Below are 57,671 nucleotides of genomic sequence, written 5' to 3' on the forward strand. Positions count from 1 at the left end.
GGCTCAGCCCCAGATCGAAGCTGGCATGGAACAAACTCTTGTTGCGCTGGTTGGCCCATTCGCCGAGCTTCTGCAGCGTCGCCGGGCCGATCTCGCGCTTGGGGGTATTGACGATGCGCAGGAAGGCGCTGTCGTCGTCCGGGTTGGTCAGCACGCGCAGGTAGGCCAGCAGATCCTTGATCTCGGGGCGAGAGAAGAACGACGTGCCGCCGGAAATCTTGTACGGAATGCGGTTCTGCATCAGCATCTTTTCAAACACCCGCGACTGGTGGTTGCCACGGTAGAGAATCGCATAGTCGCCGTAGTTGGTCTTTTTCACGAAGTGGTGGGCGATCAGTTCCCCCACCACGCGTTCGGCTTCGTGATCCTCGTTGTTGGCGGTCACCACCTTCAGCTCTTCGCCATACCCCAGCTCGGAAAACAGCCTTTTTTCAAACACGTGCGGGTTATTGGCGATCAGGATATTGGCCGCCTTCAAAATGCGCTCGCTGGAACGGTAGTTTTGCTCCAGCTTGATCACCTGCAGCGCCGGGAAATCTTCCTTCAGCAGCACCAGATTCTGCGGCCGCGCGCCGCGCCAGGAGTAAATCGACTGGTCGTCGTCGCCCACCACGGTAAAGCGCGCGCGATGGCCCACCAACAACTTCACCAGCTCGTATTGGCTGGTGTTGGTATCCTGATACTCATCCACCAGCAGATAGCGGATGCGCTGCTGCCAGCGTTCACGCACCTCTTCGTTGCGTTGCAGCAGCAGCGTCGGCAACAGGATCAAATCGTCGAAGTCCAGTACGTTGCACGCCCGCATATGGGCGTGGTAAAGACCGTAGCAATGGGCGAACAGCTTGTCGCGCTCCGAGCGCGCCAACTCTGCCGCCCGCTGGGGATCGATCAGGTCGTTTTTCCAGTTGGAGATGGTCGAAATCAGCTGCGCCACCAGCGTCTTATCGCTTTCCAACCACTTTTCGGTCAGCTCTTTCAGCAATGCCAGCTGATCCTGGTCGTCGAACAGCGAGAAGTTGGACTTCATGCCCAGCGCCACATATTCCCGCTTGATGATTTCCAGCCCCAGAGTGTGGAAGGTGGAAATCATCAGCCCGCGCGCCTCTTTGCGTCCCAGGGTTTGCGACACGCGCTCTTTCATCTCGCGCGCGGCTTTGTTGGTAAAAGTCACGGCGGCGATGTGCCGCGCCTGATAGCCGCAGTGGTGGATCAGGTGGGCTATCTTGTTGGTGATAACGCGCGTCTTGCCGGAACCGGCACCGGCCAACACCAGGCAGGGCCCGGTAACGAATTCGACGGCTTGTTGTTGGCTGGGGTTTAATCGCATGGCGCTGACTTGCTCGACTGTAAAACGTGGAAGGGAATTGTAGCAGAAAGCGCCGATGAGATTTAGCGGGTATAATCAGCGCAATTTTCGCATCGACAAAGGCAATACCATGGCAAAAACGGCGTGCGCCCTGCACATTCTGGTAGACAATGAAAAGCTGGCCAACGAGCTGCTGGCCAAGCTTAAGCGCGGCGTCAGCTTCGACACGCTGGCGCGCAAATACTCGAGCTGCCCGTCAAAACGCAACGGCGGCTCGCTGGGCGAATTCAACAAAGGCGCAATGGTGCCTGCGTTCGATAAAGCGGTGTTCAGCATCCCGCTGCTCAAACCTTACGGCCCGGTCAAAACCCAGTTCGGTTACCATATCATCAAGGTGCTGTACCGCAACTGAGGGGGCCTGAGCCCCCTGCCACGAATTACTGCGCGCCAGCGGCGTCCGTCGCCGGCGAAGCGACTGCGGTGTCCGCCGGTTTGGCTTCTTCCGTCACCACCGCCGGCGGCGGCATCATGATGCCGTTATAGGTATCCTGCAGCTGCTTCATGCTCATTTCCGGCTCGCCCTTCGGCTGCATCAGCACCAGCGTCGCGTCCTGAGACAACTGCAGCTTCAGCGCCTGATTCAGCGTCTCCAGCGTCAGGCTGGACAGGAACTCCTGGCGCAACTTCTGGTACAGCTCCGGCGCGATATCCACCACCCCGCTCTGCTGCGACCGCAGACGCTGGCTCATCAGCACGTCGGTGTCGGTACGGGCGTAGGTCGCGAACAGCTTGCTCAGCTGATCGTTTTTCTGCGCCAGCAGCGCATCGAATTCCTCTTTCGACAGGCCGTTGTCACGCACGTTGGCCAGTTCGCGGGCAATGAAGCCCAGGCTGCCGTTCAGATTGTTGTTCGGCGTATCCAGGTGGATGGCGCACTGCCCGCGCTGGTACTGCACGCGGCAGTCAAAGCCCAAATGCAGGTTTTTCTGGTCGCTTTTTTCCAGCGTCTGCTGGAGGTGCCAGAACAACGCCTCGCGGGCGAGATCGCCACGCCAGTAGCGCAGCAGGCTTTGCGAATCGCGAATCGGATGCCACGGCGAATCCCACATGATCGACAGCGTATCCTGCTTCACCTGCTCGCTGATCAGGCTCACCGGCTGCTGCGGCAGCGGCGTCAGGGTCGGCATCGGAGCCGGGGTTTCACGTTTGCCCTGCAGCGGCGAGAAAGCCTTGTTGATCTGCTCGCCCAGGCTGCGGCTGTCAACCTTGCCGACCACGAACAGCGTCATGGCGTCCGGTGTGTACCACTGCTGATAGAATTTCTTCAACTGCTCAAGGTTGACAGGCCGTTTCGCCGGCTGCGCCGGATCGTGCGCCAGCAGCGTCGAGCCTTTCAGGCGGTAACGCCACCAGGCGTCTTTGGTATTGGGTGGGAAAGTGCCGACCGGATTGATGCTGGAATTCATCACCGCGTGCACCGTGTGCTCGTCGATCGCCAGTTTGCCGGTCGTGTCCGCCAGCCAGGCCAGCGCTTCTTTCAGCAGATCGGGCCGGTTGTTCGGCAAGCTGAGGTTATACATGGTGAAATCGTACGAGATGATAGCCGGCGGCAGCGGCCGCTCGTTATCTACGCTCTGCTGCCACAGCGCCCGCAGCTGCGGCGCCGTGAAGCTTTCGCTGCGCGTCAACGCCAGCCGCGGCAGCAGGTGGGCAAAGCCGGTCTGCTGCGAAGACTCCACCAAAGAGCCGGTATTGACGATCAGCCGCAGTTCCACGCGGTCGCTCGGCCGCTGCGGCGTATCGAGAATCTGCCATGAAAACCCGTTGGCCAGCGCCCCCTGCTGCCAGGCAGGATCGGGTTGTAGTGCTTCAGCCTGCACGCTGCCACTGGCTGCCGCCAGTAGCAGCCCACCAACTATAAGATGAATTCTGGTGCCCTGCATGTGAACCCCTACTTAATGACTATCCAATTTCTTATGCAAATGCGTGTATTCCATTCAATGGAATCATAAAAATACGCCCTGAGTTTCACGGTGGGGCGGAAAGCAGAAAGTGTACCATCGTGTTAGACCGCGCGCCTTTGCGGATGTCACTCATTAGAGTGAAAAATAATAGATTGCGGGGTTTTTAATGCAAAAAATCGTTACGAGGCAGGGGAAGAAGCTCACCGGCCGCGGATGCGGCCGGTGATTTACCGCCGAAATCAGGCGGAAGGCAGCGTTTTGTCCGCGCCGGTGTTTTTGTTGTTCAGGGTGTCTTTCAGCTGCTTCTCATCCAGCTGATTACACCATTTGGCCACGACCACGGTCGCCACGCCATTGCCCACCAGGTTGGTCAGCGCGCGGGCTTCCGACATAAAGCGGTCGATGCCGAGGATCAGCGCCAGGCCGGCCAGCGGCAGGTGGCCTACGGCGGAGATGGTGGCGGCCAACACGATAAAGCCGCTGCCGGTCACGCCCGCCGCCCCTTTGGAGGAGAGCAGCAACACCACCAGCAGGGTAATCTGATGCATGATATCCATGTGGGTGTTGGTCGCCTGCGCGATAAACACCGCGGCCATGGTCAGATAGATAGAGGTGCCGTCCAGGTTGAAGGAGTATCCGGTCGGGATCACCAGACCCACCACCGATTTCTTGCAGCCCAACTTCTCCATTTTATCCAGCATGCGCGGCAGCGCGGATTCAGACGACGATGTCCCCAGCACGATCAGCAGCTCTTCTTTGATGTAGTTGACGAATTTGAAGATGCTGAAACCGTTGGCGCGGGCGATGCTGCCCAACACCACCACCACGAACAGAATGCAGGTGATATAGAAACACACGATCAGCTGGCCGAGTTGCACCAGCGTGCCGACGCCGTATTTACCGATGGTAAACGCCATGGCGCCGAAGGCCCCCAGCGGCGCCAGGCGCATGATCATGTTGATGATGCCGAAAATCACCCGCGAGAAGCTGTCGATCACGTTGTAGATCAGCTGCCCTTTGTCGCCCAGACGATGCAGGGCGAAGCCGAACAGCACCGCGAACAGCAGCACCTGAAGAATGTTGCCGCTGGCGAACGCGCCGATCACGCTGCCGGGGATGATGTCCAGCAGGAACGGAATGATACCCTGCTGCTGCGCCTGCTCGGCGTAGATCGCCACCGCTTTGGCGTCCAGCGTACCGGGATCGACGTTCATGCCGGCGCCCGGTTGCACCAGGTTGACGATCACCAGGCCGATAATCAGCGCGAGGGTGCTGACGATTTCAAAATACAGCAGCGCGATGGCGCCGGTGCGCCCCACCGCCTTCATGCTTTCCATGCCGGCGATGCCGGTCACCACGGTGCAGAAAATCACCGGGGCGATAATCATCTTGATCAGTTTGACGAAGCCATCGCCCAAGGGTTTCATCTGGGCGCCGAGGTCAGGGTAGAAGTGGCCAAGCAGGATACCCAGCGTGATCGCCGTCAGCACCTGAAAATAGAGGCTCTTAAAAATTGTTGTTTTCATATGAACATCCTATGGGGGGAAGACACGCACCAGGCGGCAGTCTAAAAATCCAGCCTGTTCATTGCTTGCGCGGAAAATAACACCCACTTAACAACATGGAAATAATTTGTTGCACCCACCCCTCAGGGTTGATGTGAATTTAAGAGCTGAAACGCGTCAGTCCGGGTGCAAAGCTGAAAATTGCGTAAGCCTTTGTTTGCACTAACGCAAAAGAGGTATGATTGGAATAGCGATTTTCGGACGGGGAAAAGTACCGGAAAGGTAACGCGGCGCTCACGGCGCCGCGCGGCAAAACTCGGTTTCGAACGCTTCACGCGGCAGCGGCCGAGCGAACAGGAACCCTTGCCCACTGCGAATGCCATGCTTCAGCAGCCAGTCGCGCTGCTCGGCGTTTTCCACGCCTTCGGCCATCACCGGCAACGCCAGCACTTCAGAGATTGAACTGACGATGCGCACCATCGCATCGTCGGCCGGCAGCCCCTGAATGAAACTGCGGTCGATTTTAATCAAATCGATCGGCAGGGATTTCAATCGGTTCAGGTACTCCAGGCTGGAGTAGCCCATGCCGAAGTCGTCCAGCGCGATCGACAACCCCAGATCGTGCAGCTCGCGCAGCAGCGCCAGCGCGCGGTCGAGATCGTCGATGCGTACCGTCTCGGTGATCTCCAGCAGCAGCTTGCGCGGATCGATTCGATACTGCGCCAGCAGATTTTTCAGATGCGGAACAAACGCCTCGTCCTGCATCTGAATGCCGGAAACGTTGACCGCCAGCGGCAGCGCAATGCCGCGCTGCTGCCAGTCCGCCAGGATACGGCAGGACTCTTCCAGCACCCAGTTGCCGAGCGGCACAATCACGCCCAGCTCTTCCGCGAGCGGAATGACGTCGGCCGGCAGGGTATAGCTGCCGTCGTACTGCTGCCAGCGCAGCAACGCTTCTGCGCCAATCACCTCGTTGGACTGCATGTCGATCTGTGGCTGCAGGAACAGCGTGAAATGCCGCTGCTCAATGCCGTGCAGGATCTCGCTCTCCTGCGTCAATCGCTTCTGCGTGCGCTCCGTCAGGCTGGGTTCGAAGAACAGGATCTGATTTTTCCCTTCGCGATGCGCGGACATCATCGCCGAGGTGGCGCTGCGCAGCAGCTGTTCCGCGCTCTCCCCCTGATTGAGGTAGTGGGCGATGCCGATGCTGGCGTTGGGCCGCAGCGCCAGGCCTTCCAGCGTCAACGGCGCGTTGATCTCCGCCATGATGCGTCGCGCCAGCTGCATGGCGTGGAACGGCCGCTCGATGCCCTTGGCCAGGATGGCGAATTCGGTATTGCTCAGCTGTGCCAGCACGCCGTTTTCGTCGATGCAGCCGCGCAGCTTCTTCGCCAGCGCCAACAGCAATGCCTCGCGCATCGCCGGGCTCATCACGCCCGACGCTTCATGCAGCGTCTCGATGCCGATCACCAGCAGGTTAAAACGCTCGGGGCGCAGGCTGGAGGCGATATGCTGTTCCAGCAACGCGTTCAGCAAGGCCGGGTTCGGCAGTTCGGTCACCGGGTGGCGGGTGCTCAGGCGGCTCATGTCGGCATGCGCCTTGGCCAGCGTCTGTTGATTGCGGTTGTAGTTGCGCACCAGCAGGCCGAGCTCGTCGTCCTGGTGCAGCGCCGGCAGCATCAGCTGGTGATAAGGCGCTTCGTCCTGCGAGATGTTTTCCAGCTCTTTGGCCATCGCGCGCAGCGGATGCACCATCAGCCGGTTCATGCACCAGGTGATGGACACCGACAGGATCAGCGCCAGCAGCAGGTAGGTCGACAGCATGGTCGACAATATGCTGAGGATAAACTGATACATGCGGAACGAATCGGCCTGCAGCACCAGGTAGGCCAGCGGCTGCTGGTTGGCCGGCACCCGTTCCAGCGAATAGAGCGGCACGGATATTTGGATAGGCAGCTCAAACAGCCGGGCGATCAGCGTCGGCACCGGCCGCTCTGGCGGGAAATTGGCGTGCAGCGCCTGAAACTCGTTCGGCAAGACGATATCCGCCCGGCTGAGAATGCCGACCGGCAACAGCGTGTTCAGCACCTTTTTGGCTTCCGGCACGTCCATGCGCAGCACCGCTTCCGCCAGCGGCTGGCGTACGGAGTGAGCGATATTCTCCAGTTGCTGGGCGTAGTCATCCCTGCGCTGCTGCACAAAATGGAACAACTGAATCACGATAAAGATACAGATCGTGACCAGCGCCACGCCGGACACTGTCGCCATCTGCTTAATCGTTAACGAACGCCTGACCCGCAAACCTGCTCTCCGTAAAATCGGGCTGAAACAAAAAGGGGGCTGACTCTCACCCGCCCCCTCGAACCGGGCTGAGTATACTCGATCATCGGCTGTTTTTATCTGGCTATGCCGCAGGCATAACCAAGAAAATCGCGGGTTTCAGTCTTTTCCTAGAGCGAACAAACACGACCCGGACACAGGGTAACAAAACTCCCCGGTGTCCGACACTCCGAATCTCTCTCCTCCCGGTTACTTGAAGTCGGCATAAGGCGTCAGCGGCTGCGGCGGCAAATCGAGGTCCCCCTGCCAGCCGGCCAGGGAATAACGCAGATAAATCAACGCGTGGCTCGGCGTATAGTTCTTCGCCTGCTGAATATCGATGCCCGCGCCGAGCGTCCAGTGCGAACTGAGACGGCGTTCGACGATCGCCCGCAGGGTATAACCGACGCCGCTCGAGGCGCTGCCGTCCTCGACGGCGAACTTATCGGGCAGTGAATCCGGGATCAGGCCTTGCAGCGGATAACGGCGCTGGCTGTCGGTTTTCGAATGCGACAGCGAAACCGAACCGCCCAGCTCCCACGACCAGTTCTCGGTGCGCTGACGATAGTTGACCGGCAGCGACAGCGACAGATATTGCTGCGGGCTGTAATAGCCGCCCTGTCCCAGCGAATAGCCGCTCAAGTCTTTCTGGTAGTGCCACAGCATGGTATTGAGCCCAACGCTCAGGCGGCGATTGTCTTCGTTGATCACCTTGTAGTAATAGCCGGCCATCAACCGCTGCCGCTGGTTGTCCGCCACGTTCTTGCCGGTGATCTGGTGCGCGCTGAGATCGGCCCACACGCCGTTCGCCTCGCCGCGATCGTAGCTGGCGCTCAGGCTGACGCCGGTGGCGCGCACGCCGCCCCAGGTAGTGCCGGTATTCGGATCCTTGGCGCCGCCAAACGCCAGCAGCGAGCTGGAGATCGGCCGCCGCGAGGCCGCCAGCGTCCAGCCGATGTGGTTCCAGTCGCCGCTGTAGGCCAGGCCGCCGCTCCAGTCGACCACCTCGAAGCCCATCGGCGTCGTGCCGATATCGGCGGCCCAGCGATCGTTTTTCCAACCGGCCGCCACGCTGGTGCCGGTGGTTTTCTGGTGTTCATCGCCGCGGCACCCTTGCGTGTTGCAGGTGCCGAAGGTTTCGTAGTACTTGCCGCTGCCGTCGGTCGAGAAGCGGCCGGCATCCAGCTGCACGGTGTCGGTACGCAAAAAGGCGCGCCCGTCATACAGCGGCATGTCCACCTGCAGCATGGTGTCGTGCGCGTTGAAGTCGGAAATGCCGCCGGTGCCGCTCGAGCGCCAGTAATCGTGATCGAGCGTGACGTTCACGTCTTGCTGTCGATACAGATCCGCGGCGTCGGAGCGGATGCCGCGTTTCAGCCAGTCGTCGCTCGGATTATTGCGCGTCAAATAGGTGTAGCCGTCATTATCCTGCGGCAGCGTCGGCGTGATGCCGCCGGCCACCATCGCCTGGCGGTAATCCTGCTGCGCCCGCTCAGGCTGTTGCTGAGCCCGTTCCAGCCGGGCGGCGTCACGATAAACAAGCGCCTTGGTCTGCCCGGCGGGCTCCGAAGCCGCCGCCGTTTTCAGCCGGCTGAAGAGCGCGTCGGCCTGCTGCGGATCGCCGACCGCGCCCCAGGCGTTGGCGACCCGCCGTTGGCTGTTGAGCGAAGCGTCTTGCGGCTGCGGTTCGGTTTTCAGCCGCTGACGCGCCGCGTCCAGATCCCCCTGCGCCACATAGGCTTCGATCTCGCCCAGCTGCGCATCCGGGTTGTTCGGTTCACGCCGTTTCACCCGCTGATAGTCGTCCAGCGCCGCCGCATACTCCCCGCGCGCCAGCGCCCAGTCGGCGAGCAGCAAATCGATGCGCGTGTCCGCCGGCTGCCGGCGCAGATAGGCTTCCGCCGCCGGTTCGTCACCGGCCGCCCGCAGCCCTTCGGCATGTGCGATCGTCGCCTGCATTTTCAGCCGCTGCGCCAGTTCGCGCATATTGTCGTTCCACTGCGCCGCCGGCAGCGTATTGAGCTGCGCCAGCGCCTGACGGTCGCGATCGCTGCCGGAAAGATAGAGCGCATAGGCGTAGGTCAGCTGCGGATTGGCGTGCTGGCGCTGCGCCAGCTGCCGGAATAAGGCGTCCGCCTGTTGCGGCTGCCCGGCCTGACGCAGCGCCTGGGCATAGCGATAGGTCAGCCAGACATCGTCGGGCGCCATCGGCTGGGCGCGCCGATAGATTTCCGCCGCCTGCTGCCACTGTTGCTGCTGCGCCAGCGTCTCCGCCTGCTGTTTCAGCCTGTCGAGCCGCAGCCCATCGAGAGTGCTGCGCAGCTTGGCCTGCTGGCTGCGCGGCAGGCCGTCAAGGTAGGCCAGCGCTTTTTCCGGCGACTGGCGCTGATAGATATTCACCAGGCCGCGCAGCGCGCTGCCGTTGCCGGGATCGCGCCGCAGCGCCTGCTGATAAAACCCTTCCGCCGCGGCGTCATCCTTGCTCGCCACCGCCACATCGCCCAGGCCGATAAACGCGTCGCCGTTGCTGTCGTCGAGCTGGCGCGCCTGCTGATATTTCTGCCGTGCCAGCGCGAGATTGCCGGCCTTGAGCGCTTTGTCGCCCTCGTCGATCGCCAGCCAGTAGCCGGTGCTCTTGATCAGGCTCTGCCATTTGCCGCTGCCGTAGCCATTCTTGTCGGCCGCCAGCGCCTGGCGAAACAGCTTCAGCGCCTGCGGGCGGTCACCGGCGCGTGAATAGGCCTGGCCGAGCGCCCCCAGCACCTCGGCGTCGTTCGGTGTCGCCGCCAACGCCTTTTGCAACTCAGGAATGGCCGCCCGGCTGCCGCCTTTATCCACCTGCGCCAGGCCGCGCACCCGCGCCTGATAAGCCGGATCGGCCAGCAGCTTCTGCTGTCTGGCCAGCTCTTCACGGGCGCTGGTCGCCTGATCGCCGGTGTCGAACACGCCGAGGAAACGGTTGAGCGCCGCTACGCTCTGCGCGCTGACCGGCATCGCTTTGACCTTGTCCAGCCACAGATCGGCGGCATCGCCGCGCCCGGCCGGATCGGCGGCGATCTTCTGCAGCAGTTCATAGGCCTGCGCGTCCTGGTTCTGGCTGAACAGCATGCGCGCCAGCGACATGCGCAGCGCCGCGTTGCCGGAATATTGCTGATCCAGCGCCTGCAGCTGCTTTAACGCCTTCGCCTCCTGCCCCGGCAAACGCGCCACCAGCCGCCAGTATTCCACCGCCAGATCGAGCGTCGGCGGCTCGCCGTGGAACAGCGCATCGTACTGCGCCTTGGCCTCCGGCAACCGGCCGGCGGTCGCCATCAGGCGCGCCTGCTGCAGCTTTTGCCGGGTTTCCGGCTGGGTCAGCAGCATGTTCATTTGCGCCTGGCGATAAGCGCTGGACTGCGGCGCGAGCGTTTTCAGCTTGTCCAACTGCTGCTGCGCCAGCGCCATGTTGCCCTGCCGCAGCGCCAAACGCATGCGCGCGGCGATCACGTCCGGATTGTTCGGATCCATCAGTTCGAGCCGGTACAGCGATTGGCGCACCAGATCGTCCTTGTTGCCGGCCTCGCCAATGCGCACCTGCTCCAGCAGCCACTGCTCCGGCGCCACGGCCTCCGCAGCGCGCGCCTGCGGCAGCATCGCCAGGCTCAGCGGAATCAAATTCAGCCAGTTTATTTTGAAGTTGTGCATTGGCCGTCCCACGAGGGTTGCAATTCACCCTGACGATTAAAGCGATAACGTTGTTGATCCCACCCCTGGCCGAACAGGGTCAGCGAGGCGCTGAAATAGGCGTCGTCACCCGGCGGGTGTTCGCCGATCCGTTGCCGCTGGGCCGCCAGCGCGTCGGTCTGCGCCGCCAACATCGGCAACATCGCGGCGGAAAAGCCGACCGGGCCGTCGCCGGTGGTTTTGCCGCTGGCGGTATCGGTTTTCTCCGGCGGCACGCCCTGGCTGGCGGTGAGCTGCGCCATCGGCTGGAAGCGTTTGAGCAGCGCCGCCTTGTGTTCATCGTCGTCCGCCAGCATGCCGGCCCACAGATAGACCCGAATGGCGTCATAGCTGCCGACGTTCGGCTTGACGGTGTCCGGCTGCCAGCCGGCGCCGACCCGCCATACCACCCAGTCCGGCGAGAAGCCGTGCGGCGCGGTCTCCAACCACAGCCGCTGATTGATCTCGCGCATCGCGCGCCACGGGCCGTTCAGCGCCGCAAAACGCGTCAACAGCTGCGGCGGCAGGTAGCTGGGGTTCAGCCGCCAGCGATCTTCCGCCACGAACCCGACTTTGCCCGGCAGCAGCATCAGCCCCAGGCCGGGGATGTCGGCCACTTCCTCGCGGCCGATGCGCTGCAACAGCAGCGTCCCCAGGGTTTGATAACGCCGGCTTTTCCACAGGCGGCCGGCTTCGAGCAGGTTATAAGCGATCCACAGATCGGCGTCCGACGCCGAGTTGGCGTCCAGCACCTTCCACTGCTTGTCGTCGCCCTCGCCCCACAGCCAGGCGGGTAAACGGGCGCTGAGATCGCCCGCCGCCAGGTTGTTCTCCGTCCAGGTCAACAGCTGGTCGAAGGTCGGCCGGTCATTGGCCACCAGGGCGAAGAACAGGCCGTAACTCTGCCCCTCCGACGTGGTGATTTTGTTCGGGCTGCTCGGATCGATCACCCGCCCCTGCGGGCTGATGTAGAACTGCTTGTACTGTTGCCAGCCCGGCCATTCGCAGGCCGCCGCCGCGCTGAAAGCGCACAGCAGCAGCATGCCGAGCGACAGGCGTTGCAGCATCGCGTTCACCGCCGTCAATCCCGATCTTCAGGCGCCAGACGCCGCCGGCTGAAGGCCTTCAGGCCGCGCCACAGCATCAACCCCAGGATCACTACCAGCACCACCGCGAGCACCGCCAGCAGAACCGGATGGGTGGAGAGGGCATACCAAAGCCGCTCCCACCAAGGCAGGTGACCGACATAGTAAACATCGCCGACGCGCAGGCTGTTGACCCCCGATTCGCGGATCACCGCCACCGAGCCGAACACTGCGGCGCGCTTGCCGCTGTCCAGCAGGGCATTGTTCAGCAGCTCATAGCCGCGCGGGCTGTCCGCCAACAGCGCCACGATGCTGCGCTGGTCGTTGAACGGCGACTGCACGCCAATGATCGCCGACATCGCCCCCTCGGAACTGACGGTGGTCTTGCTGTCCGGCTTGGCGTCCTCCGCCAGCACTTCCGAGCTGGGCAGCGGCGGTTGGCGCGTCGGCTGTTTCACCCAGCTTTGGGTCGCGTCCACCAGCAGACTGATTTTCTTGTCGTCGCGCAGCGCCTGCGGAATGGTGCCGACCATCAGGATGTCGTCGTCACGATCCTTGGCCTGCGACCAGTCGTCGCTCAGCGTGAAGGCCAGCGCCGGGTAGCCGGTTTGCGCGCCGATCACGCCGAGCGCGTTCAGCAGCGCGCTGACCTGCGCCGGCTGCGGTTTCTGGTTCACCAACACCAGCGTTTGTGACAGATCCGCCAGGCGGCTGAACGGGAAGCCGGCGTTGGCGAAGGCGCGCAGGTCCGGCATCGCCATAAAGTGGCGGTAGCCGGAGAAATCGATGGTGGACGCGCCGTCGATCACAGCGTGGTTTGGCGTGAAGGAGTAGGTTTCGCAGCGCCCTTCCGCGCCGCTGGCCAGCAGCGTGGTGTAGTCAAAGTCAAAGCGCAGCTGGTTGGTGGCCCCGAGCCGCAGCGCCGGAATGCTGACGTTCTTGTCGGAGTCGAGCAGCCCCTGCGTCAACGGCAGGCGCAGCAACTGCGCCCCCTGTTCGTGTTCCGGCACCAGCGAGTAGGCCTGCACGAACTGGTTGTTCAGGCTGACGCTCAGCCGCGAACCGTCCTGAATGCGCGGCGCGGTATAACGGTACTTGAGGTGCATGTCGATGCCGGTGCTGCGGATCAGGAACAGATCCGGCGGCAGGTTCATGGTCAGCGAAATCGGGCCGGGCTCGATGCCGCTGGTTTGCAGCTGTTCGGCGTATTGCTGCAGTTCGGCGAAGGTCATCGGCCGATCGGTGCGCACCCAGTTCGGCGCGTCGTAAGGCTGACGCGGCGCCAGCTGTTCCACCTTGTCCACCGTCACGTTCTGGCCGCGGAACAGAATGTCGCCCTGCGCAATGCCTTTCACCGCGGTGATCAAATCGTTGTCGTCACGCCCCTGAATCAGCAGCAGTTTGACGTAGGGATTATCGGGGTGGCTGATCATCTCCACCGTCGGGCCGTTGACCGCCGGGTAATCGCGCAGGAAATCCGGGCGCTGCTTATTGGTGGCGAACACCACCGCGTGCTGCGTCGGCAGCGCGTTATACAGCGTCGGGAAGGATTGCCCGCGCCACTGCGCCTTGCTGCCGAACCACGAGGCCAGAATGCCCGCCGCGCGCTGCTGGGCCAGATCCGGCTGGCCGGCGAACACCATCGGCAGCGTCAGCGGCCGATTATCGCGGCTGTCGAAGAACGGCTCAGGGAAGTGCGACAGCTCGTTTTTCACCGGCAGCGTCTGGAAGCGCAGCTTCAGCGCGCTGGATTTGCTGACGTCGAGCCACAGCGAGGTGCTGGCCGGGTTTTCGCAGATGTTCTGATAATGGCCGACGAACACCAGCCGGACGCGGTTAAAATCGGTGATATAGCGCGGATCGATCGCCATCTGGATGCGATTGGGCTTGCCCAACTGCTCCTTGGCGATCGTGGTCACGCCCATCAGCTCGTCGTTGAGGTAGACCTTGACGTGCGACTCGACCGGGATCAGCGCCGGCGACGGCGTAAATTCCAGGTCGAGCATCGCCTGCGAGACGACCTCATCGCTGCGCACGCCGAATTCGATCTGCCCGTCCGGCCGGGTGCCGCGTAGAACAAAGGTGCCCGGCGGCGGCGCTATCTGCGCGAACGGCAGCGACACGTCGCGCACCGGCGCATTCGGATCCTGCGGCGCGGTCGCCGTATCGGCCGCCGCGGCGATCGGCGGTTGAGCCGCCACGGTCGGCGCGGTGGCGGTTTCGGCCTGCGACAGGGTGCTGATGCCTAAGGCCAGAGCAGTTAACCAGGTTATTTTTCTCGTCATCGTATCATCATCAATGTTGGAGCCTGTTCACCGGGCGAGTGAGCGGGCGGTTGAACTCGCAGCTAACCCACGGTTTCTTGTTGACCCAAGGTCGGATCCCTGCCGACGCCGCGCGGAATAAACGACACTACCCAGGCGGTCAGCGACGTGACCCCGACCAGCAGACCGCGCACCAGCGGCGGCGCGTAGTCCGCCATGCGCACATAGCCACGGAAGCCCAGCGCCAGCACGTCGCGCAGGCTTTCGATCGGCCGGTCTTCAGGGAACCCGTCCTGCCACAGCGCCCAGGTATCGGCGCGGGCGAAGGTGCACTGAATAAAATCGATGTGTTCGCGGGTGGAAAGACTGACCAGACGCACCCCCACCTTGTTGCCGAAGGCGCGCGTCACCACGCAGGGGAAGCTGTACTCCTGCTGGCCGCGTTTGAGCAGCAGCGAGGCCTTGTCGCCCTCTTTCAACGTGTCCGCCACGCGCATCTCGATGCCCACGCCGCCATCGGAGTAATCGCGCAGCGTGCAGGGGTAGAGGTGGCCGTCGGCACGCGCGATCGCCGCCGGCATGGCGATCTCCACGCGGTGCGCCTGACGCACCTGTTTGGCCTCCACCGCCACCGCCACCGCGCCGCCGAGAATGGTCATGTTGTACAGCACCCACACCAGGCTGATGATCACCGTCATCACCTCGTCCGTCGGGCCATAGGCCAGCCGCCAGGCGCCGAACGCCAGCCCGGCGAGGTTAAGAACCACCAGGAACATGTAAGGCCGGGTGATCACCCAGTCGACGTGCTCCTCCTCCACCAGCCCACCCTTGGCGGTCACGTTGAATTTGCCCTTGTGCGGATTGAACAGCGCCACCGTCGTCGGCCGCGCGATATACCAGGCCAACACCGTTTCATAGATTTCGCTCCAGAACGAATGGCGGTATTTCCCCTGGATGCGCGAGTTGGTCAGGCTGGCGTGGATCATGTGCGGCAGCACGTAAAGCGCGATCGCCAGCGCCGGCGCAAAGATGATGTAGGCATGCAACAGCAAAAACGCCAGCGGCGCGGTGAGGAAGATCAGCCGCGGGATGCCCGACAGGAAGTGCAGCATGGCGTTGGCGTAGCACAGGCGCTGCGCCAGTTTCAGCCCCTTGCCCAGCAACGGGTTGTCGAGCCGGAAGATCTGCACCATGCCGCGCGCCCAGCGAATGCGCTGGCCGATGTGCGCCGACAGGCTTTCGGTCGCCAGCCCGGCGGCCTGCGGAATGCGGATATAGGCCGAGGTATGCCCGCGCCGATGCAAACGCAGCGAGGTATGGGCGTCTTCGGTGACGGTTTCCACCGCGATGCCGCCGATTTCGTCCAGCGCGCTGCGGCGCAGGATGGCGCAAGAGCCGCAGAAGAAGGTGGCGTCCCACATGTCGTTGCCGTCCTGCACCAGCCCGTAGAACAAAGTGCCCTCGTTGGGCGTCTGACGGAAGCGGCCAAGGTTGCGCTCGAAGGGATCCGGCGAGAAGAAGTGGTGCGGGGTCTGCAGCATCGCCAGCTTTTTGTCTTTGAAGAACCACCCCATGGTCAGCTGCAGGAAGGAGCGCGTCGGGACATGGTCGCAGTCGAAAATCGCCACGAACTCGCCGGTGGCCTGCTTCAGCGCGTTGTTGATGTTGCCGGCCTTGGCGTGTTCGTGAGTCGGCCTGGCGATGTACTTCACTCCCACCTCGGCGGCGAACGCCCGGAACTCGGGGCGATTGCCGTCATCAAGGATATAGATGTTCACTTTCTCTTTCGGCCAGTCGATGCCCAGCGCCGCATAGATGGTGGGCTTCACCACCCCGAGGTCTTCGTTGTAGGTCGGCACCATCAGATCGATGGTCGGCCAGGTGGCGCTGTCTTCGGGCAACGGCACCGGCTGGCGGTTAAGCGGCCAGATAGTCTGGAAATAGCCCAGCACCAACACCACCCAGGCGTAGGTTTCCGCCACCAGCAACAGCAGGCCGCATACCAGGCTGAGCGGATCGTCCCAGTTCAGCGTGGCGGTATAGCGCCACCACAGGTAACGGCAGGAGACGGTCAACGACAGCACGATCAGCATCAACGCAGGCAAGCGCCCCGGCACCCGGCGCACCACCATCGCGATCCCCCACAGCAGCAGAACGAACACGAACTGCGCCGACAGATCGAACGGTTGCGAGATGCACAGCATGGCGAGGATCGCCGCCAGCACGCCGACCAGAATGAGCAGCGCGCGCCGCAATCCGCGGTTCATGCGGCCGAGTCGCTCTACCGAGCGCTGTTCCACGCCGGCGTTTTTCAGCCGCTGCGGCAAGCCCTGCAGCCAGTCGGCATAGCGCTGCTGCAGCCGCCGCCAACCGGCGAAATAATCGCGCTGCACCGGCGCGCGGCCGCTGCGGAACAGCAGCAGCCACGCCCCCTGCAGCAAATAGCGCAGCGCATCCGCCGGGCGAGGGCGTTCGGCGGACAGATGCGGGAACCAGTAAGCGCGGCCGGCGCGCACGCGCCGCCAGGCCGGTGACTCCAAACGCAGCAGCATCCACCCCAGCGCCACCAACAGCGTAGTGAAAAAGGCGGTCAGCGCCGACGCCCCGCTGCGGCGATAGGCGCGGTAGCGCGCCTGCACCGCCTGGCGCACCGGCGGCACCAGCAGCAGGCTCAGCACCCGACTCATGGCGCAACGCCCGGTTTAAGATTGATCAGACACCAGTTGGCCAGCGTCAGCACTTCATCCGCCGCCAGGCTCTCGGGGCGGTACTCGCCCAACGGCTGCTTGACCGCCATCGCTTCCGCCAACGCTTCATCGCGATGGATCACCACCGGCAGCAGGCCGCCCAGGGTTTGCAGCCACAGCTGATGCAGATCCTGCTGCAGCTGGCTGGCGGAGGAGTAGTGATTGACCAGGAAACGACAATCGTTCGGCAGCGTCTGCTGATGGAGCCGAACCTGACAGTTGGCGTCGGGATTCAACAGCACGAACACGCTGTCGGCAAGCTGCAGCGCCTGTTGCGCCAGCGCGCCGTCCCCGACCGGAACATCCAGCAGGATCCAGCGCTGCGGCTCGCCGGCGATCAGTTGGCGCACATTGTCGCGCCAGCGCTCGGGCCGCTGCTGACATTGACGTTGCACTTCCAGCCGTTCCGCCGCATTCAGGCGGCCAAACGGTAAAAAGTCGAGGTTTTCGCAATAGCGCAGCGCGCCTTCCCGCCAGCCGCCGCCGTCCTGTTCTGCGCGGGCCCAGCCGCGCGTCAGCTCGAACGGCGTGTTGAAATGCAGACGCAGCAGATTATCCGGCGTGAAATCGATCGCCAGCACCGATTCGCCCAACTGCTGCAACGCCCAAGCGAGCGCCGCCGTGACCGACGTCGTCCCCATTCCACCCCGCAACCCTTGCAGCGCGATCACCGGCATAGATCAGTGGCTCCCCGTGGTCTGCGCCAATTCGGCCAGCAGCGGCCAACGCGTCATCATTTGCGTTAACCGCTCCTGCCGTGAAATATCGACATAGCTTAATTTCGGCAATGAAAAAGCCTGGCTGAGCGCCTGCAGGTCATCCTGGCTCTCCTCCGGCGCCGCTGCACGAAAATGGCTGGGTGCGTTATTCATTCTTCCGCCTTGGCGAAAATAGGCTATGTTAATTAACTATAGCAACGATACAAAAAGAGACAGGCAATAAGATGATTCTCAACAAATATTATTGAAGAGCATCGGAGATTTGTTATTGCCAGCGTAAAAATGGCTATCTTTAAATATAAACGCCTTTAGTCGGCTTTCAACGAAAGTAGAACACATCCTATGGCGCACTCTTTTTCTCTAGGCATTCGGCAGATTTGGGAAGAGCTGTCGGTGATGCAGGCCCCCGGGCTTTATTGGATCAATATCGACAGGCAAAGCGACGCCGCGCTGTTGTGTCGCCAGGCCATCGCCGCCCAGCCGGCCACCCGCAAGCTCGCCCTGATCTGCAGCGGAGACAAACCCGATCGCCTATTGGCCGAGCTGGCTGCGCCCGCATTGCAGAAGCTGCCGCTGTATCAACTACCGGAGAAAAAAGCCGCGCTGGCGCAGTTGAGCGACGATTTGATGCGCGCCCTGCGGCCGCAAAACCGCTTACTGATCCTGCTGGCCCATGCCAGCCTGTGGCAAACCTTCACCACCGAAGAGCTGCGCGAGTGGACGCGCGCGCTCGCCGCCTGGCTGCGGCGTCAGGAATGCACGTTGCTGATCCTCAGCCACGGCGGCGGTATCAATAAGCTCAAGGGCCAGCTCAGCGCGCAGCACCGCATTCTGAACGGCCTGTCCAGCCTGCAATGGCAGCAGGACAGCGCGCAATACCTGGTGAACTGGTGGAGCACCGAGAACGGCATCAACGCCAATCAGCTGCTGACGCTGTACGCCGCGGAGGGCGGCTGGCAGGGCGAGGATGAAAATAGCCAACCCTCCCCCACCGCCTTGCGCAGCGACGAAGGCCTGTATCTGGCCGAACGCAGCATTCTGGAAGGCGCGCCGCCGCTGTCCGCCAACTGGCAACTGCTGGAGAGCAACGACGAGCTGGCGCAGCACGGCATGCTGAGACTCTCGGCGACCTTGATTTTCGCCCTGTACCAAAGCGACCAAATCGATCACCTGGCGCACCAGATCCACACCCTGCGCCGCAGCCGCGGCAACGGGATGAAAATCGCGGTGCGCGAAATGAGCGCCAGCCTGCGTTACAGCGACGAACGGCTGCTGCTGGCCTGCGGCGCCAACCTGATCGTGCCGCACGTCGCGCCGCTGTCGCGTTTTCTGACCATGCTTGAAGGCATCCAGGGGCAGCGTTTCTCACGTCACGTGCCCGCCGACATCGATGCACTGCTGGCCGGGCTGCGTCCGCTGCAGCTGAAAGGCTACATGCGGCCGGAACCGTTTAGCCAGGCGGTGCTTTCGCTGATGGCCAACACCTTGCTGCCCGAGGACGGCAAAGGCGTGATGGTGGCGTTGCGCCCGGCCACCGGCCTGCGCGCCGAACAGGCGATGACCCTGTGCCACCTGCGGCGTTTCGGCGACGTGATGACCGTGGTGCAGGGGCGCCTGGTGCTGTTCCTCTCCACCTGCCGCATCAACGATCTGAACACCGCGCTGAAGTTCATCTTCCGCCTGCCGGTGGATGAAGCCTTCAGCAACCGGGTGGTGTGGCACCAGGATGTCGATATCATTTCGGAAATCAAACGCATGGCTCAGGGGCGCTGGCAGCTTACCGCCACCGGCGCCGCGGGCGTCGCGCCGCCGCCCCCCGTGGTGACGGCCGCAGAGCCCGCAGAACGCCGCCAGCCGATCGCTTTCACGCTGCCGCTTGGCCCGCAGGAGGAAAAGCATGCTGAACCTTAACGACATCCTGCAACTGATCTTGCTGTGCGCGCTGGTCTTCATTCCGCTGGGCTACGCCTTTCACCGGCGTTTTCCGCATTTGCGTCAATACTGGCAAAACCTGTTGTTATCGCCGCGCTATTTGAAATCCGCCGGTTTATGGGTGCGCACAGGCTCATCCTCCCAGATTAAACGTCATAAGAAGCAGCCATGAATCCAAACTCAAATACGCAATCCGATAACGCTCTGTGGCGCTACTGGCGCGGGCTGGGTGGCTGGAACCTCTACTTTCTGGCGAAATTCGCCCTGCTGTGGTTCGGCTACCTGAATTTCCACGCGCTGCCGAACCTGGTGTTCATGGCCTATCTGCTGATGCCGATCCCCTCGCCGCGGCTGCACCGCTGGCGCCATTACCTCGCCATCCCGATCGGCATCGCGTTGTTCTACCACGATACCTGGCTGCCGGGCATCAACAGCATTCTCAGCCAGGGCTCTCAGCTGGCCGGCTTCAGCGCCCAGTACCTGCTGGAGCTGGTCAGCCGCTTTATCAACTGGCAGATGGTCGGCGCCGCCTTCGTGTTGCTTATCGCTTACCTGTTCGTCGCCCAGTGGGTGCGCGTTACGGTGTTCACCGTGGCCGCGCTGGTGTGGCTCAATATCGTCAACATCGCCGGGCCGGCGGTCTCACTGCTGCCCGCCAGTTCCACGGCTGCCGCCGGCGGCGCCGGCACGCCGGCCACGGCCGCGCCGACGGCAGGAGATAATGCGCCGGCAGACAGCCTGCCGCCGACCAGCGCCAACCTGACGGCCTATCTGAACCAGTTCTACGAGCGGGAAAAAGGCCGCGCCACCGCGTTCCCGGCCACTTTGCCCGCCGACGCCCAACCGTTCGATCTGTTGGTGATCAACATCTGCTCGCTGGCCTGGGCCGATATGGAGGCGGTCAACCTGCAGAATCATCCGCTGTGGTCGAAGATGGATATCATGTTCGACAGCTTCAACTCGGCCACCGCCTACAGCGGCCCGGCGGCCATACGGTTGCTGCGCGCCAGCTGCGGCCAGCTTTCGCATCACGATCTGTACCAGCCGGTGAACCAGCAGTGTTACCTGTTCGACAACCTGGCGAAGCTCGGCTTCAAGGAACAGCTGATGCTCGATCACTCCGGGGTGTTCGGCAACTTCCTGAAAGAGCTGCGTGAACAGGGGGATATGCAGGCGCCGCTGATGTCGCAGGCCGGCGTCGGCAACGAGCTGACGTCGTTCGACGGTGAGCCGATTTATAACGATCTGGAATTGCTGACCCGCTGGTTGGATCAGCAGCAAAAAGCCGGAGACGCCCGCACCGCCACCTTCTTCAACGTCATTCCGCTGCACGACGGCAACCGCTTCGTCGGCTCTAACAAGAGCGCCGACTATCAGCCGCGCGCGCAGAAACTGTTCGATCAGCTGAACACCTTCCTCGATCAGCTGGAAAAATCCGGCCGCAAAGTGGTGGTGGTGATCGTGCCGGAGCACGGCGCGGCGTTGGTGGGTGACAAGATGCAAATGTCCGGCCTGCGCGATATCCCCAGCCCGAACATCACCCATACGCCGGTCGGCATCAAACTGATCGGCATGAAGGCGCCGCATCAGGGCAGCCCGCTGCAGATCAAAACGCCGAGCAGCTATCTGGCGCTGTCGGGGCTGGTATCACGTCTGGTGGACGGCAAAGTCTTCAGCGAGTCCAGCGTCGACTGGCAGGCGCTGACGCAAGGGCTGCCGCAGACGCCGGTCATCTCCGAAAACGACAACGCCATCGTGATGCAATATCAGGGGAAACCTTACATTCGCCTGAACGGCGGCGATTGGGTGCCTTATCCGCAATAAGCGCGGCCTTATCGACCCAAAGCACGCCGACGGCGTGCTTTTTTTATTGAGCAAGTCCGACAAAAGGCGAAGTTAACCGTCTGGCAAAAATATTATTACTCACCTCCCGTTAAATTTTTTATTCGCTTATTAATTCATTGCGAAAATTCCTATAAAAATAAGCATTCGTCAGATTTTCGTTAAGCATTCAATAACGCCCCGAAAAGCGATTCGATTAACTGATTGATTAAATAATAAAAAACGCCGGCGTTAAGCCGGCGTGGGTTTATGCGGTGAAATCCGACGCTTTACGCCCCCGGATGTTCGTCCTGATCGACCGCAAAACAGGCCACCATCTGCTCACCGTACTGCTTCAGCTGCGGCTGCAGCTGTACGCAGGTGCCGAAGGCGCGGCGGCAGCGGGCATTGAATGCGCAGCCCGGCGGCGGGTTCATCGGGCTGGGCAGTTCGCCGGTCAGCTTGATGCGCTCGCGGCGCATATCCGGGTTCAACCGCGGCGTCGCCGAGAGCAGCGCCTGGGTGTACGGATGGCGCGGGTTGTTGAAGATCGCCTCTTTGCTGCCCTTTTCCACGCAGCGGCCCAGGTACATCACCATCACTTCATCGGCGATGTGTTCCACCACCGACAGATCGTGCGAGATGAACACGTAGGACAGCCCCAGCTCCTGCTGCAGATCCATCATCAGGTTCAGCACCTGCGCGCGCACCGACACGTCCAACGCCGACACCGGCTCATCGGCGATCACCACGTCCGGATTCAGCATCAGCCCGCGGGCGATGGCGATACGCTGACGCTGGCCGCCGGAGAACATGTGCGGATAGCGATCGTAATGCTCGGTCTTCAGGCCGACCTTCGCCATCATCTCCAGCGCTTTTTCCCGCCGTTCGGCGGCGCTGAGCGAGGTGTTGATCAACAGCGGCTCCTCGAGGATCTGCCCGACCTTCTTGCGCGGGTTGAGCGATCCGTAAGGATTCTGGAACACGATTTGGATCTTCTGGCGCCGCAATTTCTCGGCGGAAACGTCCGGCTTCAGCAGATCCTGTCCCTGGTAGTACAGCTCGCCGCCGGTCGGCACTTCGATCATCGTCAGCAGGCGGCCGAGCGTGGATTTGCCGCAGCCCGACTCACCGACTACCGCCAGCGTTTTACCGCGCTCCAGAGTGAACGACACGCCGTCCAGCGCCTTGACCAGCCGCTCCGGCGCGAACAGGCCCTTTTTCACCGGGTAATGCTTTTTCAGGTCGATCGCCTGCAGTAAAGGTTGATTCTGGCTCATACGGTCGGCCTCCCCGCATCATCCAGCGGTGTGTGACATTTAACCTGACGGCCGGGAATGCTGCGCAGTTCCGGCTCCTCGTTACGGCAGCGCTCGTTGGCGTACGGACAACGCGGATTGAGCAGGCAGCCGGTCGGGCGATCGTATTTGCCCGGCACCACGCCCGGCAGCGAAGCCAGCCGCGCCTTGTCGGCGGCGAACTCCGGCAGCGCGCGCAGCAGCGCCTGGGTGTACGGGTGGCGCGGCGCGCGGAAAATCTCCGCCGCTTTGCCGGATTCCACCACCTGGCCGGCGTACATCACGATGATGTGATGTGCCGCTTCCGCCACCAGCGCCAAATCGTGGGTGATCAGCAACAGCGCCATGTTCTCGCGCTGCTGCAGATCCAGCAGCAGTTCGATGATCTGCGCCTGGATGGTCACGTCGAGCGCGGTCGTCGGCTCATCGGCGATCAGCAGCTTCGGCCGACAGGCGATAGCCATGGCGATCATCACGCGCTGACTCATGCCGCCGGAAAGCTGATGCGGGTACACGTCCAGCCGCGAGGCCGGATCGGGAATCCCCACCTGCGTCAGCAGGTCGATAGCGCGCTGGCGGCGGGTGCGGCGGTTGCCGCCCTGATGCACCTTCAGCGCCTCCATAATCTGATAACCGACGGTGTAGCACGGGTTCAGGCTGGTCATCGGATCCTGGAAGATCATCGCCACTTCGGAGCCCACCAGCTGGCGGCGCTCTTTTTCGGAGATCTTGCGCAAGTCCTGGCCGTTGAACTCCAGCTTGTCGGCCATCACTTTGCCGGGAAAATCGATCAGGCCCATGATCGCCAGCGAACTGACGGATTTGCCGGAGCCGGATTCACCGACGATGCCGACCACCTGACCTTGATCCACGCTGTAACTGATGCGGTCTACCGCGCGGAACGGGGTGCCTTCGTCACCGAAGTGCACCGAAAGCTTGTCTACATTCAATAACGCCATCTCTCTCGTCCTCTGTTACTGCTTGAGTTTGGGGTCGAGAGCGTCACGCAAACCGTCCCCCATCAGGTTGAATGCCAGCACCGTCAGCAGGATCGCCAGGCCGGGGAAGGTCACTACCCACCAGGCGCTTTGCGCGAACTGCAACACGTCGGAGAGCATGGTGCCCCACTCCGGCGTCGGCGGTTGCGCGCCCATGCCCAGAAAGCCGAGAGCGGCCATGTCGAGAATGGCGTTCGAGAAACCGAGAGAAGCCTGAACGATCAAGGGCGCCAGGCAGTTAGGCAGAATATTGACGAACATCTGACGCAGCGCGCCGGCGCCCGCCACCCGCGAAGCGGTGACGTAATCGCGGTTCACCTCCGCCAGCACCGCCGCGCGCGTCAGACGCACATAGTGCGGCAAGGCGACGAAGGTGAGCGCCAGCGAGGCGTTGACGATCGACGGTCCGAATACCGCCACCAGCACCAGCGCCAGCAGCAGGCTCGGCAGGGCCAGCATGATGTCGACGACGCGCATGATCACCGCGTCCACCGCGCCGCCGAAGTAGCCGGCCAGCAGGCCGAACACCACGCCCATGACCAGCGACAGCACCACCACCAGACAACCGACCAGCAGCGACAGGCGCGCGCCGTACATCAGGCGCGACAGCACATCGCGGCCCACGTCGTCGGTGCCCAGGATGTATTGCCAACTGCCGCCCTCCTGCCACACCGGCGGCTTGAGCAGCGCGTCGCGGAACTGGTCCGCCGGCGCATGCGGCGCCAGCACCCCGGCGCCGAGCGCGATCACCAGCATCAAAACGATATACACCAGGCCGACCACGGCCCCTTTATTGCGCTTGAAATAGTGCCAGAACTCCTGAAACGGGGTCATCGGCTTCGGCGCACCTTTAACTGCAGACTCAGTGATTTGAGACATGAGAGCGCCCCTTATTTCTTGTGGCGAATACGCGGGTTGACCACGCCGTAGAGCACGTCTACCAGCAGGTTAACCAGAATGATCATACAGGCGACCAGCAACACCCCGCCCTGCACTACCGGGTAATCACGGCGCTGCAGCGCATCGATCAGCCAGCGGCCCAGACCCGGCCAGGAGAAGATGGTTTCGGTCAGAATGGCGCCGGCCAGCATGGTGCCGACCTGCAGCCCGATCACCGTCACCACCGGCAGCAGCGCGTTGCGCAGCGCGTGAACGACGATCACCCGCATGCGGCTCACGCCCTTGGCGCGCGCGGTGCGGATATAGTCTTCGCCCAACACCTCCAGCATCGAGGAGCGGGTCATGCGCACGATCACCGCCAGCGGGATGGTGCCCAGCACGATGGCCGGCAGGATCATGTGCATCACCGCATCGATAAAGTCGCCCGGTTCGCCCCAGATCAGGGTGTCTATCAGCATGAAGCCGGTCAGCGGGTGGCTGTCGTCGAGGAATACCGTGTCGCTGATGCGCCCCGACACCGGCGTCAGGTTAAGCTGCACCGACACCAGCATGATCAGCATCATGCCCCACCAGAAAATCGGCATCGAATAGCCGGTCAGCGAGATGCCCACCGCGGTATGGTCGAAGACCGAGCCGCGTTTGACCGCCGCCAGCACCCCGACCGGGATGCCCACCAGCACCGCGAAGATCATCGCGCACAGGCCCAGCTCCAGCGTGGCCTGAAAGCGCGGAACGAACTCGCTCCAGACGGAGATGCGGCTTTTGAGTGAGGTGCCCAGATCGCCGTGCAGCACGTTGGACACATAGGAGAAGTATTGTTGATAGAGCGGCTTGTCCAGCCCCATTTCCGCCATCAGCTGCGCGTGGCGCTCGGCGGAGATACCGCGTTCCCCGGCCATGATGGTCACCGGGTCGCCGGGGATCATATGGACGAATGCAAAAGTCAGCAATGTAATGCCGATAAACGTTGGGATAACTAACCCCAAACGTCGGAGTATGAACTGCAACATATCCCGAACTCTCTGTATCAATGCCCGGCAGCTCATCGTCCGCCAGGCTTATTAACGCTCACATGCCTTTGAACGATCCAACGGCCATACGCCGGAGACTGGTCAGCAGAGGCGCAAACCTGTTGCGCCCCTGCAAATCCATTCGTGCATCTCCGGTTTAGGTCGGAATCAGTCTACAGAGACATTCTCGAAGTGATGCTTGCCGAGCGGATCCACGACGTAGCCCTTCACTTCCTTACGCACAGGCTCATACACGGTGGAGTGCGCGACGATCAGCGCCGGAGCCTGATCGTGCATCACCACCTGCGCCTGCTTGTACAGTTCGATGCGTTTGTCGTGGTTGGACTCGGCGCGCGCCGGTTGAATCAGATCTTCAAACGGCTTGTAGCACCAGCGGGAGTAGTTGGAGCCGTCTTTCGCCGCCGCGCAGCTGAACAGCGTGGCGAAGAAGTTGTCCGGATCCCCGTTGTCGCCGGTCCAGCCCATCATCACCGTCTGGTGCTCGCCCGCTTTGGCGCGCTTGAGGTATTCACCCCACTCATAGGTCACGATTTTGGCTTTCACGCCGATCTTGGCCCAGTCGGCCTGGATCATTTCCGCCATGCGGCGCGCGTTCGGGTTGTAAGGACGCTGTACCGGCATCGCCCACAGGTCGATGCTGAAACCATCGGCCATGCCCGCTTCTTTCAGCAGTTCTTTCGCCTTGGCCGGATCGTAAGCGTAATCCTGCACCGCGTCGTTATAGCCCCACATGGTCGGCGGGATCAGGTTCTTGGCCGCCTGGCCCGCGCCCTGATAAACCGCGTCGATGATCGCCTGCTTGTTGACCGCCATGGTCAACGCCTGACGCACCTTCACGTTATCCAGCGGTTTTTTCTCGGTGTTGAACGACAGGTAACCCACGTTCAGCCCCGGCTGCTCCATCAGGTTGATGGATTTGTCCTGCTTCATGCGGGCGATATCGGCCGGGTTCGGGAACGGCATCACCTGGCATTCGTTTTTCTGCAGCTTGGCGTAACGCACGGAAGCGTCAGGCGTGATGGAGAACACCAGGCGATCGATCTTCGGCTTGGTGCCCCAGAAACCGTCGAACGCCTTGTACAGGATTTTGGAGTCTTTCTGGTATTGCAGCAGCTGGAACGGGCCGGTGCCGATCGGGTTCAGGTCGACTTTTTCCGGCGTACCGGCTTTCATCATGACGTCAGCGTATTCGGCTGACAGGATGGACGCGAAGTCCATGCCCAGGTCAGCCAGGAACGGCGCCTCCGGGCGGTTCAGCACGAAACGCACGGTGTTGTCGTCTACTTTTTCGATCTTGGCGATCAGCTTCGGCATGTCCATGCCTTCAAAGTATTCGTAACTGCCGCCGGACACTTTGTGGTAGGCGTTATTGGCATCCAACTGGCGTTCGAAGGAGAACACCACGTCGTCGGCGTTGAAGTCGCGCGTCGGTTTGAAATCTTTGCTGCTCTGCCACTTCACGCCTTTGCGCAGGTGGAAGGTATAGGTTTTGCCGTCTTCGCTGACGTCCCACTTCTCAGCCAGGCCCGGCTGCAGTTCGGTGGTGCCGACTTTGAATTCGACCAGGCGGTTGTAGATCGGTACCGAACTGGCGTCGTAGGTGGTGCCGGAGGTGAACAGCTGCGGGTTGAACCCTTCCGGGGAACCTTCAGAACAGTAAACCAACGTCTTGGCCTGTACGCTGGCCGCCACGGTCAGCGCGATCAGCCCAATGCCGAATTTCAGAACCCCCGATTTACCCAAGGAACGTGTCATCGTTAGTGCTCCATTGTGTGATGTGATGTGTGTAATTGCCGCCAGACCTGTATTTTTTATTGCGTGGCCTGTGCGGTCAGCGCCCGAAGGCAGAAGGCGTACGATGAGAGGATGCCGGATGGAACGCATCGCGACGGGGACGTCTGAGCGCGTGGAATTCACTCAAACAACTCTCGCTCTTACCCCTGAGGCTATCAAGTTGCCAACTGTTTGGGGTGTCGTCAATATAACCAGTGGGGATTTACGCAGACTGTGAGAAACAGCAAACAAACATAAAAAAAACCTTTTGTTAACAGTTCCAGCATGAAAATTTATGCTAAGCGGTCATTTTTAGCGCATTGGTCTGACCCTGATAAATTTACTGGTTTTAAACTCCGCTAAAAAACCCCAAAACTTTGTTGCTGAACGATGAATATCTGAACGGTTATTTTTGTGATCGCCGTTAAAGACAGAAGGAAATGCTGAAGGATTACCCAAAAGGGTGAGTCCGATGAGCGCATTTTTCGCCGGGCAGGCCCACAATCTGTGCGGCGTAAAAAAACTTTCGGCGGTGAAAAAGCCGGGGGCGAAAGGATATCCCCCGGCAACGCACTGCAACCGATTATTGAACGCCGGCGCTGTTGCCCAGGCTGGCGTTCATGCTGTTGAGAATATCGCCGTTGTCCGCGTCGATCTCCCAGGAGAACAGGCCGCCCAGCTGCTTATCCAACACGTACTTGCCTTTGGCCTGCACCGAGCGGGCATCGTCAAAGGTGATCAGATCGCCGGTGGAAGGTTTGAACACGTAAGGCGCTTCCGCCGTGGCGTCGTAGGTGTACTGCCACTCGCCGCTCATGAACTGGCTGGCGATCTGGCGGTAGTCCACGATGCCGTTCTCCCAGGTGCCTTTGACCGGCCCGGTGGCGGTGCCGGTGAACGGAATGTTGTTCTGGTAGCCGTTCACCCCGGTCCAACCGCGGCCATACATGGCGGTGCCGACGACGATCTTGCCCGGCTTGACGCCCTGCGCCAGCAGCGCATTGACGCCGTTCACCGTGGTGTAGGCGGTGTCCGGTTTCCAGGCCGGTGCATTCAGCGCGGTCTGATGCCCCAGGTTTTTCAGATCGAAGGCGCCGTAGAAGTCGTAGCTCATCAGGAAGATGTGATCCATCGAGTTCTGCGCGACGTTGTATGCCACCTTGTCGATCTTGTCCTTGCCGGCGCTGATGGCGGAGGTCAGCTCATACTTGCGGCCGGTTTCCGCCGACAGCTGATCCAGCATCGCCCGCAGTTCTTTCATCAGCAGCACATAAGTTTCCCCGTCCTGAGGGCTGCCCAGATTCGGGTTGGCGCCTTTGCCGCCCGGGAATTCCCAGTCGATATCCACGCCGTCGAAGAACTTCCAGGTCTGCAGGAACTCTTTCACCGAGCCGACGAAGCGATCGCGCTTCACCTTGTCGCCCATGAAGAAGAACGGGTCGGACAGCGTCCAGCCGCCGATCGACGGCAGGATTTTCAGATCGGGACGCGCCTGCTTCAGCGCCATCAGCTGGCCAAAGTTGCCCTTGTAGGGGTCATCCCAGGCGGTGACGCCCTTCTGCGCTTTTTGCAGCGCGGCGAACGGATCGTGGATGGAGACTTTGAAATCCTCGCGGCCCTGGCAGGAGCGCTGCAGCGCCTGGAAGCTGCCTTCAATCTCTTTCAGGCTGTCGTTGATGCCGTTGCCGCCGCAGATCGGGATAAAGCCGTACAGCAGGTGGGTCAGGTTTTGCGCCGGGATCTTATCGACGGTGAAATTGCGCCCGTAAACGCCCCACTCGACGAAATAAGAACCGACGACTTTGCCGGAATTCTGTTTATACGGTTTGTTCTTTTCCAGCAGCGGCTCTTTCAACGGCGCCAAATGGCTGCCGTCGGTGTCGGCCACCACAATTTCAGTGGCGTCGCTGGCGGTGCAGCCGTCGGCATTGCACAATGCCACCTGCATTTGATAACGGCCGCCTTTATTGACTTTAAAATTCGCCGTACCGGAAGAACCGGTTGAAGGGCCGCTCCACGCCTCTTTGCCATTTAATAAAATCTTGGCCGTCGTGCCCGCGTCGCCATTCCATAAATTCCAGGAGACGGAAACATCGGCGGCATTTTTTACCTTCACCAAATTATTATAAGCGGTAGCCGCCTGGTCAACTTCAACGATGGCGAACTTGGTGTTGCCCCAGGCGATGGTCGGCTTGCCCGGCGCGGCGGCCTGCGCCGCGGAACACAGCGTGCTGCCGATCAACAGCGCCAACAGCGGTTTATTAAATTTGCGCATAACTGATTCCTTTATTCCGAGAGGATAAACATAAAAGAGTTAATCGTCGCTACGCATTGCCGAAGCGAAAAAATTCCGCAATAATCCACGAAGATTAAAGTCAACAAATAAAAACAGCGTTTTTCCACGTAACGGAAAAAAATCATTCCCGCCGCGTACATTCAGACTATAAATAAAAAAGGCGTGAAAACAAGAGCGCTATCAACTGGGTTTTATTCAGCAAGCGTGAATTTATTTAAATATGAGAAAAAGAACCTAACTGGAATAAGGAGTTTGAATTAATTAAGCGTAAAGGATAAATATATTTCACGAGGATGGCGGATTGACACGTGCCATAAAGCGAAGCCGGTCGTATCGCAGGAGGTGCTCATCCTCATAAACCGCAGGCGAAAAAAAACCTGCTTTAAAAGCAGGTTTTTCGAATGGTGGTCGGCGAGAGAGGATTACGCGCATCGTTGATGCGCGCCCTGCGGGCCGTTGCTAAAGCAACGTTGTCTCGCTTCGCGAGGCTCGAACCTCCTGCGGAGGTGCTCATCCTCATAAAGCGCAGACGAAAAAAAACCTGCTTTAAAAAAGCAGGTTTTTCGAATGGTGGTCGGCGAGAGAGGATTCGAACCTCCGACCCACTGGTCCCAAACCAGTTGCGCTACCAAGCTGCGCTACTCGCCGATGCGGGGCGCATCTTACTGCTGGCGGTTATAGGCGTCAATCACTTTTTTTCCCCTGCATTTCAAGTGGTGATAAAAGCGCCATAGTGCGCTGCGCCGGGGGTTGCGCAGCGCATTTTACTCAGGCTTTGGCGGTTTTCAGCACCGGCGTCTGCGCACGCAGGAACGGCAGCAGGAACAGCGCCGACAGGCAGGCGGCGATGGAAATCACCACGAAGAAACCGTTCCAGTGCCAGATTTCCATCACCCGCGCGATCGGGTAGCCGGACAGCGCCGCGCCCAGGTAGGCGAACAGGCCGACGAAACCGGTCGCCGCGCCCGCCGCATCTTTATGCGAGCACTCCGCCGCCGCCATGCCGATCAGCATCTGCGGGCCGAAGATGAAGAAGCCGATGGCGAAGAAGCAGCAGGCCTGCAGCAGGTAGGTGACGCCCGGCATCAGCCACAGCGCCGCCACCGACAGGAAGATGCCGATGGCGAAGATCAGGTTCATCGGGCCACGGTTGCCGCGGAACAGCTTGTCGGAACCCCAACCGGCCACCAGCGAACCGATAAAGCCGCCCACTTCAAACAGCGAAATGGCCGAGTTGGCGGTCATCAGCGAATAGCCCTTTTCCTGCGTCAGGTAGAGGTTGCCCCAGTCGTTGATCGCGGTGCGCACGATGTACACCAGCACGTAAGAGACCGCCAGCAGCCAGATGTACTTGTTGGTCAGCACGTAGCGCTTGATGATCTCGCGGTTGCTCAGCCCCTGGCCTTCCGATTCCTGCACCAGCTCCATGGCGTCGTTACGCCATTTGCCGACGCTCGGCAGCCCCAGGGTGGAGGGCTTGTCGCGCAGGCGCCAGCACATCAGCAGGCCGAGCACCACGCCGATGATGCCGGGGATGATCATGCCGTAACGCCAGCTGAAGTGCAGCGAGATAAAGCCCACCAGCAGCGGGATCAGCGCGCCGCCGACGTTGTGCGAAGTGTTCCAAATCGCCCACCAGCTGCCGCGCTCGGAGCGCGAATACCAGCTGGTGAGGATTTTGGAGCACGGCGGCCAGCCCCAGCCCTGGAAGAAGGCATTGAGGATCCACAGCGTGCCGAGCATCAGCAGCGAAGAACTGAGGCCGAAGAAGATATTCAGCACCCCGGTCATGATCAGGCCCAGCCCCATAAAGTAACGCGGGTTGGAACGATCGCTGATCATGCCGGAAATGAATTTCGAGCAGCCGTAGGTGATGTAGAACAGCGTGCCGAGGATGCCGACGTCGGACATCGTCAGGCCCAGATCGCTCAGCATCGCCGGCATGATGAAGTTGAAGCTTTTGCGCGTGAAGTAAAACGCGGCGTAGCCGATGTACATGGTGCACATCAGCTGGATGCGCCAGTATTTGTAGCTGGCGTCGATCTGCCGTTGATCGGTGACCTGCGGCGCATCCGGGCGGCTTTTAAGGAAAGACCACATGTGGAACCTCAGAGGATTGAATAAAGTGCCGCTATGATGCTCCCCGCGCGCGCGGGAGGCTTACGCCGGATTCCCGACGCGGTTAGGAGTTTTTCCTAGTTTTGCGCTTGCGCCGGTGAAACTGTGGGCAAGATCACACTCAAACAGGCGCCCCGCTCAGAGGTGAGCCGCAGGCTGCCGCCGAGAGCGCTGATGCGCTCCTGCATGCCGCGCAGGCCGTACCCCGGCTGATGGTGGTCCGCATCGAAGCCCACGCCGTTATCGCGGATGGTCAGGGCAATCTGCGGCGCGGCGCCTTTGCGCGGCTGCAGACGCGCGTCCAATTCCAGGCGGCTGGCGCCGGCGTGGCGGCACACATTGGTCACCCCTTCCTGGCACACCCGGTACAGCGTGATTTTCAGCGTTTCATCCAGCAGTTCGTCCGGCACCTGCCACTGCATGCTGCTCACCAGCGAGGCGTCCTGCGGCAGCGACTCCCGCAGCATCGCCGCCACCGCCGCCGACAGCGGCAGGTTGTTCAGCGCCGCCGGCCACAGCTGGGTCAGCACATCGTGCACCCCATCGTATACCCGCAGCGCTAACGCATCGATGGTGTCGGCGCAGCCGATCACCGCCGGCTCCGGCGCCAGGCGTTTAACGATGCTGGCCTGTGTGCGGATCACGGTGATGGTCTGCCCCACTTCATCGTGCAGCTCGCGCGCCACCTCGCGCCGGGTTTGTTCCTCCGCCGTCACCAGCGCCCGGGCCAGCTGCCGGTTCTCCGCCAGCCGCAGCCGCAGCTGCTGATTCAGTTCGCGCTGGCGCTGAATACCGGCGCCCAGCAGCAGCCCGGTCAGGCTCTGGGCCAGCAGCGACAACAGCAAGTCGCGGTGCGACTCGGGCTGCGGCGGCTCGTTGACCATCAACGCCACGCCGTTGAGCAGCGTCGCCAACAGCGCGCCCTGCCAGCCATAACGGTAAGACATGAACACGATCGGGATCGCCAGGCAGAAAGGCGCAAAGCGGCGCAGCTCGGCGGCGTTAACCTGCTGCTGCAGCCAGATGCTGAATGCAAACAGCAGCAGATAACTGGCCAGGTGGCCCAGGCGCAGCTCCACCGGCTTGTGGATCAGCCCCGGCTCCAGCGGCACCCAGATTTGGCGCGCCAGATAGTGCCACAACAGCAGGCAGGTCGGCGCGATGGTGAAACCGCCGGTCAGGCCGAGCAGCAGCGCGCGGGCGCCTTCGCCGCTCACCAGCTGCCACACAAGCGCCTGCAGCAAAGCGGCGGCGGCCACCACCGCGCCCTGCAACAGCGGCCAGCGCCATTCGCTGTCGCTCTGCTGATGGCGCAACAGCCACGGCGAGGCCAGCAGGCTGAGCAGCACCGTCAGCACCAGCACCGCCACCGACGCCCACAGCGCCGGGCCGTAGCCGTACTGGTCCGCCAGCAGCGCCATCAGCAGCAGGTCGGCCAGCAGGATCCCCGGCCAGAAACGGTACGGGCTCTGCAGCAAAATGCCCATGCGCAGGCCGAACGGGAACAGCAACAGCGCCTGCCAGGGCGGGTCGATCAGCGCGGTGCCGATGCCCCACAGGCAAAATGCGCTGGCGGCATAAATGAAGAACAGCGCCAGCTGGGTGATCAGACGCTGCGTCACAGGTTCAGCATCCGTCTGGCCAGCTCGACGTTATTGGTGATGCCCAGCTTGGCGAACAGGTTGGCGCGATGCACATGCACCGTCTTCGGCGACAGCCCCAGCGCGGCGGCGATCTCGCGCACCTCCTGGCCCTGCGCCAGCAATAGCGCGATCTCGCGCTCGCGGCGGGTCAACGGATCCACCTTCACCCGCGCCAGCTGCTGGGCGATTTCCGGCATCAGATAGACGCCGCCGCCGGCGACGGTGCGCACGGCGGTGATCAGATCTTCCGGCTTGCAGCGCTTGGAGAGAAAGCCGCTGGCGCCGCGTTCCAGCGCCATTTCCACCAGCGCCGGATTATCGTGCATCGACAGCATCACCACGCGGATGCCGGAGGGAATGTCCGCCAGCAGATCCAACCCGCTGCCGTCGGGCATCGAAATGTCGCAAATGCAGATTTCCGCCTCCAGCCCCGGCAGGCCGGCGCGCGCCTGCGCCGCGCTGCTGAACTCGCCCACTACCTGAATATCGGCCTCCAGCGACAGCAGCTGCACAAAGCCCGAACGCACAATGTCATGATCGTCGATAAACGCCACGCGCAGGGTCATGGAAATCTCCGGTTAGAAGGGGAAGTGCGCAAGTATACCGTATGCACACACCGGAATAATTGATGAAGAGAATGTATTGGCGGAAATTACCGGGTGCGCAAGGCACCCGGCGGGAGGGATTACAGGCTGGCAGGTGCCGTTTTATTCTGCGGGAGATGGCACCAGTTGTTTTTATCCACGATGCCGCCGTTCGGCGAGGTGTAGCCGAGGCAACCGAGGATGGTGTCGAACAGCTCGACGTGGCGATGCGTTCTGCCGATGCGTTGCTGCGCCTGCAGTTGCTCAAAGGCGCTGAGGTGCTGCGGGTTCTCGAGGAACTTGTCCGACGCCCACACCATCATCGGCACGCGGAATTGTTCCGGCGGCGCCATTTCGCGCGGCGTGCCGTGCAGGTGCGTATTCTCGCCGATCGACTCGCCGTGATCGGCGGCATAGAACACGATGGCCTTCTTGTCCCGCACCTGGTCGATCACATTACTGATAAAGCTGTCGGTATACAGCACCGTATTGTCGAAGGCGTTGATCAGCTGCGCCTTGGTGCAGGAGTCATCCACCCCCATGCACTCCGGCTGATAGCGCGCATAGCTGCGCGGATAACGCTGCGAGTACAGGTAGTGCGAGCCTTTGGTATGCAGGATCACCAGGTGTTTGCCCTTCGGATAACGCGCCAGCGACTCCTTCATTTCGTCCACCAGCAGCATATCGTCGACCGCCTTGCCGTCGTTGCGCTTCTCGGACGCGATCATCTCGCGGAACGAATAGTTGTTCACCTCGGTGTTGTTGTAGAACCACACCTCACTCTGCATGGCGAACAGCTCGGAAGAGAAGCCCAGTTCCTTCATCACCGCGAACACGTTTTGCTCTTTCAGCGTGCGCTGCGGGTTGTCCTCGGTACCGCCTTCGCGCACGAACATGCAGCGCAGCGACAGCTTGGTGGCGGTGTCGCACGACTCGCCGCGGAACGCCACCAGATTCTTCTCTTTCGACAGGCGCGGGGTAGTGTCGCGCTCGTAGCCCAGCATGCCCATGTGATCCCAGCGCGTGGTCTCGCCGATGATGAACACCACGTAGGTATCGTCGATGTCCGCCGGCGGCACATAGGTAAAGTGTTTGCCCGGATCGAACAGCGTGCTCTGATCCTGACTTTCGTCATAGCGGGTATAGGCGAACAGCCCCAGCGCTGACAGCCAGTTAGACGGCAGGTACGAGTGCGCCACCACGCCGCCGTAGCTCGGCAGATCGACGTTGGCGAGCTTCTCCTGCACGCTTTGCTCGTCGTCCAGCATGCGCAGCGGCAGCCAGACCAACGCCACCACCGCCAACAACACCAGCAGCGGTTTGATGCGGTGACCGGGGGTTTTCAGCTGTTCGATCAGGGTGAAGCGCAGGCTGTTTTTCCAGATCAGCAGCAGCGGCAAGGCGCTGAGCGCCACCATCCACAGCACGAAATGCAGGCCGACCACCTCTTTCGACAGATCGATATCGGTGGTCATCACCGACACCACGATGCCGTAGCCGATCACCACGTTGAAAAACGTCATGTAGTAGCTGGCGGCAACCGAAATCAGCACTAGCAGCGAGGCGACGATGCGATAAAACAGCCGGCCGCCGAGCGACACCAGCCGCATGATGAAGAACGTGAACAGGACGATAGCGATGACTTCCGTCACCGCCGAAATAAGCTTAATTCCCTGAATGCCGTGCGCCAGCGAATCAAAACGGCGATAAAAAACGGACAGGTTTAGAAAGATGCCGATATAGATCGCTAACAATAACGATAAATTCTGCTGTGATAGCGATTTAACTTTGTTCATGTAACGCGGTGGCTCCGGGGACGGTGTAGCGGTTCTGACTCAGTCAGACACTGATTGCGGCTTCTGGTTCAGCCAACCGGCAATAAGCGTTATTTTGCGAGTAATAATCAAGAGAATTCTCACAAAACGGGCAAAATTTACCGCTTTTTTGAGCACTTTTCAGACGGGATATCAAAGAAAATGGAGGGATAAACCCTCCATTTTTTCCATGGTGTCGGCAAAAAACTTACTTAACGTTCAGCGTGACGTCGATATTGCCGCGGGTGGCGTTGGAATACGGGCACACCACGTGCGCCTTTTTCACCAGATCTTCCGCCACGCTGCGCTCGATGCCCGGCAGCGAAATATCCAGCTGCACTTCGATGCCGAAGCCGTTCGGGATTTCACCGATGCCGACGGTGCCGTCGATCTTCGCTTCGGCCGGGATTTTGACCTTTTCTTTCGCCGCGACAAACTTCAACGCGCCGAGGAAACAGGCCGAGTAACCGGCGGCGAACAGCTGCTCGGGGTTGGTGACTTCGCCGCCGGCGCCGCCCATCTCTTTCGGTACGCCCAGTTTCACGTCCAACACGCCGTCGGAGGAGGTCGCACGGCCGTCGCGGCCGCCGGTTGCGGTGGCGTGAGCGCGGTAAACCACTTTCTCAATAGACATCGTTCATTCCTTCTTGCTGGTTGGCGAGATGACAACAGCTCCCGCGAGGGGTAGCCGGTCACATATATATCTTTTACGATTAAATCGTGCACTACTTATTTTTGACGCTTATTAACCAGTGTAGACCACCCCTGCCGTTCTTGCGTCCGGCGTCGGTGGGTCAAATCTGGTCGATCAGGCTGCCGCGCAGCTTTTCCAGCTGCTGTTTGAGCGAGACGATCTCGTCCAGGCTGCAGTCGGTGGCGCACATCACCGCCTCGGGCACCGACTGCGCCCGTTCACGCAGCGCGCGGCCGGCGTCGGTGAGCGCGATGATCACTTGGCGCTCGTCGGTAGTGGCGCGATAGCGCACCAGCAAACCGGCGGTTTCCAGCCGTTTCAGCAGCGGCGTCAGCGTGGCGGAATCGAGGAACAGCCGCTCGCCGATATCCGATACCGTCACCCGATCGCGTTCCCACAGCACCATCATCACCAGATACTGCGGGTAGGTGAGCTCGAGCTGATTCAACAGCTTGCGGTAGACTTTGTGCAGCGCCAGGTTGGCGGAGTACAGCGCGAAACAGAGCTGCTGATCGAGCAGCAGCAAGTTCTTCGCGTTGGGTTGTTCGGTATCGGTGCTTTTCATGTGAGTGAATATAGATAGCGCACGATGTAATCGCAAGCTATTTCTTGTGAGGTATGCTACATTTTTTTCATGCAGAGGATGCCTGGAGGGAAAGGAAATGACGAATACGCTTGCAGAACGCGCGCGCCGCTACGCCACCAAGGCGCATGCGGCCATCGATCAGCGCCGCAAATACACCAACGATCCGTACATCGTCCACCCGCAGGCGGTCATGGAGCTGGTACGCAGCGTGCCGCACACCGAAGAGATGCTGGCGGCCGCCTGGCTGCATGACACGGTAGAAGACACGCCTACCACCCTCGGCGATATCGAAAGCCACTTTGGGCCGCAGGTAGCGGAGCTGGTGCGGATGTTAACCAACGTCAGCCACGCCGAGGACGGCAACCGCTTCGAGCGTAAAAACCGCGATCGGCGCCACAGCGCCGGCGCATCGCCGCAGGCCAAAACCATCAAACTGGCGGATCTGATCGACAACACCCGCTCGCTGCTGGACTACGACAGCCACTTCGCCCAAACCTATCTGATCGAGAAACAGCGCCTGCTGGAAGTGCTGACCGAAGGCGACCCGACGCTGTGGCGCCAGGCCAGCCATATCGTCGAACAGGGGCTGCTCAGATTACAGCAGCCGCCGCACAACGTGCCGGCCAGCTGGTTTGAGCACGCCCGCCGGCGCTACCGCGAGAACGACGCGGCCTGATCAGAAGGTCACCACCGTTTTCAACGCCGTCACCCAGGCGTCCTGCGTCTCACTGACGCCCGCCGGATGATGCCAGTATTGCAGGCCCGGCTGCAGCTGCAGCCACGGCGTGACGTTAACGCGGTAGTACAGCTCCGCCGTCACCGAGTGGCCCGGCACCGGCCGGTAGTTCGGATCGTGATAATCGCTGATGCCGCTCATCTCGTTGAGGTAACGCTGATTGTCTTTATAGCGGTCGCTCAGTTTCACCACCGAAACGCCCAGCCCCAGCCAGTCGTCCGGCCGCGCATCGAACAGCCCGCGATAGCGGATGCCGGTCGAAGTGGACCAGTGCAGGTAGTTGCTGCGCTGATCCCCCAGCCCCAGGCTGTAGAACACGCTCAGGCCACGGTTGACGTCATCCGCATGGCGCGTCACCTGCTGGTTGAAACCGGTATACAGGAACCAGGTGCGATCGTGGCTGCGATAGCCCTGCGGATCGCTGGCGCCCGGCCCGCCGGACACCCCTTCATAAAGATCGCGCTGGCGCGCGTTGGTGAACAGCACGCCCAGGTTATACACCCCCGGCAGCTGGTTGACGGCGTGGGTTTTCAGCTCCAGCTCCATCGGCAACAGGAAGCCTTTGCTGCCCTTGGTGGACCAACTCCAGGCGTGGCTGCGGCTGGGGGCGCTCGGGTTCTGCTCCATCACGCCGCCCTTGAGCGTCAGGCCGTCGGTCAGCTTGTATTGCAGCGTGGTGCCCCAGTAATGCACGTTCCAGTTGTACCAGGTCAACGAGTTGGCGGACTTGCCGCCGCACAGCGTCAGCGTCTGAAAATCGCAGGGGATGATCTGATCGAAATCCTGCACCTTGTTCATCATGCCGATACGCCATTGCAGCCGGCTGTCGAGGAAGGAACGGCTGAAGGTCAACCAGCCCAGCCGGGTGATCGACTGCCCGCCAAAGCTCTCCTGCGACAGATCGGTCAGGCCGACGCGCGGATCCTGCAGCCGATCGCGGGTCAGGTTGTTGTCATGGTTGCGGTTGACGATATTGCCTTCGATCGCCGCGTCCGGAATGCCGGTCAGCGCCTGCAGATCCTGGCTGAAGGTCAGCGAAAATTGGTCGATGTACGACGCCTGTTTATCGTGGTTGTAACCGCCGCCGGCGTTATACGACAGCTGGCTGAGGTAGCCGAGATTATAGTGGAAACCGTGATCCTCCAGGATCGGTCTGATCCCCAGCATATCCCCCAACAGCCCAGGCTGCGGCGGTTCAAAGCCGAGCGCCACCCCTTCCCATTTGGCGGTGGGGGCTTCAACGTCCTTGCCGGTTTGCAGCGTTTCCGCCTGCGCCTGGCTACAGAGCAGCACCAGCGCCGCCAGGGTCATGGAACGAGGTAATAAGCTTTTCATCATTATTATATTTCTCCGCATAACGGCTGACTGCGGGCAACAGCATTCCCTGGGAGAGAATTTCCCATCATGAACAGCAGCGAATAAGGTTAGTTAACGCCCGGCGCTTGCCGCCGGGCTGAAGGGTTAGCGCCGGTCTTTCAGGCTGGTGCCGTTGCTGTGGATCACATCGCGATACCAGTAGAAACTCTTCTTGCGGCGGCGCTCGAGACTACCGTTGCCGGCATCGTCTCTGTCGACGTGAATGAAGCCGTAGCGCTTCGACATTTCGGCCTTCGAGGCGCTGACCAGATCGATCGGCCCCCAGCTGGTGTAGCCCATCACCTCGACGCCGTCGTCGATCGCCTCGGCCACCTGTACCAGATGGTCATTGAGATAGTTGATGCGGTAGTCGTCGTTGATGCTGCCGTCGGCCTCGACGCAGTCTTTGGCGCCCAGCCCGTTCTCGACGATGAACAACGGCTTCTGATAGCGGTCGTACAGCACGTTGAGCAGGTAGCGCAGCCCGATCGGATCGATTTGCCACCCCCACTCCGAACTGGCCAGGTGCGGGTTCGGCACCATATCAAGAATGTTGCCGCGTGCCGTTTCATACTGCTCCGGGTCGGCGGTAACGCAGCCGCTCATGTAGTAGCTGAACGAGATGAAGTCGATGGTTTCGCGCAGCGTTTGCCGATCTTCCTCGGTGATCGCCACCTGAATGCCGTTTTCACGGAAGAAGCGCTGCATGTAGGCCGGGTAATAGCCGCGCGCCTGCACGTCGCCGAAGAACAGCCAGTCGCGGTTTTGCCGCTGGGTTTCCAGCAGATCTTCCGGCTTGCAGCTCAGCGGATACAGAATGCCGCCCAGCAGCATGTTGCCGATTTGCCCCTCCGGCACGATCTCGTGACAGGCCTTCACCGCTCTGGCGCTGGCCACCAGCTGATGGTGGATCGCCTGATAGACGGCGCTCTTGTCGCTCTCTTGCGGCAGGCCAACCCCGGTGAAGGGCGCGTGCAGCGACATGTTGATCTCATTGAAGGTCAGCCAGTGTTTAACCTTGTGCTTATAGCGTTCGAACACGGTGCGCACATAGCGCTCGAAGAAATCGATGGTGCGGCGATCGCCCCAGCCGCCGTAGCGCTTCACCAGACCGTAAGGCATCTCATAGTGCGACAGCGTGATCAGCGGCTGAATGCCGTATTTCGCCATCTCATCGAACAGCCGATCGTAAAACGCCAGCCCGGCTTCGTTCGGGGTCTCTTCATCGCCCTGCGGGAAAATGCGCGTCCAGGCGATCGAGGTGCGCAGGCACTTGAAACCCATCTCGGCGAACAGCGCGATATCCTCCGGGTAACGATGATAGAAATCGATCGCCACGTCCTTGATGCCGCTGTCGCCCGCCGTGCGCGGCGTGATGGCGCCGAAGATGCCCTGCGGCTGCAGATCGGAGGTCGACAGCCCCTTGCCGTCGGCCTGATACGCGCCTTCTACCTGGTTCGCCGCTACCGCGCCGCCCCACAGAAAATGTTGCGGAAACTTGCCGTTCATCGCTTGCTCCTCAATTAACGTAATAAAGTCAGCAGCGGCGCCTGTTCCTGCACCGGAGACAGGCCGCTGGTCAACACGTCCACGTAGTCATCGCTGTTGCTGATGATGATCGGCGTGGTGGTGTCATAGCCGGCGGCATGGATCGCCGCCTGGTCGAACTCGATCAGCAGATCGCCCGGCGCGATCCGCTCGCCTTCCCGCACGTGGGCGGTGAAATGCGCCCCGTCGAGCCTCACGGTATCGATGCCGACGTGGATGAGAATCTCCGCGCCGTCGTCCGATTCGATGCCGATGGCGTGTTTGGTTTTGAACAGCGACGCCACGCTGCCGCTCACCGGCGCCACCACTCGCCCCTGCTGCGGCGCGATCGCCACCCCTTTCCCCAGCAGGCCGCTGGCGAAGGTCGCGTCGTTCACCTGTTCCAGCGGCACGATGTCGCCGGCGATCGGGCTGAGAATGGCCTGTTTGCGGTTAAGCGGCGCGGCGGCTTCAGGCTGCGCCGTCTCTTCCGCCGGCGCGACGCCGAACAGGTAGCTGGCCAGCGCGGCGAACACAAACGACAGCAGAGTGCCGCCGATCGCGCCCCACACCGTGGCGTCGATGCCGCCGTTGGGAATGATTTGCGCGAAGGTGAACACGTTCACCAGGCCGAACGAGTAGACCGAGGTATGGAAGTAACCGATCACCGCCCCGCCCAACGCGCCGCCGATGCAGCCGAAGATGAACGGACGCTTGTTCGGCAGGGTGACGCCGTACACCGCCGGTTCGGTGATGCCGAAAATCCCGGCGCCGATGGCCGAACCGGACAGCGCCCGCAGCTTGGCGTCGCGGGTGCGCAGCATCACGCCCAGCGTAGCGCCGACCTGCCCCATCACCGCCGGCAGCAGCAGCGGCACCATGGTGTCGCGCCCCAGCACGCTCAGGTTGTTGATCATCAACGGCACCAGCCCCCAATGCAGGCCGAAGATCACGCACACCTGCCACATCGCCCCCATGAAAGCGCCGGCGATGATCGGGTTGAAGGCGTAAATGGCCTGATAGCCGTTGGCCAGCAGATGGCTGAGCCAGGTCGCCGCCGGGCCGATCAGCAGGAAGGTCAGGGGCACGGTGATCGCCAGACACAGCAGCGGCGTGATGAAATTGCGCAGCGCGCTGTGGATCACCCGGTTAAACAACGGCTCCAGACGGCAGGACACCCAGGCCGCAAAGATGATGGGGATCACCGACGAGCTGTAGTTGATAAAAGTCAGCGGAATGCCGAAGAAATATTCGCGCACCGCGCCCGGCTGTTGCGCCGCCTCGAACGCCGCCATCATCAGCGGATGCGTCAACGCGCCGCCGATCGCCATGGTGACGAACGGGTTGCCGCCGAATTTTTTCCCGGCGGTGTAGCCGAGCATGATCGGGAAGAAATAGAACAATGCGTCGCTGGCGGCGAACAACATTTTAAAGGCGCCGCTGCTTTCCAGCAGCCAGCCGCAGGCCAGGCTCAGCGCCAGCAACCCCTTCAATACTCCCGAGGCAGCCATCACCCCGAGCAATGGGGTGAAGATGCCGGAAACCACGTCGATAAAGCGGCTGAGCAGATTGTCTTTTTTACCGTCCGCATCGCTGCCGCTCGACGCGCCTTCGGCCAACCCGCCGACCCGGTTGACCGCATCGAACACCTCGGCCACGTGGTTACCCACCACCACCTGAAACTGGCCACCGCTCTCCACCACCATGATGACGCCCGGGTTTTTCTTCAGCGCTGCCGCGTTGGCGCGGCGGTCGTCACGCAGCTTGAAACGCAGGCGGGTGGCGCAATGCACCAGGCTTTTCACATTGTCGCGGCCACCGACGCCGGCCAAAATCTCACTGGCTAATGTGTCATATTTCATACGGTTATCCTTAGACTTCGCGTTCTGCCGATCCCGCCTTTGCGCTGGCCTGGCGCAGGAGCGAAATTCGGCGCAAAAAAAAACCTAAACCTCGCGGCCTCTGCCCCATCGGGGAACAGAAACGCGAGGTTTAGGTTTTGCCTGCCGCAGCAGTAACAACCCTAAATCGGTTGAGTTATGACGTTAACACCGCAGATTTTAGCGGAGCAAGGCTTTGCGACGGCAAATTGCCGAACTGTGATCGCAAAAGCAAAACGGCCTCAATGCGCGAAATAATGCATGCCGCCCTCTACCGGGATCACTGCGCCGATGATATATCGCGCGAGCGATAGAGAGGGATGAGAGAGTATCGCCCGGCTTCACGTCAAAAAAACATAAGATTAACTAACCCAATAATTCACTATCAAGCTAAAGCGAAACACGCATTTTCCAGCGGCCAATCGGCTTTTCTGGCAATATTCGCAGCCATTAAGGCAAATATATCGCCAAACCTCATCGAATATTGTTAGCATTCCACGATATTCACCCGCGCAAAAATCACCGTGCGCAATTGAATACGGCGAATAAACATCAGAATAACTAATTAAAACAACTAGACAAAAATCACACGGGGGATTATTACTGGTCAACGCTTAATCGAGAGTAGGGATGACAGTCACCATGGTGTTGCGTACTGATGTAGGACGGATTTTGATTACCGGCGCCGGCGGCCGAGTCGCCACCGCGTTTCGCCAGGCAGTGGGCGATCGCTATGCATTGCGGCTGGCGGAACGAGATCTCGCTCTGTTGCGCGATCGCCGGCCCGGCGATGAGGTCATCAGCTTCAACATCGCCGATCTCGACGCCTGCCGTGAGGCCTGCGCCAATATCGACACCGTGTTGCACCTGGCCGCCGATCCGGCTCCCGACGCCGATTTTTGCGGTTCGCTGATGGACAACAACATTCTCGGCACCTTCAATATCTTCCGCGCGGCGAAAGACGCCGGCTGCCGCCGGGTAGTGTTCGCCAGCAGCGCGCAGGCGGTGGAAGGCTACCCGCTCGATTATCAAATCCGCCCGGATGACGCGCCGAAGCCGAAAAATCTGTACGGCGCCAGCAAAGCGTTCGGCGAAGGCATCGCCGCCTATTTCGCCCATCAGGAGGGGCTTTCCGCCCTGTCGGTACGCATCGCCAACTTCACCACTCTAAGCCGGGGCGAACAGCTTAGCGCCCGCGACATGAGCGCTTTTCTCAGCCATCGCGACGCCGCCGATCTGCTGGATCGCTGCATTCGTGTCGAAGGAGTGCAATATGCGGTGGTGCACGGGGTTTCCAATAACCGCTATACGCGTTTGTCGCTGGAAGAGACCCGTCGCCTGCTCGGCTACGCCCCGCAGGACGATGCGTTCAGCCTGCTCGGCTTTGAGTGAGCGCGGCGGGGAACCCCGCCGCACGTTATCGTTTTAACCGTTGGCATAGGCCACTTTTTCGGCCTGACGGTGGGTGAACAGCACCAGCAACAGCGCCAATCCGGCAATAATAGCCCCCATCACCGGCACGAAGCTGTATCCCAGCCCGGCGGAGACTACCGCGCCACCGGCGGCGGCGCCCAGCGCATTGCCCAGGTTAAAGGCGCCGATGTTGACCGAGGACGACAGGCCCGGCGCTTCGCTGGCGACACGCATCACGCGCATCTGCAGCGGCGGCACCACGGCAAAGGTCGCCGCGCCCCAAATCACCATGCTGACCGCGGCGCCGATTTCACTGCGCGCCAGGAACGGGATCACCAGCATAATGACCACCAGCAGCAGCAAGAAACCCTTCAGCGTCGCGCTCTCGGAGCGGTCGGCGAATTTGCCGCCCAGGTAGTTGCCGATGGAGAAACCGACGCCGATCAACACCAGCATGACCGTCACGAACAGCGGCGTCGCATCGGTGATGTGCTGCAACACCGGCGAGATATAGGTATAGAGCGTGAACATCGCGCCCGCGCCCAGCACGGTCGTCAGCAAGGCGGATAGCACCTGCGGGCGCACCAACACCGACAGCTCGCGTTTCACATCAGGGCGTGCGCCGGCGCTGCCTTTCGGCAACGAGAACCACAGCCCCAGCATGGCGATCACGCCCAGCCCGGCCGTCGCCAGGAACGACATGCGCCAGCCGATGGTTTCACCCAGCCAGGTCGCGGCCGGCACCCCGCCGATATTGGCGATGGTCAGGCCCATAAACATGGTCGCCACGGCGCTGGCCTGTTTCTCCTTCGGCACCACGCTGGCGGCCACCACTGAACCGAGGCCAAAGAACGCGCCGTGGTTCAGGCTGGTGATGATGCGCGACAGCATCAGGGTGGTGTAGTCAGGCGCAACCGCCGACAGCACGTTACCCAGGGTAAAGATCGCCATCAGGAAGATCAGCGCGCTTCTGCGCGCCCGGTGAGAAAGCAGCAACGTCATCAGCGGTGCGCCGACCATCACGCCAACGGCGTAGGCGCTGATCAACATGCCGGCCATCGGGATGGAGACGTCCACCCCTTTGGCGATCGTCGGCAGCAACCCCATCGGGGAAAACTCGGTCGTGCCGATGCCGAACGCCCCCACCGCCAGGGCTAATAAGGGAAAGTTAATTTTCATTCAACAACTCCGGTTAACCGCTGCCGAAGCGCGGGAAAGTTAAGATGCCAAAAGTATGACATTGATCACACCAAAGATAAGCAGGCGGAAGGCTAAAAGACTTTTGCGATTTTGTTAAAAATCGTGGGGAAAACAGCAGCCGACTCTATCTCAGCCACGCGCCGACAGGCAATAGCCGCCATCGCCCGTGCGCACATCGGGTTCATTCTCGCCATCTGGCCCACCCGCCATACCGGCTCACCGGCGGCTGCCGCGACTATTGAACACAGAGCAAAAGTGTTTTGTTATTGTGCGCGTTTTTAGAATTAAACGACGAAATATAATGGCCTCAGCAAAACATCATCGCCCTACGGCCTAATTCACATGAGGGAAGCGCCATGCTTTTTGACTCGTATTCTTTAAACGGTTTATCGCTGAACAATCGCATCGTCATGCCGCCCATGACCCGTTCACGGGCCGGCGCCGGCGACGTCGCCACCGACATGATGGCTGAATATTATGCCCAGCGCGCCAGCGCCGGGCTGATCGTCAGCGAAGGCACGCAGATCAGCCAGCAGGGCCAGGGTTATGCCTGGACGCCCGGCATTTACACCCCGGAACACATCGCCGGTTGGAAAAAAGTCACCGACGCCGTACATCAGGCCGGCGGCAAGATCTTCGCGCAGCTTTGGCACGTCGGCCGCGTGTCGCATACCATTTTACAGCCTGGCCACGCCGCGCCGGTCTCCTCCTCCGCCATCCAGGCCGACGGGGTCAAGGTGTTCGTGGATGTCGAAGGCCGCGGGCCAGAGCATGGCGTGGGTGAAATGGTGCAGCACTCCGCACCGCGCGCCTTAACGCGGGAAGAAATTCCGGCGATCGTCAACGACTACGCCCGGGCGGCCCGCAACGCCATTGCCGCCGGTTTCGACGGCGTAGAGCTGCACGGCGCGAATGGCTATCTGATCAATCAGTTTATCGACTCGCGGGAAAATCAGCGCGACGACGAATACGGCGGTTCACTGCAAAATCGCCTGCGTTTCCTACGGGAAGTGGCGCAGGCGGTGGCGGACGCCATCGGTAAAGAGAAACTGGGCGTGCGTCTGGCGCCGCTGACCACCCTGATGGGCTCGCAGGACGATACCCCGGAAGCCACCTATCTGGCGGCGGCCAGCGTGCTGAACGATATCGGCGCCGCTTACATTCACATCGCCGAAGCGGACTGGGATGACGCTCCGGTGATGCCGGCGGCGTTCAAAGAGTCGCTGCGCCTGATTTTCCGCGGCACGCTGATTTACTCGGGCAAATACACGCGTGAACGCGCTGAAGAAGCGCTGGCCAAAGGCTGGGCGGATCTGATCGGCTTCGGCCGCCCGTTCATCGCCAACCCGGATCTGCCTCACCGCCTGCAACACGGGCTGGCGCTGAATGCGCCAATCAAAGAGAAATTCTTCGGCGGCAGCCGGGAAGGCTACACTGATTACCCGACGATCGGGTAAATATGTTCAGCCCCCCGAGCCTGCAAGTGCGGGGGGCTTCGCTGGCTTGGTAAACAACGCTCTTCTGAATAAGCGACATAACCCAGATTTTCAGTGTCCGCACGATAAATAAAAAATAAATCGAAAACCTTAGATATAAAATAATAAATTAAACATTTTCATTGCAATTTTTTATTAGAATACAAAAAAACAAAACATATAAAAACAATATAAATTGAAATAAAAACAATGAAACCAAGAAAAATGAAAACTTAAAACACAATATTAAATCAAAATTTAAACACATAACCCGTATTTCCCGAACAGGGTTGAATATATATGCGAACGTGTAAATATCTTTCCGAACAGCGCTATTGTGGCGCTGCGTTGATTAAGGAAAGATCTTATGTCTAAATCACCTATTGGCACTACAGCCACGACAGGGCAAAAATGCCCGGAAAGCGGCGTCTGGGAAGTGGTCGGCAAACCCTCAACCACAGCGCCAATCGCTAAAGGCAATATCATGCCGCCCTATGGCGGCAAAGGGGTCACCTGGAAATTGATCCAATACGCATAATCCGTCGTCTTCAGGCCTCTTTTTTCAAAAGGGGCCTCGCAGAGAAAACGTATTCATTCCTTATTTCATCTCTTCCCGCTGCGCACCTTGCCCGCGCGCATTTCGATGTTCTGCTGCAGTTCGCGCAGCCCGCCGACCAGGAAGCAGGCTTCCGCCAGCACGAACAGTGGGCCGATGATCAGGCCCGTCACGTCGTCCATAAACGCCGGTTTTCGCCCCTCCCAGAAATGCCCGACAAACTGAAACAGCCAGCCGATGACGAAGCCGCCGATGCCGACGCTCAGCCACGCCGCCGTCGACAGCGACGCTATCCAGGCGCCGAACACGAGGCACAGCAGCAGCAACGCCAGCATCATGACGCCAAGGCGCAGACTCAGCCGCAGGTAATAGAGAGCCGAGACGATCACCACCGCGCAGGCCGGCGAAAACGGCAGCCACCCCGCGCCCCATGCCGGCCGGGAGAGCAGCGCCAGCAGGCTGACGACGATCAGGGGGATGCCGATAAAATGCGTGGCGATATTGCGCGCATCGCGGTGATAGGCGGCATAAGCGGCCAGTTGATCTTCCAGACTTCGCATGTTGACCTCCGAATGACGCGCACGGCCGAGCTTGCTCATTGCATTAAAGATAGCCGTATCGTTCAGCATAGGAAAATGGTCAGGGATTGGCGGAAGATCACAGGAGTCGAACCTGCCCAGGACCGCTGGCGGCCCCAACCGGATTTGAAGTCCGGCCGCCCCACCGGGGACGAGGATCTTCCTTGGAGAAGAGAAGAAGCAAGGCGCTGATTATAGCGCAGTTTGTTCGCTGCGCTAAGCGGGAAATGGCGGCCGCCGGCGATTCGGCGGCCGGGGAGCGCTACTTCAGGAAATCCTTCACGTCCAACAGGATGAACTCGTTGTCATCCGCCATATTGGGCTGGCGGCTGGAGGAGAACGGGAAGTTGTTGTCGTTGCCGACGATGATGTGGTTGGCGTCCACTACGTCCACGTTTTCGATGGTGAAGAACGGGAAGGTCAGCACGCCGTCGTTCAGTGGCTTGCGCGCCAGCTTGTTCGGATCCTGAATGTTCATCAGGTCGATATAGCCCAGTTTTTCGACCGGTTTGCCGACGTTGGCGTCCGAGAAAGCGATTTTATACACTCGCTTGAACTTGGCCACCTGGCTGAAGCAGTTGTCGGTTGGCGCGCCGGCGGCGCAGGCTTTATCCGGCGTGCCTTCGCCGTTGTCGCGCTCGATCACCAGCCCGTGGGTGGCGTCGATCATGTTGAAGTCGCCGATGGCATTCTGGTTGTCTTCCAGTACGTACTGCCAGCTGCGGCCGGTCCAGGCCTGCTGTTTGACGTCGAACTCCAGCACCCGCAGGTAGCGTTTGCCGCCGACGTTCTCGAACTGTTCGCCATCCCACAGCGCCCCTTCCAGCAGCGGGTACAGCTTACTGCCGTCCGGTGAGGCGGCCATGCCTTCAAAGCCTTTGGAACGCGCCACCTGGAAGTTCTGTTTGCCGTCCGGCGCGCCCGGCAGGGTTAGCGTCGGGTTGTCCGGCGATTTCACCACCTTGCCGTCCACTTTGGTGTCGAACACCGCCAGCACCTTGCCGTTCAGGTCGGCCTTGATCAGGTAAGGCCCGAACTCTTCACCGATCCATAAGGCATCGTCGGCAAACTGGAAGCTTTCCGGATCGAAATCGCTGCCGGTCAGATAGCGCTGCTCGGTGCTCTCGTTGATGATGTGGAACGGCACCTTTTTATCCGGATCGTGCAGGAACACCGTCTTCAGCGGCGCGACCGTGCCGTCTTTGAAATCGATCTTGTAGTGGTTGAGGTACAGCATGGCGTCCGGGGAGTTGGCCTTGCTGCCGAAACCATTGTCGGTCAGCACCCAGTAGGTGCCGTCGGGCATGTGTTTGATGCCGGAGTGGCCCTGCAGCGGCTGGCCGTTGATCGGCAAGCCGATGCCGGTCAGGCGATCGGCGGATTTACCCGCCACGCTGCCCAACTCGGTGACGCGTTTCCCGCTGGTGTATTTGCCGCTCTGCTGCAGATCGCTCGGCGCGTCCTTCGGTGTGGAAACGGCGGATTTCACCGGCAGCAGCGCATGCCCCGCCAACGTCGCCGGCACCGGCTGCGCGTCGGCCCACAGGTTGGCGCTCAGCGCCATGCAGCCGACCAGCAGCGCCAGCCGGGTTTTGGTGTTGTGCATGTCATTGTCCCTTTTCGTTGTTATCGCCCAGAAGTAAAAGCAACGTCACTATAGGGAGCGGCAATGACAGAAATATTATTCGGCGAACGCCCGCCGGTAGCTGTGCGGATGGAAGCGCCAGGTGATGGCGATCAACACCACCACCAGCAGCGCGTGGATCTGCCAGTCCAGCACGAAGCCACCGCTATAGTCGCGCAGCAGGCCGGAGAGGTAAGGCGTGACGCCCGCCAGCAGGAAGCCAACGCCCTGCATGAAGGCCACCAGCCGCCCTGCCGCCGCCGGCTGGTGCAGGTGATCGAGCGCCAGCACCAGGCACAGCGGGAACGCGCCGCCCAGCCCCAGCCCGGAAAGCAACACCCACAGCCACGGCAGCGTCTGCGGCAGATAAATCAGGCCGATAAAGCCGATCAGTTGCATCATCAGCGCCAGCAACAGCAGCGGCCGCCGGTCATGATTGCGCGCCAGCGCCGGCAACAGCAGCGCGCCCACGACCTGGCCGAAGGTCATCAGCGCCAGCAGCGAACCGCTGGCCTGCGGCTGCCAGCCAAGCTGCATGTAATACGGCGGCAACCAGGCGATCAGGCTGGTATAGCCGCCGTTGATCAGGCCGAAATAGGCGCCGAGCAGCCAGGCGCGCCGGTTGCGCAGCAGGCCTGGCTCACGGTGTTCTCCCGCCGCGCCTAGGCGAGACAGCCCACGGCTGACCGGCCACCAGGCCAGCAGCGCCACCAGGGCCGGCAACGCCCACCAGGCCAGTGCGCTGTGCCAGTCGTGCCCTACGCTCATCAGCCACGGCGTGATCGCCGCCCCCAACCCGCCACCGCCCATCAGCGCCGCCGACCACAGCCCGGCCACCAGCGCCATGCTTTTGAGGAAGTGATGCTTGATGATGCCGGGCATCACCGCCTGGATCACCCCGATGCCGAGCCCACCCAGCACCGCGCTCATCAGCAGTTGCACGCTGCCGGGGGCCAGTTCGCGCCAAAGCGCGCCCAGCCCAATCGCCAGCAGGCTCAACGCCACGGCGCTGCGTTCGCTGAACAGTCGGTTGATGGCGCCGCCCGCCAGCGCCATCAGGCCCATCATCAGCACCGGCAGCGTGGTCAACAGCGCCGCGCCGCCAAAACTCAGCCCGGTGGCCTGGCGCAACGTCGGCAGCAACGGGCCGATCGAGGTCAACAGCGGCCGCATGTTCAGGCCGATCAACACCAGCGCCAGCAGCAGAGGGTTGAGCCAGCGGCGTGGAGAAGGTGAATTAACAGAATGATTTAACACGGCATATTCCTGGTACTGCGAAATGAAGAGTGCGGCGTCACAGCGCGATCGCCGCAGCGTTGCGTTACTGTAGGCAACGCCGCTAGTATTGGGAAATTAAATAATAAAATAGCCAACAGTGGGAAAATGAATCGCTACCCGATGTTCAATCCGCAGCTGCTGCTCAGCTTCGTCGCCGTGTGCGACAGCAACAGCTTCACCCGCGCCGCAGAGCGGGTGTTTTTGTCGCAGTCCACCGTCAGCCAGCAGGTGCGCCGGCTGGAAGAGATGCTGGGCAAGCCGCTGTTTGAGCGTTCCTCGCATCAGGTGCTGCTGACCGAAGAAGGCGTCAAGCTGTTGAGCTACGCGCGCCGCATTATCGCGCTGAATGAAGAAGCCCACGATGCGCTGACCGGCATCTGGCGCGACGGCGTGCTGCGGATCGGCATGCCGGAGGATTTCGCCGTGCCCACCACCGGGCTGCTGGCCGAATTCAGTCGCGAGCACCCGCACCTGCGGCTGGACGTCGCCAGCGGCCTGAGCGCCGATCTGCACAACGCCTACGCGCGTGAAGAGCTGGATCTGATCCTGGTGAAGCAGCGCCGCCGGCAACCGCCGCGCGCCGCGCGGCCGGAACCGCTGCTGTGGCTGGACAGCCTGGCCTTCCCGGCCATCGACCAATCGCCGGTGCCGCTGGCGGTATTTCCACTGAACGGCCTGTACCGCGACGAGCTGTGCCAGGCGCTGGACACCCTCGGCAAACGCTGGCGCATCGGCTACAGCAGCGCCAGCCTGGCGGCGCTGACCGCCGCCTCCGCCGCCGGGCTGGGCGTCACCCTGCTGCCGGCCGGCTGCCGTTTGCCGACGCACCGGGTGCTGGGCGCGGCCGAAGGATTGCCGCCGATAGACAGCTTCGAACTGGCGCTTTACTACCGCGACGGCGCCCCCGCCGCCACGCTGGCGCTGGCCCAGCGGCTGGCGGCGTTTTGCGGGCTGAAGTAAGGCAGCTTACGCCACTATCTGCGGATGTTCGCGCTGCAGCCAGTCGATAATCCGTACCCACAGCGCTTCTGTCTGCTCAAGGCAAGCCTGTACCGCCGCGTCCGTCACCAAGTCGCCGGAATAATCCGCCACGTTGCGCTGTTTTCGCAATGCATCCAGGCAGATCATTTCCTCTCGCGGCAGCCCTACGGTGAGCGGCAACGATTGGATCATGATCTGGTGATGGCCGGGTTTGCTGGTCAGCGTGCGGTATCCTTTGGCTTGTAAAGCGGCATTCGCCATTTGCATGACCGCCTTATATGCCGTGTCGAAACGGCTCTCATTGCTAAGCTGAGTGATACCCGCATCGCGTCGGTTGCGAGCGGCGGCGGCCAGCAATTTTTTAATCGCCCCCGCGTCAGGCGTTATCACCTCCAGTCCCAGCCCGACCAGATTGTCCAGCGTCATCCTTGTCTCCCACAATCCAGAGTTGGGGTTTATCCATAATGTCCTGAATAAACGCGGAGTTCTCGGCCAAAGCCGCTCGCCACTCTTCAGGCGAATACAGTTTGGGGTTAATTTCCCGACCCAGCGTTGCCTGCAGCGGGTAAACCGCCTGAATCACCTCCGCAAAAGACAGTTTGCCGACGATCAGAACATCGATATCACTGGCCGCCGTCGCTTTGCCACTGGCGACAGAACCAAAAATAAAAGCGCGTTCAATAGCTTCGCCAAACGCTGCCAATGTCTGCCTTAAGAACTCCGCCGGCCCGCAAACCTTGCGGAAAATCGCCGCCAGCTCAGGGAAAATCAGGCAATCGGCGTTGGCCTGATAGCAAATTTGGTTGCCCTGCCGCTGCCTGAGCAAGATGCCGCTCTCCGCCAACCTGCTCAACTCTTTATGTAAAGTGCCGGCCTGAGTTGCGGTGCGCCGCGCAATTTCTCGCACATGAAACGCACGCCCGGCTTCAATAAACAGCAGGCTTAGCACTTTTCTACGGTATTCGCTGAACAGCAACTCGAGCATCGGATCGTGCATAACGCTGACCTCAATGTAGCTTTAATGGCTACAAATGTAGCAATTAAAGCTACGAAAGAGCAAGCCAGGAAAATCCTTGCCCCGGCGCACGCCGGTCATTACCAAATCGAATAGTCACCAGTGGCAAATGTCGCTGCCAACCGGCCGGTTCCTCTCCTAAATTGGGGGATGTTTTCACCCACCTCACCTCTGGATTAAGGAACCGAACGTGGAAAACCCTCAACAACCGGGCCGCAGAGCCTTCCTCAGCCAAACCGGCAAACTCACCACCGCTTGCGCAGTGATCGGCCTGACCGGCGGCATGGCGCAGGCCGCTTCGCCTGGCGGCGAGCCGTGTGCGCCAACGCCGATGGCCCTGACCGATCGCCACTACTGCCTGAGCGAGGTGCGGCTGGAAGACGGCTTTGAATACGACGGCGAAACGGTGATCGGCACCCGCACCGCGCTGTACACCCTGGAGATCAAAGACGACAAGATCGCCGCCATTCACGCCGCCAACGCCGCGTTGCCGGCCGGCGTGCCCCGCTATAAGGCGCAGGGCCGGCTGCTGCTGCCGGCATTCCGCGATATGCACATCCACCTGGACAAAACCTTCTACAGCGGCCCGTGGCAGGCGCCGCGCCCGCGCCAGGGCAAAACCATCATGGACATGATCGCGCTGGAGCAGACACTGATCCCGACACTGCTGCCCACCTCGCAGCAACGGGCGGAAAACCTGATCGCCTTGCTGCAGTCCAAAGGCAGCACCGTGGCGCGCAGCCACTGCAATATCGATCCGGTCAGCGGCCTGAAAAGCCTGGAGTACCTGCAGCGCGCGCTGGAAAACCACCGGGCGGACTTCAGCTGTGAAATCGTCGCCTTCCCGCAGCACGGCCTGCTGCACTCCAGGGTCGATGCGCTGATGCGCGAAGCGATGCAGATGGGCGTGCAGTACGTCGGCGGGCTGGATCCGACCAACGTCGACGGCGCGATGGAGAAATCGCTCGACGCCATGTTCCAGATCGCCCTCGATACCGGCAAAGGCGTGGATATCCACCTGCATGAAACCAGCCCGGCCGGGGTCGCCGCCATCAACTACATGATCGCCACCGTGGAGAAAAACCCGGCGCTGCGCGGCAAGGTCACCATCAGCCACGCTTTCGCCCTGACCACGTTGACGCCGGGCGAACTGGCGGAAACCGCCACCCGGCTGGCGGCGCAGCAGATCACCATCGCCTCCACGGTGCCGATCGGCGGCCTGATGATGCCGCTGCCGCAGCTCAGTGAGAAAGGGGTGTTCGTGATGACCGGCACCGACAGCGTGATCGACCACTGGTCGCCGTTCGGCACCGGCGATATCCTGGAGAAGGCCAATCTGTACGCCCAGCTGTACCGCGGTTCCGACGAGTATCACCTGTCGCGCGCCATGGCCATCTCCACCGGCGGCGTGCTGCCGCTGGACGATAAGGGGCAACGCGCCTGGCCGAAAGCCGGCGATGCCGCCGAGTTCGTGCTGGTCAACGCCAGCTGTTCCGCCGAGGCGGTCGCCCGTCTGCCGGCGCGCAGCGCCACCTTCCATCAGGGGCGTCTGGTCGCCGGCCAGGTGAGCAAAGCCTAAGGTCGGTCCGTTGTTGTCATCATGATGGCCGTTTTTGGCCTTCTGCCAGAGTAAGGCGCGGCGCAAGATGGTCGCTACACACACTGGCGGAGGGCCGAAAATGTCACAGAGCGCGTTATTGATCATCGATGTCCAGCAATCATTCCAGCACCGTCCATTCTGGCAGGAGGACGATCTGCCGGCGTTTCAACAGGCGCTGACCCGCCTGATTGCGGGCTGCCGACAGCGCGGCGCGGCCCTGGTCGACGTGCTGCACGTTTCGCCGCAAGGGCCGTTCTCACTGGCTTCAGGCCATGTGCAGCGCCTGCCGTTCCTCACCCACCAGGCGGATATCACCGTACACAAGCATGTGCACAATGCGCTGACCGAATCCGGCCTCAACGCCTGGCTGCGCGAGCGGGACATCAACCACCTGATCGTCTCCGGCATCCGCACCGAGCAGTGCTGCGAAACCACCACCCGGGTGGCGTCCGATCTCGGTTATCGGGTGACTTTCGTCACTGAGGCGACGTTAACCTTCCCGATGCGCCATCCCGGCGGCGAAGTCTTTACCCCCGCGCAGTTGAAGCGGCATACTGAAACCGTACTGGTCGATCGTTTCGCCCGCATCGCCAGCGTGGATGAGGCGCTGGCGCAACTCGCACAGGAGTAATCATGTCGCAGGCCGTCTATTTTCTGCTGTTGCCCAACGTGCTGTCGCTGGACGTCAGCGGCCCGGCGGAAACCCTGCGCCTCGCCGGGCAGTTCAGCCTGCGTTACCTCAGCCCGGCGCCGCAGATCGTCTGCTCCATCGGCATGACGCTGAACGGCCTGCAGCCGTTGCCCGAGCGCCTGGAAGACGGCGCCATCCTGGTGCTGCCGGGCGTCGGCGATTCGCAGCGCTATTTCGCCGGAGAGGAGGCCGAGCAGGCGCGCCGCTGGCTGGCGACGCTGCGGCCCGATCTGCAACGGCAGCGCATCACCCTGGTGTGCATCTGTTCCGGCGCGCTGCTGGCGGCGCAGGCCGGGCTGCTCGACGGCTATCAGTGCACCACCCACCACGACGTCATCGAACGTATCCGCCTGCAGGCGCCGGCGGCGCAGGTGAAAGAGAACCGCATCTTCGTCGAAGACCGCGGCGTCTACACCAGCGCGGGCATCACCACCGGCATCGATTTGGCGCTGCACCTGGTCCACCGCCACTGCGGCTCCGGCCGGGCGCGCGACGTCGCCCGCGATATGGTGGTCTATTTCCGCCGCGCCGGGGACGATCCGCAACTGTCGCCCTGGCTGCGCTACCGCAACCACCTGCACCCGGCGGTGCACCGCGCGCAGGACGTGATGGCCGCCGAGCCGGAGGCCGACTGGTCGGTGCCGCAGATAGCGGAGAAGGCGCACGTCAGCAGCCGCCACCTGGCGCGGCTGTTTCGCAGCCACGTCGGCATCAGCGTGCGGGAATATCATGAGCAGCTGCGGTTGGCGGTGGCGCAACAGCGCCTGCAGCAAGGATATGGCTTGGAGAAGGCCGCGCTGGCGGCCGGTTTTTCCTCCGGGCGGCAGCTGCGCCGCGCCCAGCAGCGCCAACCCTCGCCGCTATGACACCAGCCGGCGGGTATCCAGCCGCTGCAGGCCGACAGACAGCAGCAGGCTGCCCCCCAGCGCCACGCCGAACACCCAGAAGATATCCAGCAGCGGGTGGCCGGTGAAGTCCAGGTGCCGGCTGCGCATCACGTTGACGATAAGGGCGTGAAAACCGTAAATCGCCAGCGAATGGCGGGAGAACGTGCTCAACCAGCCGATCGGCTGCGGCAGACAGTGTTTCACCCACACCAGCAGCGCCACCGCCGCCATAAACACCAGCGGGCCGCTGTAGATGTAGTAGGTATCGGCGAAGTTGCCGTTGATGAACAGCTGATGTTTGGTGCCGCGCGCGATCAGCGCCACGCACAGCGCAAATCCCAACGCCGCCAACCAGCCCACGGCGCGCCCGCGCGCCTCCATCATGCCAATCGCCCGTCCGGCCAACGCATACAGCAGGTAGTAGAAGGTATCGCCGTAGATATACAGGTTAACCGGCAGCAGATGCGCGTTGCCGAAGGTCAGCTTATCGGTATTCGGGTTGGCGATCGCCGCCAACATCACCAGCGCGGCGGCCAGGTAGCGGCGCGATACCGGTTTGACGCTAATCAGCGGCGACAGCAGGTAAATCACCGCGATGGCGTAGAAAAACCACAGATGATAGAACACCGGCTTTTGCAGGATGCCGCGCAGCGACGGCCAGAAACCGATCTTGGTGAAAGCCGCGATATAGATCAGCGCAATGGCGCTGTAGAACAGAATGCAGCAGAGGATGCGGGTGAAATGCCGCCGGCCGGCGCTCTTTTCGCCGAAGAACAGGTAGCCGGAAATCATAAAGAACAGCGGCACCGACACGCGTGACAGTGAGTTCAGCACGTTGGCGATGTCCCAGTTGTGCAACCCTATCGCCGCGCCGTTGGTGACGTAATAGGTGGTGGCGTGGATCATCACCACCATCATGCACGCCATCGCCCGCAGGTTGTCTATCCAGCCGATTTTCTCGCTCAAACGCTCGCCCGATCTTGTGTCATATTGATATGTTAAGAAGAGGTTATCGGGCACGGCGTTCGGCGACAACCCAAAAGCGAAATATCAGAATGCACTTAAACAACACCTTATGATTGCGAAGGTGAACAATTGGCGGCAAAATAGCCGCCATAACTCGCTCAGTTTGCGCTTCCCGCCCTGGCAGTTCCTTTTTCTCTTTTACTATCAGTACAATAATATGAAAACGACATTACCACCTGCGGCACGTTTGGGCCGGCAGGCGCTTTTATTCCCTCTTTGTCTGGTGCTGTTCGAGTTCGCCACCTATATCGGCAACGATATGATTCAGCCCGGCATGCTGGCCGTCGTGGCGGATTTCAACGCCGGCGAAGAGTGGGTGCCCACCTCGATGACCGCCTATCTGGCCGGCGGCATCTTCCTGCAGTGGCTGCTTGGGCCGCTGTCGGATCGCCGCGGCCGTCGCCCGGTGATGCTGGCCGGGGTAGCGTTCTTTATCGTCTCCTGCCTGGCGATCCTGCTGGTCACCACCATCGAGCAGTTCATCGCCATGCGTTTCCTGCAGGGCATCGGCCTGTGCTTTATCGGCGCGGTCGGCTACGCCACGATTCAGGAGTCGTTCGAAGAGGCGGTGTGCATCAAAATCACCGCCCTGATGGCTAACGTGGCGCTGATCGCCCCGCTGCTGGGGCCGCTGGCCGGTGCGGCGCTGATCCACGTCGCACCGTGGCAAAGCATGTTCGTGCTGTTTGCGGCGCTGGCGGCCATCGCCTTCTACGGCCTGTGGAAAGCCATGCCGGAGACCGCCACGC

The 57,671-nt window shown here is 61.2% G+C and carries 45 protein-coding genes, 2 tRNA genes and 1 other RNA gene (2 of these 48 running past the window's edge); 13 read left to right on the forward strand and 35 right to left on the reverse strand.

What is annotated here, in order from left to right; translation table 11 throughout:
* A protein-coding gene (gene rep / locus ACJ8IP_RS19190; RefSeq protein ID WP_033645047.1) for a DNA helicase Rep crosses the window boundary here: on the reverse strand, positions 1–1,327 show its 5' portion. 698 nt of this gene lie to the left of the window's left edge; only the first 1,327 of its 2,025 coding nucleotides appear in the window; it begins with the start codon at positions 1,325–1,327; its stop codon lies off the left edge, out of view.
* 109 nt (positions 1,328–1,436) lie between these two features.
* On the opposite strand from rep, the gene ppiC reads away from it, so the two are divergent.
* Positions 1,437–1,718, forward strand: coding sequence for a peptidylprolyl isomerase PpiC (ppiC, locus tag ACJ8IP_RS19195; protein WP_004934175.1), 282 nt, complete (start codon positions 1,437–1,439; stop codon positions 1,716–1,718).
* A gap of 25 nt (positions 1,719–1,743) precedes the next feature.
* On the opposite strand, the gene ACJ8IP_RS19200 is transcribed toward ppiC, so the two are convergent.
* The 9 genes from ACJ8IP_RS19200 to bcsR all read right to left on the reverse strand — a co-directional run bounded on the left by ACJ8IP_RS19200 (position 1,744) and on the right by bcsR (position 17,764).
* Positions 1,744–3,249 carry a M16 family metallopeptidase gene (locus ACJ8IP_RS19200; protein ID WP_033645048.1) on the reverse strand — a complete coding sequence of 502 codons (1,506 nt, stop codon included), beginning with the start codon at positions 3,247–3,249 and terminating at the stop codon, positions 1,744–1,746.
* A 260-nt stretch (positions 3,250–3,509) separates the two neighbouring features.
* A complete protein-coding gene (locus ACJ8IP_RS19205; protein WP_033645049.1) occupies positions 3,510–4,796 on the reverse strand; it encodes a dicarboxylate/amino acid:cation symporter in 1,287 nt (428 codons plus the stop codon).
* A 273-nt stretch (positions 4,797–5,069) separates the two neighbouring features.
* Positions 5,070–7,076, reverse strand: coding sequence for a biofilm formation regulator HmsP (gene hmsP / locus ACJ8IP_RS19210; RefSeq protein WP_042783438.1), 2,007 nt, complete (start codon positions 7,074–7,076; stop codon positions 5,070–5,072).
* A 228-nt stretch (positions 7,077–7,304) separates the two neighbouring features.
* Positions 7,305–10,778 (reverse strand): cellulose synthase complex outer membrane protein BcsC, encoded by a 3,474-nt coding sequence (gene bcsC, locus ACJ8IP_RS19215; protein ID WP_442524490.1) that lies wholly within the window; start codon positions 10,776–10,778, stop codon positions 7,305–7,307.
* Positions 10,760–11,872, reverse strand: a complete 1,113-nt coding sequence (gene bcsZ / locus ACJ8IP_RS19220; RefSeq protein ID WP_273974494.1) for a cellulose synthase complex periplasmic endoglucanase BcsZ — start codon at positions 11,870–11,872, stop codon at positions 10,760–10,762. The genes bcsC and bcsZ overlap by 19 nt, the downstream gene beginning before the upstream one ends.
* A gap of 5 nt (positions 11,873–11,877) precedes the next feature.
* Positions 11,878–14,166 carry a cellulose biosynthesis cyclic di-GMP-binding regulatory protein BcsB gene (bcsB, locus tag ACJ8IP_RS19225; protein ID WP_033652444.1) on the reverse strand — a complete coding sequence of 763 codons (2,289 nt, stop codon included), beginning with the start codon at positions 14,164–14,166 and terminating at the stop codon, positions 11,878–11,880.
* Positions 14,167–14,228: 62 nt separating this feature from the next.
* Positions 14,229–16,832 carry a UDP-forming cellulose synthase catalytic subunit gene (gene bcsA, locus ACJ8IP_RS19230; RefSeq protein WP_442524491.1) on the reverse strand — a complete coding sequence of 868 codons (2,604 nt, stop codon included), beginning with the start codon at positions 16,830–16,832 and terminating at the stop codon, positions 14,229–14,231.
* Complete coding sequence (bcsQ, locus tag ACJ8IP_RS19235) at positions 16,829–17,569, reverse strand: cellulose biosynthesis protein BcsQ (protein ID WP_164057868.1); 741 nt, start codon at positions 17,567–17,569, stop codon at positions 16,829–16,831. Before bcsQ ends, bcsA begins: the two co-directional genes overlap by 4 nt.
* A 3-nt stretch (positions 17,570–17,572) precedes the next feature.
* The gene (bcsR, locus tag ACJ8IP_RS19240) at positions 17,573–17,764 is read right to left on the reverse strand and encodes a cellulose biosynthesis protein BcsR (protein ID WP_164057867.1); all 192 of its coding nucleotides are present in this window, start codon (positions 17,762–17,764) and stop codon (positions 17,573–17,575) included.
* A 189-nt stretch (positions 17,765–17,953) separates the two neighbouring features.
* Here bcsR and bcsE point away from each other — a divergent pair, with 189 nt between their 5' ends.
* From bcsE to bcsG, 3 genes are read left to right on the forward strand one after another with little or no spacing between them, the layout of a single operon-like run.
* Complete coding sequence (bcsE, locus tag ACJ8IP_RS19245) at positions 17,954–19,522, forward strand: cellulose biosynthesis protein BcsE (protein WP_442524492.1); 1,569 nt, start codon at positions 17,954–17,956, stop codon at positions 19,520–19,522.
* A complete protein-coding gene (bcsF, locus tag ACJ8IP_RS19250; RefSeq protein WP_033645228.1) occupies positions 19,509–19,715 on the forward strand; it encodes a cellulose biosynthesis protein BcsF in 207 nt (68 codons plus the stop codon). Before bcsE ends, bcsF begins: the two co-directional genes overlap by 14 nt.
* On the forward strand, positions 19,712–21,367 hold the full coding sequence (bcsG, locus tag ACJ8IP_RS19255) for a cellulose biosynthesis protein BcsG (protein ID WP_042783432.1): 1,656 nt from the start codon (positions 19,712–19,714) through the stop codon (positions 21,365–21,367). The genes bcsF and bcsG overlap by 4 nt, the downstream gene beginning before the upstream one ends.
* 287 nt (positions 21,368–21,654) lie before the next feature.
* Here the strand turns inward: bcsG and dppF are convergent, their stop codons facing one another.
* From dppF to ACJ8IP_RS19325, 14 genes are all read right to left on the reverse strand, one after another.
* A complete protein-coding gene (dppF, locus tag ACJ8IP_RS19260; RefSeq protein ID WP_015376237.1) occupies positions 21,655–22,644 on the reverse strand; it encodes a dipeptide ABC transporter ATP-binding subunit DppF in 990 nt (329 codons plus the stop codon).
* Positions 22,641–23,621, reverse strand: coding sequence for a dipeptide ABC transporter ATP-binding protein (gene dppD, locus ACJ8IP_RS19265; RefSeq protein WP_033645058.1), 981 nt, complete (start codon positions 23,619–23,621; stop codon positions 22,641–22,643). Before dppD ends, dppF begins: the two co-directional genes overlap by 4 nt.
* A gap of 15 nt (positions 23,622–23,636) precedes the next feature.
* Positions 23,637–24,539, reverse strand: a complete 903-nt coding sequence (gene dppC, locus ACJ8IP_RS19270; RefSeq protein WP_033645059.1) for a dipeptide ABC transporter permease DppC — start codon at positions 24,537–24,539, stop codon at positions 23,637–23,639.
* 11 nt (positions 24,540–24,550) lie between these two features.
* Positions 24,551–25,570 (reverse strand): dipeptide ABC transporter permease DppB, encoded by a 1,020-nt coding sequence (gene dppB / locus ACJ8IP_RS19275; RefSeq protein WP_033645060.1) that lies wholly within the window; start codon positions 25,568–25,570, stop codon positions 24,551–24,553.
* Positions 25,571–25,738: 168 nt separating this feature from the next.
* Positions 25,739–27,346 (reverse strand): dipeptide ABC transporter periplasmic-binding protein DppA, encoded by a 1,608-nt coding sequence (gene dppA, locus ACJ8IP_RS19280; RefSeq protein WP_042783430.1) that lies wholly within the window; start codon positions 27,344–27,346, stop codon positions 25,739–25,741.
* A 601-nt stretch (positions 27,347–27,947) separates the two neighbouring features.
* On the reverse strand, positions 27,948–29,639 hold the full coding sequence (locus ACJ8IP_RS19285) for a glycosyl hydrolase family 18 protein (protein WP_033645062.1): 1,692 nt from the start codon (positions 29,637–29,639) through the stop codon (positions 27,948–27,950).
* Positions 29,640–30,065: 426 nt separating this feature from the next.
* A non-coding RNA gene (locus ACJ8IP_RS19290) (RtT sRNA) lies at positions 30,066–30,194 on the reverse strand.
* Between the two features lie 37 nt (positions 30,195–30,231).
* Positions 30,232–30,308: transfer RNA gene (locus ACJ8IP_RS19295), tRNA-Pro, on the reverse strand.
* A 120-nt stretch (positions 30,309–30,428) separates the two neighbouring features.
* A complete protein-coding gene (locus ACJ8IP_RS19300; RefSeq protein WP_033645063.1) occupies positions 30,429–31,760 on the reverse strand; it encodes an MFS transporter in 1,332 nt (443 codons plus the stop codon).
* 95 nt (positions 31,761–31,855) lie between these two features.
* On the reverse strand, positions 31,856–33,400 hold the full coding sequence (gene uhpB, locus ACJ8IP_RS19305; RefSeq protein WP_033652277.1) for a signal transduction histidine-protein kinase/phosphatase UhpB: 1,545 nt from the start codon (positions 33,398–33,400) through the stop codon (positions 31,856–31,858).
* Positions 33,397–33,987, reverse strand: coding sequence for a transcriptional regulator UhpA (gene uhpA, locus ACJ8IP_RS19310; RefSeq protein WP_033645065.1), 591 nt, complete (start codon positions 33,985–33,987; stop codon positions 33,397–33,399). The genes uhpB and uhpA overlap by 4 nt, the downstream gene beginning before the upstream one ends.
* A gap of 119 nt (positions 33,988–34,106) precedes the next feature.
* Positions 34,107–35,801 carry a kdo(2)-lipid A phosphoethanolamine 7''-transferase gene (eptB, locus tag ACJ8IP_RS19315; RefSeq protein WP_033645066.1) on the reverse strand — a complete coding sequence of 565 codons (1,695 nt, stop codon included), beginning with the start codon at positions 35,799–35,801 and terminating at the stop codon, positions 34,107–34,109.
* A gap of 226 nt (positions 35,802–36,027) precedes the next feature.
* On the reverse strand, positions 36,028–36,453 hold the full coding sequence (locus ACJ8IP_RS19320; protein ID WP_004934114.1) for an organic hydroperoxide resistance protein: 426 nt from the start codon (positions 36,451–36,453) through the stop codon (positions 36,028–36,030).
* A gap of 160 nt (positions 36,454–36,613) precedes the next feature.
* Positions 36,614–37,078, reverse strand: coding sequence for a MarR family winged helix-turn-helix transcriptional regulator (locus tag ACJ8IP_RS19325; RefSeq protein WP_033652279.1), 465 nt, complete (start codon positions 37,076–37,078; stop codon positions 36,614–36,616).
* Positions 37,079–37,175: 97 nt separating this feature from the next.
* Here ACJ8IP_RS19325 and ACJ8IP_RS19330 point away from each other — a divergent pair, with 97 nt between their 5' ends.
* Positions 37,176–37,775, forward strand: a complete 600-nt coding sequence (locus tag ACJ8IP_RS19330) for an HD domain-containing protein (RefSeq protein ID WP_033652280.1) — start codon at positions 37,176–37,178, stop codon at positions 37,773–37,775.
* Here ACJ8IP_RS19330 and ACJ8IP_RS19335 read toward each other — a convergent pair whose 3' ends face one another.
* From ACJ8IP_RS19335 to bglF, 3 genes are all read right to left on the reverse strand, one after another.
* Positions 37,776–39,146 carry a carbohydrate porin gene (locus ACJ8IP_RS19335; protein WP_442524501.1) on the reverse strand — a complete coding sequence of 457 codons (1,371 nt, stop codon included), beginning with the start codon at positions 39,144–39,146 and terminating at the stop codon, positions 37,776–37,778. It lies immediately after the preceding gene.
* A gap of 150 nt (positions 39,147–39,296) precedes the next feature.
* Positions 39,297–40,700: a glycoside hydrolase family 1 protein gene (locus ACJ8IP_RS19340; RefSeq protein ID WP_442524493.1), complete on the reverse strand. Its 1,404-nt coding sequence runs from the start codon at positions 40,698–40,700 to the stop codon at positions 39,297–39,299.
* Positions 40,701–40,714: 14 nt separating this feature from the next.
* Complete coding sequence (gene bglF / locus ACJ8IP_RS19345; RefSeq protein WP_442524494.1) at positions 40,715–42,580, reverse strand: PTS beta-glucoside transporter subunit IIABC; 1,866 nt, start codon at positions 42,578–42,580, stop codon at positions 40,715–40,717.
* Between the two features lie 660 nt (positions 42,581–43,240).
* Between bglF and ACJ8IP_RS19350 the strand changes: the two genes are divergently transcribed.
* On the forward strand, positions 43,241–43,990 hold the full coding sequence (locus ACJ8IP_RS19350) for an NAD-dependent epimerase/dehydratase family protein (RefSeq protein WP_069100556.1): 750 nt from the start codon (positions 43,241–43,243) through the stop codon (positions 43,988–43,990).
* Positions 43,991–44,023: 33 nt separating this feature from the next.
* On the opposite strand, the gene ACJ8IP_RS19355 is transcribed toward ACJ8IP_RS19350, so the two are convergent.
* The gene (locus ACJ8IP_RS19355; protein WP_033645072.1) at positions 44,024–45,190 is read right to left on the reverse strand and encodes an MFS transporter; all 1,167 of its coding nucleotides are present in this window, start codon (positions 45,188–45,190) and stop codon (positions 44,024–44,026) included.
* 377 nt (positions 45,191–45,567) lie between these two features.
* Here ACJ8IP_RS19355 and ACJ8IP_RS19360 point away from each other — a divergent pair, with 377 nt between their 5' ends.
* Together ACJ8IP_RS19360 and ACJ8IP_RS19365 are read left to right on the forward strand one after the other, a co-directional pair.
* The gene (locus ACJ8IP_RS19360) at positions 45,568–46,668 is read left to right on the forward strand and encodes an alkene reductase (protein ID WP_442524495.1); all 1,101 of its coding nucleotides are present in this window, start codon (positions 45,568–45,570) and stop codon (positions 46,666–46,668) included.
* A gap of 385 nt (positions 46,669–47,053) precedes the next feature.
* Positions 47,054–47,224 carry a hypothetical protein gene (locus tag ACJ8IP_RS19365; protein ID WP_162837995.1) on the forward strand — a complete coding sequence of 57 codons (171 nt, stop codon included), beginning with the start codon at positions 47,054–47,056 and terminating at the stop codon, positions 47,222–47,224.
* Between the two features lie 65 nt (positions 47,225–47,289).
* On the opposite strand, the gene ACJ8IP_RS19370 is transcribed toward ACJ8IP_RS19365, so the two are convergent.
* From ACJ8IP_RS19370 to ACJ8IP_RS19385, 4 genes are all read right to left on the reverse strand, one after another.
* Positions 47,290–47,802 carry an Mpo1 family 2-hydroxy fatty acid dioxygenase gene (locus tag ACJ8IP_RS19370; RefSeq protein WP_182074382.1) on the reverse strand — a complete coding sequence of 171 codons (513 nt, stop codon included), beginning with the start codon at positions 47,800–47,802 and terminating at the stop codon, positions 47,290–47,292.
* 87 nt (positions 47,803–47,889) lie between these two features.
* Positions 47,890–47,984, reverse strand: a tRNA-Sec gene (locus ACJ8IP_RS19375).
* 98 nt (positions 47,985–48,082) lie between these two features.
* Positions 48,083–49,426 (reverse strand): esterase-like activity of phytase family protein, encoded by a 1,344-nt coding sequence (locus tag ACJ8IP_RS19380; protein WP_042783417.1) that lies wholly within the window; start codon positions 49,424–49,426, stop codon positions 48,083–48,085.
* A gap of 75 nt (positions 49,427–49,501) precedes the next feature.
* A complete protein-coding gene (locus tag ACJ8IP_RS19385; protein WP_405050793.1) occupies positions 49,502–50,701 on the reverse strand; it encodes a cyanate transporter in 1,200 nt (399 codons plus the stop codon).
* A 126-nt stretch (positions 50,702–50,827) separates the two neighbouring features.
* Here ACJ8IP_RS19385 and ACJ8IP_RS19390 point away from each other — a divergent pair, with 126 nt between their 5' ends.
* On the forward strand, positions 50,828–51,682 hold the full coding sequence (locus ACJ8IP_RS19390; protein ID WP_442524496.1) for a LysR family transcriptional regulator: 855 nt from the start codon (positions 50,828–50,830) through the stop codon (positions 51,680–51,682).
* Between the two features lie 6 nt (positions 51,683–51,688).
* On the opposite strand, the gene ACJ8IP_RS19395 is transcribed toward ACJ8IP_RS19390, so the two are convergent.
* Both ACJ8IP_RS19395 and ACJ8IP_RS19400 read right to left on the reverse strand, forming a co-directional pair.
* Positions 51,689–52,129: a hypothetical protein gene (locus tag ACJ8IP_RS19395; protein ID WP_033645101.1), complete on the reverse strand. Its 441-nt coding sequence runs from the start codon at positions 52,127–52,129 to the stop codon at positions 51,689–51,691.
* Positions 52,080–52,700 carry a nucleotidyltransferase domain-containing protein gene (locus tag ACJ8IP_RS19400; protein WP_033652291.1) on the reverse strand — a complete coding sequence of 207 codons (621 nt, stop codon included), beginning with the start codon at positions 52,698–52,700 and terminating at the stop codon, positions 52,080–52,082. Before ACJ8IP_RS19400 ends, ACJ8IP_RS19395 begins: the two co-directional genes overlap by 50 nt.
* 208 nt (positions 52,701–52,908) lie before the next feature.
* Here ACJ8IP_RS19400 and ACJ8IP_RS19405 point away from each other — a divergent pair, with 208 nt between their 5' ends.
* The 3 genes from ACJ8IP_RS19405 (at position 52,909) to ACJ8IP_RS19415 (ending at position 55,875) form a co-directional block, all read left to right on the forward strand.
* The gene (locus tag ACJ8IP_RS19405; RefSeq protein ID WP_442524497.1) at positions 52,909–54,297 is read left to right on the forward strand and encodes an amidohydrolase family protein; all 1,389 of its coding nucleotides are present in this window, start codon (positions 52,909–52,911) and stop codon (positions 54,295–54,297) included.
* Positions 54,298–54,397: 100 nt separating this feature from the next.
* Entirely contained in the window at positions 54,398–54,949 is a 552-nt protein-coding gene (locus ACJ8IP_RS19410; protein WP_072626481.1) for an isochorismatase family protein, read from the forward strand.
* 2 nt (positions 54,950–54,951) lie between these two features.
* Complete coding sequence (locus ACJ8IP_RS19415; protein WP_089195337.1) at positions 54,952–55,875, forward strand: GlxA family transcriptional regulator; 924 nt, start codon at positions 54,952–54,954, stop codon at positions 55,873–55,875.
* Here ACJ8IP_RS19415 and ACJ8IP_RS19420 read toward each other — a convergent pair.
* On the reverse strand, positions 55,870–56,862 hold the full coding sequence (locus ACJ8IP_RS19420; RefSeq protein ID WP_046688010.1) for an acyltransferase: 993 nt from the start codon (positions 56,860–56,862) through the stop codon (positions 55,870–55,872). The genes ACJ8IP_RS19415 and ACJ8IP_RS19420 overlap by 6 nt on opposite strands.
* Before the next feature lie 217 nt (positions 56,863–57,079).
* Here ACJ8IP_RS19420 and ACJ8IP_RS19425 point away from each other — a divergent pair, with 217 nt between their 5' ends.
* Positions 57,080–57,671 carry the 5' portion of an MFS transporter gene (locus tag ACJ8IP_RS19425; protein WP_033633516.1) on the forward strand. The gene runs 656 nt beyond the window's last position, so only the first 592 of its 1,248 coding nucleotides appear in the window; its start codon is at positions 57,080–57,082; its stop codon lies off the right edge, out of view.

The organism is Serratia sp. CY52157 (assembly GCF_052168495.1).
GTDB classification, from domain to species: Bacteria; Pseudomonadota; Gammaproteobacteria; order Enterobacterales; family Enterobacteriaceae; genus Serratia; species Serratia ureilytica.

Bases quoted from the DNA above. Each gene is read 5' to 3' on its own strand.
- ppiC (WP_004934175.1), top strand. From the start codon at position 1,437: ATGGCAAAAACGGCGTGCGCCCTGCACATTCTGGTAGACAATGAAAAG.
- ACJ8IP_RS19200 (WP_033645048.1), bottom strand. From the start codon at position 3,249: ATGCAGGGCACCAGAATTCATCTTATAGTTGGTGGGCTGCTACTGGCG.
- ACJ8IP_RS19205 (WP_033645049.1), bottom strand. From the start codon at position 4,796: ATGAAAACAACAATTTTTAAGAGCCTCTATTTTCAGGTGCTGACGGCG.
- bcsC (WP_442524490.1), bottom strand. From the start codon at position 10,778: ATGCACAACTTCAAAATAAACTGGCTGAATTTGATTCCGCTGAGCCTG.
- bcsB (WP_033652444.1), bottom strand. From the start codon at position 14,166: ATGACGAGAAAAATAACCTGGTTAACTGCTCTGGCCTTAGGCATCAGC.
- bcsA (WP_442524491.1), bottom strand. From the start codon at position 16,832: ATGAGTCGGGTGCTGAGCCTGCTGCTGGTGCCGCCGGTGCGCCAGGCG.
- bcsQ (WP_164057868.1), bottom strand. From the start codon at position 17,569: ATGCCGGTGATCGCGCTGCAAGGGTTGCGGGGTGGAATGGGGACGACG.
- bcsR (WP_164057867.1), bottom strand. From the start codon at position 17,764: ATGAATAACGCACCCAGCCATTTTCGTGCAGCGGCGCCGGAGGAGAGC.
- bcsE (WP_442524492.1), top strand. From the start codon at position 17,954: ATGGCGCACTCTTTTTCTCTAGGCATTCGGCAGATTTGGGAAGAGCTG.
- bcsF (WP_033645228.1), top strand. From the start codon at position 19,509: ATGCTGAACCTTAACGACATCCTGCAACTGATCTTGCTGTGCGCGCTG.
- bcsG (WP_042783432.1), top strand. From the start codon at position 19,712: ATGAATCCAAACTCAAATACGCAATCCGATAACGCTCTGTGGCGCTAC.
- dppF (WP_015376237.1), bottom strand. From the start codon at position 22,644: ATGAGCCAGAATCAACCTTTACTGCAGGCGATCGACCTGAAAAAGCAT.
- dppD (WP_033645058.1), bottom strand. From the start codon at position 23,621: ATGGCGTTATTGAATGTAGACAAGCTTTCGGTGCACTTCGGTGACGAA.
- dppC (WP_033645059.1), bottom strand. From the start codon at position 24,539: ATGTCTCAAATCACTGAGTCTGCAGTTAAAGGTGCGCCGAAGCCGATG.
- dppB (WP_033645060.1), bottom strand. From the start codon at position 25,570: ATGTTGCAGTTCATACTCCGACGTTTGGGGTTAGTTATCCCAACGTTT.
- dppA (WP_042783430.1), bottom strand. From the start codon at position 27,346: ATGACACGTTCCTTGGGTAAATCGGGGGTTCTGAAATTCGGCATTGGG.
- ACJ8IP_RS19285 (WP_033645062.1), bottom strand. From the start codon at position 29,639: ATGCGCAAATTTAATAAACCGCTGTTGGCGCTGTTGATCGGCAGCACG.
- ACJ8IP_RS19300 (WP_033645063.1), bottom strand. From the start codon at position 31,760: ATGTGGTCTTTCCTTAAAAGCCGCCCGGATGCGCCGCAGGTCACCGAT.
- uhpA (WP_033645065.1), bottom strand. From the start codon at position 33,987: ATGACCCTGCGCGTGGCGTTTATCGACGATCATGACATTGTGCGTTCG.
- eptB (WP_033645066.1), bottom strand. From the start codon at position 35,801: ATGAACAAAGTTAAATCGCTATCACAGCAGAATTTATCGTTATTGTTA.
- ACJ8IP_RS19320 (WP_004934114.1), bottom strand. From the start codon at position 36,453: ATGTCTATTGAGAAAGTGGTTTACCGCGCTCACGCCACCGCAACCGGC.
- ACJ8IP_RS19325 (WP_033652279.1), bottom strand. From the start codon at position 37,078: ATGAAAAGCACCGATACCGAACAACCCAACGCGAAGAACTTGCTGCTG.
- ACJ8IP_RS19330 (WP_033652280.1), top strand. From the start codon at position 37,176: ATGACGAATACGCTTGCAGAACGCGCGCGCCGCTACGCCACCAAGGCG.
- ACJ8IP_RS19335 (WP_442524501.1), bottom strand. From the start codon at position 39,146: ATGACCCTGGCGGCGCTGGTGCTGCTCTGTAGCCAGGCGCAGGCGGAA.
- ACJ8IP_RS19340 (WP_442524493.1), bottom strand. From the start codon at position 40,700: ATGAACGGCAAGTTTCCGCAACATTTTCTGTGGGGCGGCGCGGTAGCG.
- bglF (WP_442524494.1), bottom strand. From the start codon at position 42,580: ATGAAATATGACACATTAGCCAGTGAGATTTTGGCCGGCGTCGGTGGC.
- ACJ8IP_RS19350 (WP_069100556.1), top strand. From the start codon at position 43,241: ATGGTGTTGCGTACTGATGTAGGACGGATTTTGATTACCGGCGCCGGC.
- ACJ8IP_RS19355 (WP_033645072.1), bottom strand. From the start codon at position 45,190: ATGAAAATTAACTTTCCCTTATTAGCCCTGGCGGTGGGGGCGTTCGGC.
- ACJ8IP_RS19360 (WP_442524495.1), top strand. From the start codon at position 45,568: ATGCTTTTTGACTCGTATTCTTTAAACGGTTTATCGCTGAACAATCGC.
- ACJ8IP_RS19365 (WP_162837995.1), top strand. From the start codon at position 47,054: ATGTCTAAATCACCTATTGGCACTACAGCCACGACAGGGCAAAAATGC.
- ACJ8IP_RS19370 (WP_182074382.1), bottom strand. From the start codon at position 47,802: ATGCGAAGTCTGGAAGATCAACTGGCCGCTTATGCCGCCTATCACCGC.
- ACJ8IP_RS19380 (WP_042783417.1), bottom strand. From the start codon at position 49,426: ATGCACAACACCAAAACCCGGCTGGCGCTGCTGGTCGGCTGCATGGCG.
- ACJ8IP_RS19390 (WP_442524496.1), top strand. From the start codon at position 50,828: ATGAATCGCTACCCGATGTTCAATCCGCAGCTGCTGCTCAGCTTCGTC.
- ACJ8IP_RS19395 (WP_033645101.1), bottom strand. From the start codon at position 52,129: ATGACGCTGGACAATCTGGTCGGGCTGGGACTGGAGGTGATAACGCCT.
- ACJ8IP_RS19400 (WP_033652291.1), bottom strand. From the start codon at position 52,700: ATGCACGATCCGATGCTCGAGTTGCTGTTCAGCGAATACCGTAGAAAA.
- ACJ8IP_RS19410 (WP_072626481.1), top strand. From the start codon at position 54,398: ATGTCACAGAGCGCGTTATTGATCATCGATGTCCAGCAATCATTCCAG.
- ACJ8IP_RS19415 (WP_089195337.1), top strand. From the start codon at position 54,952: ATGTCGCAGGCCGTCTATTTTCTGCTGTTGCCCAACGTGCTGTCGCTG.